General features: G+C 64.9%; 48 protein-coding genes (2 of these 48 cut by a window edge). 31 read left to right on the plus strand and 17 right to left on the minus strand.

Annotation, left to right across the window (positions count from 1 at the left end; all coding sequences use genetic code 11):
• Window positions 1-2,605, minus strand: the 5' portion of a protein-coding gene (locus LG367_RS11950) for a TIM-barrel domain-containing protein (RefSeq protein ID WP_226469477.1). 716 nt of this gene lie to the left of the window's left edge; the window shows 2,605 of its 3,321 coding nt (coding positions 1-2,605); the start codon lies at window positions 2,603-2,605; its stop codon lies off the left edge, out of view.
• A gap of 359 nt (window positions 2,606-2,964) precedes the next feature.
• Here LG367_RS11950 and LG367_RS11955 point away from each other — a divergent pair, with 359 nt between their 5' ends.
• Genes LG367_RS11955 through LG367_RS11970 form a run of 4 tightly spaced genes read left to right on the plus strand, consistent with a single transcriptional unit; the run spans window position 2,965 to window position 7,237 of the window.
• Complete coding sequence (locus tag LG367_RS11955) at window positions 2,965-4,122, plus strand: SIS domain-containing protein (protein ID WP_226469478.1); 1,158 nt, start codon at window positions 2,965-2,967, stop codon at window positions 4,120-4,122.
• Window positions 4,115-5,062: an ROK family protein gene (locus LG367_RS11960; RefSeq protein ID WP_226469479.1), complete on the plus strand. Its 948-nt coding sequence runs from the start codon at window positions 4,115-4,117 to the stop codon at window positions 5,060-5,062. Before LG367_RS11955 ends, LG367_RS11960 begins: the two co-directional genes overlap by 8 nt.
• A 30-nt stretch (window positions 5,063-5,092) precedes the next feature.
• Complete coding sequence (locus LG367_RS11965; protein ID WP_226469480.1) at window positions 5,093-6,427, plus strand: D-tagatose-bisphosphate aldolase, class II, non-catalytic subunit; 1,335 nt, start codon at window positions 5,093-5,095, stop codon at window positions 6,425-6,427.
• Window positions 6,428-6,460: 33 nt separating this feature from the next.
• Window positions 6,461-7,237 (plus strand): DeoR family transcriptional regulator, encoded by a 777-nt coding sequence (locus LG367_RS11970; protein ID WP_226469481.1) that lies wholly within the window; start codon window positions 6,461-6,463, stop codon window positions 7,235-7,237.
• 549 nt (window positions 7,238-7,786) lie between these two features.
• Here LG367_RS11970 and LG367_RS11975 read toward each other — a convergent pair.
• Together LG367_RS11975 and LG367_RS11980 are read right to left on the minus strand one after the other, a co-directional pair.
• Window positions 7,787-8,149 (minus strand): hypothetical protein, encoded by a 363-nt coding sequence (locus LG367_RS11975; protein WP_226469482.1) that lies wholly within the window; start codon window positions 8,147-8,149, stop codon window positions 7,787-7,789.
• 202 nt (window positions 8,150-8,351) lie between these two features.
• Window positions 8,352-10,634 (minus strand): hypothetical protein, encoded by a 2,283-nt coding sequence (locus tag LG367_RS11980; protein WP_226469483.1) that lies wholly within the window; start codon window positions 10,632-10,634, stop codon window positions 8,352-8,354.
• Between the two features lie 485 nt (window positions 10,635-11,119).
• Here LG367_RS11980 and LG367_RS11985 point away from each other — a divergent pair, with 485 nt between their 5' ends.
• From LG367_RS11985 to LG367_RS12000, 4 genes are read left to right on the plus strand one after another with little or no spacing between them, the layout of a single operon-like run.
• Window positions 11,120-11,713 carry an RNA polymerase sigma factor gene (locus LG367_RS11985; protein WP_226469484.1) on the plus strand — a complete coding sequence of 198 codons (594 nt, stop codon included), beginning with the start codon at window positions 11,120-11,122 and terminating at the stop codon, window positions 11,711-11,713.
• Between the two features lie 23 nt (window positions 11,714-11,736).
• The gene (locus LG367_RS11990) at window positions 11,737-12,426 is read left to right on the plus strand and encodes a zf-HC2 domain-containing protein (RefSeq protein WP_226469485.1); all 690 of its coding nucleotides are present in this window, start codon (window positions 11,737-11,739) and stop codon (window positions 12,424-12,426) included.
• A complete protein-coding gene (locus LG367_RS11995) occupies window positions 12,423-13,292 on the plus strand; it encodes a choice-of-anchor P family protein (protein ID WP_226469486.1) in 870 nt (289 codons plus the stop codon). The genes LG367_RS11990 and LG367_RS11995 overlap by 4 nt, the downstream gene beginning before the upstream one ends.
• Window positions 13,261-15,831 (plus strand): CHAT domain-containing protein, encoded by a 2,571-nt coding sequence (locus LG367_RS12000; RefSeq protein WP_226469487.1) that lies wholly within the window; start codon window positions 13,261-13,263, stop codon window positions 15,829-15,831. Before LG367_RS11995 ends, LG367_RS12000 begins: the two co-directional genes overlap by 32 nt.
• Window positions 15,832-15,869: 38 nt before the next feature.
• Here LG367_RS12000 and LG367_RS12005 read toward each other — a convergent pair whose 3' ends face one another.
• Window positions 15,870-16,310 carry an MliC family protein gene (locus LG367_RS12005; RefSeq protein WP_226469488.1) on the minus strand — a complete coding sequence of 147 codons (441 nt, stop codon included), beginning with the start codon at window positions 16,308-16,310 and terminating at the stop codon, window positions 15,870-15,872.
• A gap of 383 nt (window positions 16,311-16,693) precedes the next feature.
• Here LG367_RS12005 and LG367_RS12010 point away from each other — a divergent pair, with 383 nt between their 5' ends.
• Window positions 16,694-17,668 (plus strand): right-handed parallel beta-helix repeat-containing protein, encoded by a 975-nt coding sequence (locus LG367_RS12010; RefSeq protein ID WP_226469489.1) that lies wholly within the window; start codon window positions 16,694-16,696, stop codon window positions 17,666-17,668.
• 743 nt (window positions 17,669-18,411) lie between these two features.
• Entirely contained in the window at window positions 18,412-19,857 is a 1,446-nt protein-coding gene (locus LG367_RS12015) for a hypothetical protein (protein ID WP_226469490.1), read from the plus strand.
• Window positions 19,858-20,241: 384 nt separating this feature from the next.
• On the opposite strand, the gene LG367_RS12020 is transcribed toward LG367_RS12015, so the two are convergent.
• Entirely contained in the window at window positions 20,242-21,060 is an 819-nt protein-coding gene (locus tag LG367_RS12020) for an SEL1-like repeat protein (protein ID WP_226469491.1), read from the minus strand.
• A 284-nt stretch (window positions 21,061-21,344) separates the two neighbouring features.
• On the opposite strand from LG367_RS12020, the gene LG367_RS12025 reads away from it, so the two are divergent.
• The gene (locus LG367_RS12025) at window positions 21,345-21,803 is read left to right on the plus strand and encodes a hypothetical protein (RefSeq protein WP_226469492.1); all 459 of its coding nucleotides are present in this window, start codon (window positions 21,345-21,347) and stop codon (window positions 21,801-21,803) included.
• Window positions 21,804-21,822: 19 nt separating this feature from the next.
• Here LG367_RS12025 and LG367_RS12030 read toward each other — a convergent pair whose 3' ends face one another.
• Together LG367_RS12030 and LG367_RS12035 are read right to left on the minus strand one after the other, a co-directional pair.
• Window positions 21,823-22,137, minus strand: a complete 315-nt coding sequence (locus tag LG367_RS12030; protein ID WP_226469493.1) for a hypothetical protein — start codon at window positions 22,135-22,137, stop codon at window positions 21,823-21,825.
• An 895-nt stretch (window positions 22,138-23,032) separates the two neighbouring features.
• Window positions 23,033-25,339, minus strand: coding sequence for a GH92 family glycosyl hydrolase (locus tag LG367_RS12035; protein WP_425490960.1), 2,307 nt, complete (start codon window positions 25,337-25,339; stop codon window positions 23,033-23,035).
• A 346-nt stretch (window positions 25,340-25,685) separates the two neighbouring features.
• Between LG367_RS12035 and LG367_RS12040 the strand changes: the two genes are divergently transcribed.
• From LG367_RS12040 to LG367_RS12055, 4 genes are read left to right on the plus strand one after another with little or no spacing between them, the layout of a single operon-like run.
• Window positions 25,686-26,993 (plus strand): sugar MFS transporter, encoded by a 1,308-nt coding sequence (locus LG367_RS12040; protein ID WP_226469494.1) that lies wholly within the window; start codon window positions 25,686-25,688, stop codon window positions 26,991-26,993.
• Entirely contained in the window at window positions 26,993-27,985 is a 993-nt protein-coding gene (locus tag LG367_RS12045) for a carbohydrate kinase family protein (protein WP_226469495.1), read from the plus strand. The genes LG367_RS12040 and LG367_RS12045 overlap by 1 nt, the downstream gene beginning before the upstream one ends.
• A complete protein-coding gene (locus LG367_RS12050; protein WP_226469496.1) occupies window positions 27,982-29,283 on the plus strand; it encodes an AGE family epimerase/isomerase in 1,302 nt (433 codons plus the stop codon). The genes LG367_RS12045 and LG367_RS12050 overlap by 4 nt, the downstream gene beginning before the upstream one ends.
• A 46-nt stretch (window positions 29,284-29,329) precedes the next feature.
• Window positions 29,330-29,701, plus strand: coding sequence for a nuclear transport factor 2 family protein (locus LG367_RS12055; protein ID WP_226469497.1), 372 nt, complete (start codon window positions 29,330-29,332; stop codon window positions 29,699-29,701).
• An 82-nt stretch (window positions 29,702-29,783) separates the two neighbouring features.
• On the opposite strand, the gene LG367_RS12060 is transcribed toward LG367_RS12055, so the two are convergent.
• From LG367_RS12060 to LG367_RS12075, 4 genes are all read right to left on the minus strand, one after another.
• Window positions 29,784-30,275, minus strand: a complete 492-nt coding sequence (locus LG367_RS12060; protein ID WP_226469498.1) for a hypothetical protein — start codon at window positions 30,273-30,275, stop codon at window positions 29,784-29,786.
• A gap of 102 nt (window positions 30,276-30,377) precedes the next feature.
• A complete protein-coding gene (rpoD, locus tag LG367_RS12065; RefSeq protein WP_226469499.1) occupies window positions 30,378-32,234 on the minus strand; it encodes an RNA polymerase sigma factor RpoD in 1,857 nt (618 codons plus the stop codon).
• Window positions 32,235-32,383: 149 nt separating this feature from the next.
• Window positions 32,384-32,836: a D-aminoacyl-tRNA deacylase gene (gene dtd, locus LG367_RS12070; protein ID WP_226469500.1), complete on the minus strand. Its 453-nt coding sequence runs from the start codon at window positions 32,834-32,836 to the stop codon at window positions 32,384-32,386.
• 60 nt (window positions 32,837-32,896) lie between these two features.
• On the minus strand, window positions 32,897-34,045 hold the full coding sequence (locus LG367_RS12075; protein ID WP_226469501.1) for a CDP-glycerol glycerophosphotransferase family protein: 1,149 nt from the start codon (window positions 34,043-34,045) through the stop codon (window positions 32,897-32,899).
• A gap of 116 nt (window positions 34,046-34,161) precedes the next feature.
• Between LG367_RS12075 and LG367_RS12080 the strand changes: the two genes are divergently transcribed.
• The 3 genes from LG367_RS12080 to LG367_RS12090 all read left to right on the plus strand — a co-directional run bounded on the left by LG367_RS12080 (window position 34,162) and on the right by LG367_RS12090 (window position 37,259).
• Entirely contained in the window at window positions 34,162-35,103 is a 942-nt protein-coding gene (locus tag LG367_RS12080; RefSeq protein ID WP_226469502.1) for a lauroyl acyltransferase, read from the plus strand.
• Between the two features lie 139 nt (window positions 35,104-35,242).
• Complete coding sequence (locus tag LG367_RS12085) at window positions 35,243-35,716, plus strand: PH domain-containing protein (protein WP_226469594.1); 474 nt, start codon at window positions 35,243-35,245, stop codon at window positions 35,714-35,716.
• Between the two features lie 76 nt (window positions 35,717-35,792).
• Complete coding sequence (locus LG367_RS12090) at window positions 35,793-37,259, plus strand: PH domain-containing protein (protein WP_226469595.1); 1,467 nt, start codon at window positions 35,793-35,795, stop codon at window positions 37,257-37,259.
• A gap of 24 nt (window positions 37,260-37,283) precedes the next feature.
• On the opposite strand, the gene LG367_RS12095 is transcribed toward LG367_RS12090, so the two are convergent.
• The gene (locus LG367_RS12095; protein WP_226469503.1) at window positions 37,284-38,336 is read right to left on the minus strand and encodes a UDP-N-acetylglucosamine 2-epimerase; all 1,053 of its coding nucleotides are present in this window, start codon (window positions 38,334-38,336) and stop codon (window positions 37,284-37,286) included.
• Between the two features lie 155 nt (window positions 38,337-38,491).
• Here LG367_RS12095 and LG367_RS12100 point away from each other — a divergent pair, with 155 nt between their 5' ends.
• The 4 genes from LG367_RS12100 (at window position 38,492) to LG367_RS12115 (ending at window position 42,787) form a co-directional block, all read left to right on the plus strand.
• Window positions 38,492-40,051, plus strand: coding sequence for a DUF6798 domain-containing protein (locus LG367_RS12100; protein WP_226469504.1), 1,560 nt, complete (start codon window positions 38,492-38,494; stop codon window positions 40,049-40,051).
• Window positions 40,048-40,854: a glycosyltransferase family 2 protein gene (locus LG367_RS12105; RefSeq protein WP_226469505.1), complete on the plus strand. Its 807-nt coding sequence runs from the start codon at window positions 40,048-40,050 to the stop codon at window positions 40,852-40,854. The genes LG367_RS12100 and LG367_RS12105 overlap by 4 nt, the downstream gene beginning before the upstream one ends.
• Before the next feature lie 176 nt (window positions 40,855-41,030).
• On the plus strand, window positions 41,031-41,942 hold the full coding sequence (locus tag LG367_RS12110; protein ID WP_226469506.1) for a glycosyltransferase family 2 protein: 912 nt from the start codon (window positions 41,031-41,033) through the stop codon (window positions 41,940-41,942).
• Window positions 41,939-42,787 carry a glycosyltransferase family 2 protein gene (locus tag LG367_RS12115; RefSeq protein ID WP_226469507.1) on the plus strand — a complete coding sequence of 283 codons (849 nt, stop codon included), beginning with the start codon at window positions 41,939-41,941 and terminating at the stop codon, window positions 42,785-42,787. The genes LG367_RS12110 and LG367_RS12115 overlap by 4 nt, the downstream gene beginning before the upstream one ends.
• Here the strand turns inward: LG367_RS12115 and LG367_RS12120 are convergent.
• From LG367_RS12120 to def, 5 genes are all read right to left on the minus strand, one after another.
• The gene (locus tag LG367_RS12120) at window positions 42,772-43,764 is read right to left on the minus strand and encodes a glycosyltransferase (protein ID WP_226469508.1); all 993 of its coding nucleotides are present in this window, start codon (window positions 43,762-43,764) and stop codon (window positions 42,772-42,774) included. The genes LG367_RS12115 and LG367_RS12120 overlap by 16 nt on opposite strands.
• Before the next feature lie 74 nt (window positions 43,765-43,838).
• Window positions 43,839-45,557 (minus strand): ArnT family glycosyltransferase, encoded by a 1,719-nt coding sequence (locus LG367_RS12125; RefSeq protein ID WP_226469509.1) that lies wholly within the window; start codon window positions 45,555-45,557, stop codon window positions 43,839-43,841.
• Window positions 45,558-45,638: 81 nt separating this feature from the next.
• Window positions 45,639-46,952, minus strand: coding sequence for a 16S rRNA (cytosine(967)-C(5))-methyltransferase RsmB (rsmB, locus tag LG367_RS12130; RefSeq protein WP_226469510.1), 1,314 nt, complete (start codon window positions 46,950-46,952; stop codon window positions 45,639-45,641).
• Window positions 46,949-47,872 carry a methionyl-tRNA formyltransferase gene (gene fmt / locus LG367_RS12135; protein ID WP_226469511.1) on the minus strand — a complete coding sequence of 308 codons (924 nt, stop codon included), beginning with the start codon at window positions 47,870-47,872 and terminating at the stop codon, window positions 46,949-46,951. Before fmt ends, rsmB begins: the two co-directional genes overlap by 4 nt.
• Before the next feature lie 163 nt (window positions 47,873-48,035).
• Window positions 48,036-48,557 carry a peptide deformylase gene (gene def / locus LG367_RS12140; protein WP_226469512.1) on the minus strand — a complete coding sequence of 174 codons (522 nt, stop codon included), beginning with the start codon at window positions 48,555-48,557 and terminating at the stop codon, window positions 48,036-48,038.
• Between the two features lie 136 nt (window positions 48,558-48,693).
• Between def and LG367_RS12145 the strand changes: the two genes are divergently transcribed.
• From LG367_RS12145 to LG367_RS12185, 9 genes are all read left to right on the plus strand, one after another.
• Window positions 48,694-49,872, plus strand: a complete 1,179-nt coding sequence (locus LG367_RS12145; protein WP_226469513.1) for a LysM peptidoglycan-binding domain-containing protein — start codon at window positions 48,694-48,696, stop codon at window positions 49,870-49,872.
• 85 nt (window positions 49,873-49,957) lie between these two features.
• A complete protein-coding gene (gene dprA / locus LG367_RS12150; RefSeq protein ID WP_226469514.1) occupies window positions 49,958-51,151 on the plus strand; it encodes a DNA-processing protein DprA in 1,194 nt (397 codons plus the stop codon).
• Window positions 51,148-51,621, plus strand: a complete 474-nt coding sequence (locus LG367_RS12155) for a DUF494 family protein (protein ID WP_226469515.1) — start codon at window positions 51,148-51,150, stop codon at window positions 51,619-51,621. Before dprA ends, LG367_RS12155 begins: the two co-directional genes overlap by 4 nt.
• A gap of 159 nt (window positions 51,622-51,780) precedes the next feature.
• The gene (locus LG367_RS12160) at window positions 51,781-52,299 is read left to right on the plus strand and encodes a pilin (protein WP_226469516.1); all 519 of its coding nucleotides are present in this window, start codon (window positions 51,781-51,783) and stop codon (window positions 52,297-52,299) included.
• Between the two features lie 73 nt (window positions 52,300-52,372).
• Window positions 52,373-52,897 (plus strand): pilin, encoded by a 525-nt coding sequence (locus LG367_RS12165; RefSeq protein WP_226469517.1) that lies wholly within the window; start codon window positions 52,373-52,375, stop codon window positions 52,895-52,897.
• A gap of 52 nt (window positions 52,898-52,949) precedes the next feature.
• Complete coding sequence (locus LG367_RS12170) at window positions 52,950-53,834, plus strand: RDD family protein (RefSeq protein WP_226469518.1); 885 nt, start codon at window positions 52,950-52,952, stop codon at window positions 53,832-53,834.
• Window positions 53,835-54,041: 207 nt separating this feature from the next.
• Window positions 54,042-56,543: a DNA topoisomerase I gene (locus LG367_RS12175; RefSeq protein WP_226469519.1), complete on the plus strand. Its 2,502-nt coding sequence runs from the start codon at window positions 54,042-54,044 to the stop codon at window positions 56,541-56,543.
• A 66-nt stretch (window positions 56,544-56,609) separates the two neighbouring features.
• Complete coding sequence (gene tsaC / locus LG367_RS12180; protein WP_226469520.1) at window positions 56,610-57,173, plus strand: L-threonylcarbamoyladenylate synthase type 1 TsaC; 564 nt, start codon at window positions 56,610-56,612, stop codon at window positions 57,171-57,173.
• A gap of 89 nt (window positions 57,174-57,262) precedes the next feature.
• Window positions 57,263-57,671, plus strand: the 5' portion of a protein-coding gene (locus LG367_RS12185; protein ID WP_226469521.1) for a DUF1579 domain-containing protein. Its footprint extends 215 nt past the window's final position; only the first 409 of its 624 coding nucleotides appear in the window; it begins with the start codon at window positions 57,263-57,265; its stop codon lies off the right edge, out of view.

Below are 57,671 nucleotides of genomic sequence, written 5' to 3' on the forward strand. Positions count from 1 at the left end.
ACTCGCCGTTGCTGTCGGCGAGATAGATTTCGTAGTCGCGGATCTGCCCGTGCTTCCAGTTCTTGTCGTTGCGCGGGGCCAGCTCGATGCCGTCGATCAGACGGCGCTCACCGAAACCGATCGTCCACTCGTGCGCGCCGGTGCGCACGGCCTGGTTGCGCACGGTGCGGAACCAGGTGGTGGGATCGTCGTCGAAGGCGTTCTCGAGCGGATGGCCGGGTTCTTCCGCGGGACGATTGACCACGAGCAGGCTGTCGGAAGGCAAGGCGCGGCCAAGCACGGGCGCGGCTGGGAAATCGTCATCAGGCAAAGCGGCGGCGACCGGGAAATCCAGGCGGAAATCCAGCGCACGGCGGATATCGATCGATGACGTGCGCACATGTAGCGTGCCGCGTCGCTCGGCGGGGTCGAAATACCAGCCTTCCGCGGCGGACTGCAAATCCGCTGCACTGGCGACCACCGGCAACGCACGGCCGTCGAGTTCCACGGCATGCGGACGCATGCGACTGAGCACGCGCAACGCGTAGCGGCGCTGCGGCAGTTGGCCATCGTACTGGCCGCGCACGGCATCGATGCGCACGCGCACTTCGCCGCTGCCCTGCTCCGGCGCTCGCATGACGATCTCCTGTTCGCTGGACTCGCCTTGCGCGTAGCGGCGCGTGTTGCCGTCGTCCTCGTACAGGGTGTAGTGCGATTCGCCCTGCGGATACAGATCGAGGGTGAGTTCGTCGATCGGCTTCTCGCCGTCATAGAGCATCGCCGGATACATCGGCACGATCGCGCCGGCGCGCACGAACACGGGCAGCGCCTTCAGATCGACCTGACGATCGATCTGGCGGCCCTGCGCCCCCGCCAGCAACTGGCGGCCGTCCCAATAGTCGATCCAGCGACCCGGCGGCAGATGGATATCCCGCCGCCAGCCGCGACTGGCGGCCTGGCTGCGATACACCGGCGCCACCAACAGTTCGCGGCCGAGCAGGAACTGATATTTGTGCGCCTCGGTGTACGCCTGCGGGTCCTGCGGGTCGTCCCACATCAGCGCGCGCACCAGCGGCGCGCCGCTGCGCTCGGTCTCGCGCGCCAGTCCGTACATGTACGGCGTAAGGCGCATCTTGAGCTTCAGATAATCGCGATTGATGCCGCGATACGGCTCATCGAACGCCCACGGATGCTTGCGCGTGTTCGACGACCAGCCGGACATGCCCATCAGCACCGGCGTGAAGCTCTTCCATTGCAGATCACGGGTGAAGGTCTCGGCGCTGCCGCCGAAGATGCCGTCGACATCACCGGTGGCGTAGGCCATGCCCGACAACCCCGAACCGATCACCGTCGGAATGTGCCAGCGGATGTAATCCCAGCTGCCGCTCTGATCGCCCGTCCACGCCACCGCGAAACGCTGGATGCCAGCCCAGCCCATCACCGTCCACAGGAACGGACGCGAGTCCGAATTCTTCAGGATGCCGTCGTAGGCGGCATGGTTGGCATCCATCGCGAACTGGTAGCCCTTGCCGGTCCACGCCACGTCGAGCTTCTGCACGCGGCTGCCGGCGGTGCCGACTTCCCAGGCGATCTTGTCGACGCCGTCCTCGGTCCACAAGCCTGTGCGGAAGCCGTAACGCGCCAGGCCTTGCACCACTTCTGGAAGATCCTTGTAGCCACAACCGTAACCATCGTTGGGCAGGATCCAGCCACCGGGCATGTCGTATTCGCGATATTTGCGCGCGACGCTGTCGACCACGTCCGGCGTGGTGCCGGTGGGGCCATCGCTCCACCCTTCGGGCACGGTGCCGGGCTTCTTGGCGTTGTCGCCGTCGTTGTAGCAATCGGCATCGCCGTAGGAGAGCGCCCAGCGCGGCGGCAGCTTGGCGCGGCCGGTCAGCGCGGTGTAGCGATCGAGCAAGGCGTGCAGGCTCGCGCCGACGAAGTAGTAGGCGTCGAAACGATCCTCGCGATGCAGCAGCGTGATCGCCTCGGGCTCGCGCAAGTCGTAATTGCCGTCGCTCCAGGTGTCGCGCAGCATGCCCCAGCCGCGCGAACTCAGCAGCATCGGCGCCGGGCTCGGGCGATCGCCTTCTTCCCAACCACCGGAATAGGAAATCTCCAGTTCGCGGCCCTTGAACTCGAAGCGCCCGTTCTGCTGACCGCCGCCGTAGAAGTGTTCGTCGGATTCGCTAGAGAGCACTTGCACGGTCTGCTCTTGCGACAGATCCAGCGGCTGCAACTCGCGCCACAACGCAATCGTCTTGCCGGCTTCGATCCGATCGAGCGCGAAGCGCAGCGGCTGGCGCTGGATGTGCAACACCAGCACATCGGTGCGGATGCGCACTTCATTCGCATCCTCTTCAAGTTTGAAAGGCACCGCGGACACCGGCTGCGGCAACACGATCGGCGTGGCCTTGTCGCCGGCCGGCAGCAGCTTGCCGTTGCGGCCGGCCTGCACGCGCAGCACGTCGGCGCGCAGCAGATCGATGCGAACGCGCGTGCCGCTGTCGGTGGTGATTTCCCAGCCCGTCGCGCTTTCGCTGGCCGCAACGGGAGCGATGTCGCGCAGATTGCCCACGGGCTCGGCCAAAGCCGGGACGCCCCAGACCAGCAGGGACATCATTGCGGCAAGCAGACTGCCTTTGCGTCGTGCGTGGGTTCCCACCGTGCCCAGCCCCGCTATGCGTGGAATCGAAACCGTTATGGCCGACTCTAGGGCAGCGCATCGAAACATTCAACAAATTTGAAAGAAAAAAGAAGGATATTTTTAAATAAACGAAAGATTGTGCAAGGCAATATTTTCGAAACGAGTGTTCGCGTGTTCGAAATTCACAAGAATTTAGCTCCTCTCCTCGTTAAGCTTTGCCGACCCGCAAATGCAAGTTCAAACTCCGTCTCAATCCGTAACCTTTCTTTTTTCTTTCTTTATTTGACTTTTCGAAAGAAAACGCGGATCGTGCGCGCGCCTAACAGGAATCACGAATGGAAGCCGCTCTGCTCTCTGATTTGTCCGTCTGGCAACACCTCGGCGGACGCCACACCGCCGAAGAAATCGCCCAGCAGCCCGCGCTCTGGGACGAACTGGCGGCTTCGCTCGATCACATGCGTACACGGGTCGACGCCTTTCTAGGCGACTGGCTGCGCCATCCCGAACACCGCGTGATCTTCACCGGCGCCGGCAGTTCCGGCTTCATCGCCGAGATGGTGGCCGATCAGATCAACGCGCAGTGGCCGGCCGACGTGCGCGCGCTGCACACCACGAGTTTGTTGACGCACCCGGCGCTCTATCTGGATCGCGAACGTCCGACGCTGCTGGTGTCGTTCGGTCGCAGCGGCTCCAGCCCCGAAAGCGTGGCCGCGGTGGAACTGGTACACGAACGCGTCGCCCAGGCGCGCTTCCTCGACATCACCTGCAACGGCGAGGGCGAACTGGCGCGACGCGGCCAGGGCCGCGCGGATACGTTCACGCTGCTGATGCCGCCCGCCAGCTGCGATCGCGCCTTCGCGATGACCAGCAGTCTCAGTTGCATGTTACTGGCGGCGCTGACTGTCTTCGATGGTGCGCCGTGGCCGGAACGCCTGGAACGTCTGCGCGCACTCGCGGCCCACGGTCGACAGGCGCTCGCGGACTGGGAAGCTTCCGTGACATCGCTGGCGCAATCGCCGCACACGCGCGTGATCTATCTGGGCAGCGGCCCGCTGGAAGCATTGGCGCGCGAATCCGCGCTCAAGACGCTGGAACTCACCGCTGGCCGTGTGCTGGCGCTGGCCGATACGCCGCTCGGTTTCCGTCATGGCCCCAAGTCCACGCTCGATGCCGACACATTGGTCGTGATGATGCGCAGTGCGCAGCCGATCGCACGCCGCTACGAGCAGGATCTGCTGGACGAACTGCGCCGCGACGGCATCGCCGGACGCGTGCTGTCGGTCGGACCACAGGCGGATGACGGCGAACCGACCGACCTCACCTTGGCCGTGCCCACACTGCCCGACCCTTGGCTCGCGCCGCTGTGGCTGACGATGGCTCAGCGCTACGCCTTGCGACGCTCGGTGGCATTGGGCCTGTCGCCCGACAATCCTTTCCCGGACGGCACGGTCAATCGTGTCGTCCAGGGCGTGATCATCCATCGTCATGACTGATACCGGCGCCAGTACGCGGACCTATTACGGACTCGACATCGGCGGCACCAAGATCGAATTGGTCGCCTGCGACGAGGCATTGGACGTCCGCTACCGGCGCCGCATCCCCACGCCGACGCAGGATTACGAAGCCTTCCTGCACGCGGTCACCGAACTGATCCATGCCGCGGATGCCGATCTCGGCAGCCAATGCCATGCGATCGGGCTCGGCATGCCGGGCGTGCGCGATCGCGTCACGGGATGCCAGCTCAGTTCCAACGTGCCCGCGTTGACCGGCCGGCAAGTCGGCCAGGATTTGCAGGCGCGATTGCAGCGCCCGTTGCATCTGGGCAACGACTGCCAGTGCTTCGCCTTGTCGGAAGCTTACGGTGGCGCGGCGGCCGACTATCCCAGCATGTTCGGCGCGATCCTCGGCACCGGCGCCGGTGGCGGCTATTGCCTCGAAGGCCGCCTGATCGCAGGCGGCAACGGCATCGCCGGCGAATGGGGGCACTGGACCGTCCCCGCCACGCTACTGGAACGCCATGCGCTGCCGCTGCTGGACTGCGCCTGCGGACTGCGTGGCTGCATGGAGCGCTACGTCTCCGGCAGCGGGCTCGAGATGATCCATCGCCATCTTGGCGGCGAGCGCATCGATGCTGGCGCGGTCGCCGCGCGCGCGCATGCCGGCGACGCGATCGCATTGCAAGCACTGGACGTCCATCGCGATCTGCTCGGCCACGGCCTCGCGGGCCTGGTGCTGCTGCTGGACCCGCATGTGATCGTGCTCGGCGGTGGCCTGTCGAAACTCGAACAGCTCTACCAGGCACTGCCCGCCGCGATCGCGACGCATCTGTTCGATGGCGTACACGTTCCGCCGATCCTGCCGGCGGCGTTCGGCGACGCCGGCGGCGCGCGCGGCGCGGCCTTGCTGGCGCGCCAGCACAGCCCGGCATCCTGACTTTCGCTCGTCATTCCAGAGATCGCATCCATGTCCGCTGTCCAATCCCTCATTGCAGCCCATCGCCGTGGCGAGAACGTCGGCCTGTACAGCGTTTGCTGTAGCAACGAGCAGGTGCTGCTGGCCGCCATGCAAGTGGCGCGACATTACGACACGGTGCTGCTGATCGAGGCGACCTCGAATCAGGTCGACCAATTCGGTGGCTACACCGGCATGACACCGGCGCAATTCCGCGATTACGTGCTGCGGCTTGCTCATGCGCAAGCGTTTCCGATCGAACGCCTGATCCTCGGCGGCGACCATCTCGGCCCGAATGCCTGGCAGAAACGCCCGGCCGCCGAAGCCATGGCGCATGCGCGCGAACTGATCGCGGCCTACGTCGCCGCCGGTTTCCACAAGATCCATCTGGATTGCAGCATGTCCTGCGCCGACGATCCGACGCCGCTTCCGGACGAGATCGTGGCCGCGCGTTCGGCCGAACTGGCGCGGATCGCCGAACGCACCGCGGCCGAGGCCGGATTGCCGCCACCGGTTTACGTGATCGGCACCGAAGTGCCGGTGCCGGGTGGTGAAGCCTCACTGGCTGGCGGTTTGGCGGTGACGCGTCCGGAAGCTGCCGCCAAGACATTGGACATCCATCGCCAGGCATTCTCCGCCCCCGATCTCGCCGCCGCATGGGAACGCGTGATCGCGATGGTGGTGCAGCCGGGCGTCGATTTCGATCACAGCTCCGTGCATCACTACGATCCGCAGGCCGCCACCGCGTTGTCAGACTTCGTCGAGACGCAACCGCGCATCGTGTTCGAGGCACACTCCACCGACTACCAGACCGAGGCGTCGCTGCACGCGCTGGTGCGCGATCACTTCGCCATCCTCAAGGTCGGCCCGGCCGCCACTTTCGCGTTCCGCGAGGCCTTGTTCGCGCTGGCGGCGATCGAGGACGAGCTCCTGCCATCAGCGGAACGCTCGCAATTGTTGGAAGTGCTGGATCGCCGCATGGTCGAACACCCGGCGCACTGGCGGAACCACTACAGCGGCGACGAACACCAGTTGCACCTGCTGCGCCGCTACGCGCTCAGCGACCGCTGTCGCTACTACTGGGGCGAGCCGGACGTGAGCGCCGCGGTGGATCGGCTGATCGGCAATTTGCAGCGACATGCACCGCCGCTGATCCTCCTGAGCCAGTTCATGCCCGAACAGCACGACGAGATCGTCGCCGGCCGGCTGACCCCCGACCCGCATGCCCTGATCCAGCACAAGATCTTCGGCCGTCTGGCCGAATACGCCCGCGCCTGCGCCCGCAATCACGTTGGCGAGCTCGGCGAAAACGAAACTTCCGACGCCACGGCGCTTTCGGAAAGGTAAGCTTCCTCTTCCGAGACGCCCGAAAAGATCGCCATGCGAAACACCCGCCAACGTCGGCAACAGATCGTGCAGCTGCTGGTCCAGCACGGCAACGTCCAGGTCGCGGACCTGGTCGAGCGCTTCGACGTGTCCTCGGTGACGATCCGCGCCGACCTCACCCACATCGAATCGCAGGGCCTGGCCACGCGCAACCACGGCGGCGCCACCCTGGTGCGCACGCCACCGCAGGAGCGTGACATTCACGAGAAGGACGCGCTCAACCTGCCGTTGAAGGAATCGATCGGCGTGCGCGCGGCACAGTTGGTGAAACCCGGCGACAACATCATCATCGACTCCGGCTCGACCACGATGACGCTGGCGCGGCATCTGCGCGAACATCGCGACGTCACGGTGATGACCAACGGCCTCAACATCGCCTGGGAACTCGCCAATGCGCCGGGCGTGTCGCTGTTGCTCGCCGGCGGCACGCTGCGCAAGCAGTCGCTGTCGTTGCATGGCAGCCAGGCCGAGGCCAGTCTCGGCGCCTACAGCTTCGACACCCTGTTCCTGGGTGTGGACGGGCTGGATCTACAATTCGGCCTGACCACGCATCACGAAGCGGAAGCCAGCCTCAACCACCGCATGGTCGAGCGCGCGCGCAAGGTCGTGGTGCTGACCGACGCGTCGAAGTTCGGCCGGGTGAGCCTGCACCGCATCGCGCGGCTCGATCAGGTGCATACCGTCATCACCGACGACGGCATCAGCGGCGAATATCGCGAAGGGCTGCAGAAACTCGGCATCGAAGTGATCGTCGCCGAGCCTTCGCTCTGACCGGATTCCCCGCGAGAAACCGCCGCTGTACGCGAAGGCCTCGCGATCGATTCCGACGGCGATGGCTCGGCGAACCACAGCGGGATGATGCTGGTCTGGGCAAGAAGCAAGGCAGGCTGTGGACGGTCGAGGGCAATTCAAGCAACCGAGTCGTCACCAACATGCATCAAGGTCTTGGGGATTCTGAACGACACACTGGTGAAATGATCGCGCTCCCCTCGCTGGTCGAGATACGATCAGCGAGGGCCTGAAGCGCCAGGCCCACGCGACGCGCTTTACGCATGCAGGAACTGCCGCGTACGCAGCAACGCCTCGGCATCGCGGGTGTCCACCGATTGCGTCGGCTGTTCGGGTGAGAATTCGTAAGGCCGCCTGGTCACGGGCCCAAGCACACGCACGCGGGCCCGCTCGCGATATCGCAATGTCACATGCCGGAGACCGCTCGATGTCTCCGGTACTGTTCGGCCTGTCCCCACGCTCGATCCGGTGTCGACACCGGATCGAGGCAGAAGCCCCGGCACGACACCCGGCATCATCGCCGGCAGCGAACTACGTTTTTGTCCGCAACATCCCATCCTCTTCTCCTTGATTCGGTTCGGGCAAAGGCTGCATCACGATTTCGGGTTCGCCGATGCGCTCGCACAGGCAGGCGGCGCCGGACACGGCCAGCCAGACAAGACACGCGTCGAGTGGCTGCGTCGTCACCCACAGCGCGGCGGGCGCGGCCATCCACAAGCTCAGGCATTGAAAACAGTCGAGCATCCGGCCCAGCACGCCATTGCCCAGCCCCAGACGCATGCGTGCGATCAGATCGGCTGGGCCATCCTCGCGCGCGAGCAGGTGCGTGAGGCGCCAGGTCGCGAGGATGGCGATCGTCAGCTTCAACCAGAAATCGCCGTCCTCGCCGATCATCGCCTGCTCCTGCTTGCGTGGTGCATCGCCATTGGTGTCATCGCTTCAAAAAATCACTGCACAAACCCTTCCCGGGTTTGTGCAGTGATCGCGGGTCCAGGCCAACCCCCGGACTCGCTTCCATCGGATCGAGCACGCGTGCGCCTGATCCATGTGCACGTCTTCCCTGACGCGCGGCAACGCCGGTTCCTTCCGCGTTGCCTCAGTCGATCGCCAGGGCGAAGGCTGCCGTTTCCTGAGCATGTGGGTAGTTCATGTTCGAGCCGTCGGTGGTCTTGGCGTAGGTCGTCAGCGTGACGGCGAACGAGCAACGCGGCAGGACCGTCGGTGGATTGGGCGCATCGAGCCGGGTCAGCATGTGCTCGAATGTGTTGCTGCCGCTGTTGACCGGAAACGCCGGCGGCTTGCCGACATTGTTCGGACTGAGCGGCGTCGGCAGCGTGCCGATACCGCCGTTGGCGGCCGAGGCGTTCAAGCCGCGCAGCCAACCGATGCCGTGACCGTACTGGAAGCGCTGATCCGGCACATAGGCGCGGTACTCGATCGCGAACGTGGAATTGTCCGGTCCGTGCAGGAACTGGCACTCCTCATCCGATGCATCGCTGTCCATCACCAGTCGCGTGATGTCGGCCACCGGCGCGCGGTTGTCCCAGCAGAACAGGTGTGTCAACGCCGCGTACGGCACTTCAACGGTGTCGTCGCCCATGCTGCCGCCGGGCTGGAACCAGCGACGGTATTTGAAGGGCTTGGCCACCTCCGTCCCTGACTGACCGGAAGCCGGCGTCCCAAGCGGACGCAAACGTTGTCCGGCCGCGTCGAACAGCTCGAGCGTGATCAGATGATTGGCGGCGGGGCTGGCGAGATCGGCAGCCACGGGTACGTTCAAGTCCGCCTGCAGTGTGTTGACCCGCGCGTGGTAACGCACCGTGCCGGTCCAGGGTTCGTCGCTGTAGGGGATGCGATACAGATTCGCCTCTCCACCAACCGTGTTGGGCCCCAGGGATTCGGGAACGATGTCGGCACCAACGATCTTCTGCCAGGCCAACCCATCGCCCTGATAGTGGCGTGTTCCGATCGGATTTCCGTCTTCATCGGCACGACAGATGCTGATGCGGTAGTAGTGCGCACCGATCGATGGATCGCGCAATCCGAGGCTGAAGTTGAAGGTCAGCTCGACGGCACCGCCCAGATTGCGCAAATGACCGCTCGCGCTGGGATTCGGGAACAGCAGGCCCGAGGTCGCATCCGGAGCGGCGACGCGATCCCAACCCGTGGAATTCGGCGTCGTCAGCTCGTGGCTTTCGGTATCGCCGATCAGATCGAGGAAGACATACGCATCGCCATCACCGGTGCCCGTCTCGTTGCACGAGAAGGCATTGCCGTTGTACGTGGTGAGCACCGGCGTTTCACCGGCGGAGAACCAGGCGCCGGCGGTCAGACCGTTGTAGATGGTCGTGGTCGTGTTGCCGATCGTCTGCTTCACCACATAGGCGTACTGCTCGTAGCAGTTGACCAGCAACAGGCGCCACGGCTCAAGCCAGCAGATATTGAAGGTGCCATCCGGTTGGATCGTGCCGGTGGCGACCTTGCTGGCCTGGCCGCAGCTGCACAAACGGTGCAGCAGATAGGCGCGGCTCTGGATGTATTGCGCGATCTGATCGGACGGCAGCGTGCGCAGCATCTGCAGATCGTTGGTCGCATTGATCGCCAGCTCGTTCATCGCTCCGCCCTTGAAGAACGGCGTGCGCAGCGGATCGCCGACCGGCGGCGGAGGCGGCGGCGGGAAGCCGGGCTTGGGCTTCGGGAACTTCGGCAGACGCTCGACGTAGATCTCCAGATCGCGGATCAGATCCGGAATTCGCGGATCGTCGATGACGATCGGCCAGCAGCAACAGGTGCGGCGATAAACCTCGACGGTGCCGAGGCAGACCGGATAGCAGCGATACGGCCAGTAGATCAGGTCATTGAGCGAGGGCGAGAGCCGCTCGATCGACGAGCTGACCGAGACATCGCGCGACACGATGGCATTGGTCAGCACATTCTTCCGCGCCAGCACCGTGCTCGCCTTCGAGATGATGCTGTCGAACCACCACGGACGGCGCCGGCACACGCGCACGCTGCCGCTGACGCAGGTCCAGTGGAAATGGAAACGCGACCAGATGCTTTCGGCCAGCGCGAGCCTGCCGTTCTTGATCTGCGAGAGGAACTCCTCGGCGCGGTAGCCGATGGAAGCATCGGCGCGAACGCTGCCCTTCTCGTCGGGCGCACCGATCACCACGCGATGGGCGCGCTTGAGCACGTCCGCCGAAAGGGCGAAATTGCCGTCGTCGCCGACTTCTTGCGAATACAGCGCGGTGTTCTTGCGATCGAGCGCCTGCACGAGAATCTTCGGTCGCTCGCTTCCCGCCGCGAAGCCGACCAGTTCCAGTTTGTACGAATCTTGCTTCCTGCCTGCCGCTTCCTGGCCGGGACCACTCTTGCTCATGACTTTCTCCTTGAGTTGGTTGCGGCCCCACGCCGGAGTGCGACGTCGCCGCGTGACACCTAGCTGATGTGTTGCGTTGCGAGGAATTGCGTGACGCAGCATCCCGGCGCATGTCCGCCATCCGGATTCCCGACGCGATCGCGACCGGGCTACGGGTTGCTTGCCTCTGTGTAGTGATGTCCGGGGGCGAAACGTTTCTCGCCGGAACCGATCTCGTGCACGAGTCGGGGAATGCCGGCGCGGGCAACCCGGGAGAGGAAGGCAGGCCAAGCCGCCGCCGGGCCGGATCGGCGGACAGGAGCTGGAATGGAGCCGGTTCCAGCTGAAACGTTTGGCCCTCGAAGGTCACTACATAAGGACGGGAGGGGGACGCCCGTAGCAAATCCACAAGGCCGGCGCGTTCGGCCAAGACGCAGACGTCAGTTAGGGATGGACTCGTGGCTATACTCGTTCTACCTCTGCAGCATCCGGGACGGGGAGACCCCATGCAGCACTCGGGGCGTGACCTCCACCGCTTCGACGGCAGCTACGTGCAGCGCCTGCGCGGCGGCGACTCCGAGACCGAGCGACATTTCGTCGGCTACTTCAAGGATCTGCTGCGAATCAAACTGCGTTCGCGGCTGCGCTCGCGCCAGCTGGTCGAGGACGCCTGCCAGGAAACCTTCCTGCGCGTCTTCAAGACCCTGCGCTCCGGCGAGGAAATCCATTACCCGGAGCGCCTGGGCGCCTACGTCAACACCGTATGCGATCACGTCCTGCTGGAGTTGTACCGCTCCGAGAGGCGCCACCCGACGATGTCCGATGCCGCAATGCCGGAAATCGAGGACGACGCGCCAGTGGTCGAGGAGCGGCTGCTGGCCGTCGAACGGCGGGCGCTGGTGCGGCGCGTGATCGATGACCTCCCCGACCTCGACCGGCGCCTGATGCGGGCGCTCTTCGTCGAGGAGCGCGACAAGGACGAAGTCTGCAAGGAGTTCAAAGTGGACCGGAGCTACCTGCGCGTGCTGCTGCATCGCGCCAAGCTCCGCTTTCGGACCCTCTACCTGGCGCGGACAGAACCCGCCAGCCCTCGCGGATGAGCAAGATGGATCACGCCACAGCAATGCGAAAAGCGATCGCCGAAAGCTACGTCCTGGGCGAGCTGAGCGAGGAAGAGCGCGCCGAGTTCGAGGAGCACTTCTTCACCTGCCCGGAGTGCGCCGAGGACATCAAGGCGCTCAGCCTCTTTCTCGACGACACCAAGGCTGTCCTCGGCAAGCAGTCCATGCGCCGCCGCCTGGCGAGCGCGACGCGGCGCCTGCGGCAAGGACCGTGGCAGTCGCGGTGGCGGCTGCTGCCGGCACTCGCGGCGGCCGCCACGGTCGTGCTGTCGCTCGGCACGGTGATCTACCAGTCGGCCGTGACCATTCCGCAGCTGCGCGACGAACTCGCGCACAGCCAGAATCTGCAGACCACGAGCTGGCACTTCCTGTCCGTCGCCCGCAGCGATCCGGCGGAGATTCGCGTGGGCCCGCAACAGAACATGATCGGTCTCACGCTGAGCCGCAGCGGCTACGAGTCTTCCGCGCGCTACCGGATCGACGTGCGCGATGCCAAGGGCACGCAAGTTCTCTCTTCTGTCGTTCCGGCGCCCACCACTGGCGATGAGCTGCAATTGTTGCTGCCCGTGTCGGGTCTGGCCTCCGGCCGGTACGCAGTCGAACTGTCGGGCTTCGACACACCCGATGCGCAAACCGTTGCATCCGAACGCACCCGATACCTTTTCGTCCTGATACGCGAGGAAATGAAATGAGCCACGAAAAAGATGAGCGCAGATTCTGGTTCCGCGGCAGCACGATGGCCGTCGGCGGCCGGATCACAGGCCCCATATGCGAAAGCATCGACCCGCAAGGCGCCTGCGTCCTGCCTCCCGGAGGCGGTTACGCTTCGGCATCCATCGAAAATTTCAATTTCAGGAACATCGTTCGCTTCGAGCGCGTGACCAGCACGCTGTCCGGTCAAAAGGTGCGTCATCCCGATGGGCTGGCCGGTGAAACCCTGGTCACGACCGCCATCGAAGGGCTGAACATCCTCGACGTGATCACGGCCGACCGTGTCGTTGCCCGCATCACGTCCCAACACTTGGAAAACGAGCGCGAGTCCGAGATCCTTCCCTTCGGCAGCCAGTTCGAAAACCTGCGTATCGGTGGGATACCGATCGAGCTCGAATCCTATCCCGAACTCCTGCGCGGAGGCCGGTACAAGGAGATCACAGGCTCGTCCCGCACCGACAGCTTTCCTTTCATCGATGCGAACGGCAACCCGATCAAGACAGAGGAGCCGCAGACGAAGCCCGCCGCCAGGTCGCAAACGAAACAGGAGATCGCCGCCGGTGCGCGACCGGAAGAAGAGGCAAAGGAATCCCGTTTCCCATCCGATCGGACACTCCTGGCGCCACTGTTTCGTCTGGACAAGAAGAAAGGCGTCATCCCGGTCGGCGCCAGAACGAAGGGGCAACACGGCATCTTCGTGCCCGGCTTCGGCATCGTCTACCTCGGCGAATACCTCATCACACGTGACTCGCGTCAACTGACCATGCTGCGCGTCGAACTCGGCTGCCCGATCTCTGGCAGTATCGTATGCGCAAATGCCATCGGCAACGGCCACTGGGATCCATGACACCGCGAACAAACTGTTTGCGCTGCTCGCGCTTTTCGTTGCCTCGTGCGGCGCCGACAAGATTCCCCTCGACAAGCTCTACGGCGATGGTTACCGCGAATTCGAATCCGGCAACCTGAGCGCGGCGAAAACGCTTGCCGAAGACGGATTGCGGCAAGCGCAAGAGACGCACCAGCCAGGATGGACTTGGGCCTTCGAAGTATTGGACGCGGAGGTCCTGGTCGGCCAGCGCCAGATCACGGCGGCGCTGGGCCGGCTCGATGCCGGCCTGTCCGCGGATCGGCCGCGCGACGTCGTGCTGGCGCGCGCGCTGATGACCCGTGGCTACGCGCGCTGCCACGCGCCCGATGGCGACAATGCCCCGACCCGCGCGCGAACCGATCTGGAAATGGCGGAGCGCATCGCCGAAGACCTGGGTAATACCAGGCTCGTCGCCGAGGTGACGCTGCGCCGCGGCACCTGCGCCGCGCTACAGGCCGATCTCGTCACCGCGGAAGCATTCTTCCGCACGACGATGGAAACGGCGGAGCGGCAAGGATTCCGCCTGATCGAAGCAAAGGCGGCAGGAAATCTCGGCAACCTCCGCATCAACGCATCCGAATACGACGATGCGGTCCGTTGGCTTCGCCGCTCCGAAAAACTGGCATCCGGCCTCACCGCCGGCGGGCTCCGCGCCAGGAATCTGGGCAGGCTCGGCTGGTGCTATTACCGGCTCGGCGACTACGAGCGCGCCATCCAGGTGTTGTCGGAAGCCGAAACGCTCACGCAAAAACTCGGCTACGAAGGCGATCGCATGGTCGTCCTGGAAAATCTCGGGCAGACATTGCAGCGCCAGGGCGACTACGCGCGCGCCAGCCGCAGCTATGCCCGCGCCGCCACCATCGCGCGGGAACTCGAGGACCAGAACGAAGCCGCGGAAACCCTGGCCGACATCCAGACCACGCGCGCCGCCCTCGCGCTCGAACGCGGAAACTACGACGAAGCGGCCTCCCGCGCCGAGGAAGCGCTGCGCATCCAGACCGAGCATCGGTTCTTCACCGGGCGACGTCCGACGACGTTGTTGCTGGGCGAAATCCGCGAACGGACGTTGCTGCTGCTCGGCGAGATCCGCGAGCGGCGCGGTGAATCGTCGCGCGCGGCGGCGCTCTACAACGAAGTCATCGGCCTGCCGAACGTCAAACCGGACATGGTGTGGGAAGCGCACGCCGCCCTGGCCCGCCTGTACGCCCGCGACCACCGGCCGGCCGAAGCCGAGGCCGAATACCGAAAGGCGTTCGCGCTGATGGAAACCTCCCTCGCGCGGTTGCTGGAGGTGGAGCATCAACTCCCGTTCTTCTCCAACCTGGATCGCTTCTACGACGACTACGTGGATTTTCTCGTCGGCCAGGGACGCACCGACGAGGCGTTGCGAGTCGCCGACGAGAGCCGCGCGCGATTGCTGCATGAGCGATTGCAGGGAACCGGTTCCGTTCCAGGGCATCAGATCGATTACCCACGACTGGCTCGGGATTCCAAAGCGCTGCTGCTCTTCTACTCGACCGGCATCGAGAAATCCTTCTTGTGGGCCATTACCGCCGATGGCATCCAGCTGATCCCGCTGCCAGGCGAGAAAACCCTGAGCGCGCTCGTCTCGACCTATCAGCAGCGAATCCTCAACTCCCGCGATCCCCTGGCCGAAGCCGCTCCCGAGGGCGCGGAGTTGTATCGACTGCTGGTACAGCCCATGGCGGCGGCGATGACGTCGGCGGAACGGGTGATCGTCGTCTCCGACGGCCCGCTCAATCCGCTCAATTTCGACACCCTGATCGTTCCCGGCCCTCATCCCCACTACCTGATCGAGGACGCTGCATTGGCGAGAACCCCATCATTGCGGCTGCTGCAAATCGAAAACGGATCGTCGCCCGCGCACGAACGCTCCCTGCTCGTCTTCGGCGATCCGGTGCCCCCGGACCCGGAATTCCCCGTGCTGCCGTTCGCCGGCAAGGAAGTCGCATCGATTTCCGGATTGTTCAAATCCGGCAACCGCCTCGTCTACTCCGGACAGCAAGCAACGCCGACCGCGTATCGCGACGCCGATCCGAAGCGATTCACCTATCTCCATCTCGCCGCCCACGCGCAGGCGAACTCCGTGGTGCCTCTCGATTCGGCCGTAGTCCTGTCCGCCGACGCCAGCGCGTACAAACTCTATGCCCGCGACGTCATCACCGTTCCGCTCCGCGCCGAACTCGTCACCCTCTCCACTTGCCGCAGCGCCGGCACACGGACTTTCTCCGGCGAAGGATTGGTGGGCTTGTCCTGGGCCTTCCTGAGCGCCGGCGCGAAACGTGTCGTCGGCGGGCTGTGGCCGGTCGAGGACGCCTCCACCGCCGAACTGATGACGCATCTCTATCGCCAACTGGCGGCGGGCGTGGAGCCCATCGCCGCGTTGCGCCTGGCCAAACTGGAACTGCTGCATTCCGACACCGCGTACCGCAAGCCGTACTACTGGGCGCCGTTCGTCATCTACACCTCTCGCCTCGCACCCGCTTCGCGATCGTGATTCGCGCCTGCTGGCAGGCGTCCTTGCCCGACGGCCTTCTAACCGCTGGTCGGGGATTGCGTGCAGGTATGGGATTTCCCGGCGACTTGCAGCTGGACAAGATTGCCGTTGCGATACAGCGACAACTCCTCGCCGAGATAGGCATCGCCGCCGCCACCGGATGCGGACTCGGCACGCGGCAACATCGTCGAGCCCGAGGGCAGCTTCACCAGGGCGCCGGATTTGTCGTAGGTGACGGTCAGGCCGCTACCATCGTCGCAGGCGTACACGACCATGCTCCCAGGCGGCGCGTCAGACGCGGGAGCAGCCGGCACGGGGGCCACCGGCGCGGGCGCTGCCGGTTCGGCGGCGGGCAACGATGCCGACGCGTCTTCCGCGGGTTGCGCGGCTTCGGACTTCTCCGGAGGTTTGGACGGGCTGCAAGCCACCATCATCGCCGCCAGCATCAGCCCGGTCGTCACTGTGATTCCCTGGCGCATCCCCATTCTCCAACCCTGGCGTTGATCGCAATCATATATTGACCGCGCGAGCTTAGTCGCCGGGGTAGTCGACATCGAGATTATGTAAGGCGCGCTGACCAGCAATCACCACTAACCACGACGGCCTGCTGACAGTTTTTGGCAGGTTTTTCCGTCTATAAAACAGCGAGCGCGCATCGCAATCAAACGTGCTAAAAGAGCCGCCTGGGGACCGATTCGAACACACGACTGATCAGCCTGTTGGCCGGCCCCAGCGGGGAGTGTGCGTCATTTGGTAGCGAGCGCAGCTTGGATGGTCTCAAACAGGGGATTGCGTCCGGCGGATGGCATATCGATACGGAAGCAAATCCAATCACCCATTGATGTCTTTAGGGGACAATGTCATGAGTCGCAATAAAACAGCATTCCGCATTTCACTGATCATGTCGTTATTACTCCTGCTCGCGAGCGGGAGCGTTTTTGCCCAGGCAACACGCACCTGGGTGTCGGGCGTGGGCGATGACGCTAATCCCTGCAGCCGCACCGCCCCCTGCAAGACATGGGCCGGCGCGATTTCCAAGACAGCCGCGGGCGGCATCATCAACTGCATCGATCCGGGCGGCTTCGGCACCGTGACGATCACGAAATCCATCACCATCTCATGCAAGCACGTCGAAGGGTCGGCCCTGGCATCCAGCACCACGGGCGTCATCGTGAACGGAGCGAATATCGATGTCGTGCTTCGCGGCCTGGATATCGACGGCAGCCCGCCCACCTCGCCCGGCCTCAACGGAATCCGCTTCCTTCAAGGCACATCGCTGATCGTCGACGATTGCATCATCCGCGACTTCAACGGAGCGGCGCCGAATGGCAGCGGCATTCTCGTCAACAACACGTCTCTGACCGTTGAACTTCATGTCATCAACTCGACCATCACCGGCAATGGCAACGCCACAAGCGGAGCCGGAATCAACATCGCTCCCACAGGCACGGGCGGCGCAAGGGTCTACGTCACCAACTCCACGCTCTTGAACAACACGATCGGCCTGCGCACCAGCACGGCCGCGACGACCGGTGCCATCGGCATCACCGTGACGGATACGTCCGCGACAGGCTCGCCTCTCCACGGCATCGTCGCGGAAGGGACCAGCGGCGCCATCCGCATGATGTTGAATGGGTTGACGTCGGCCAACAATCTCGGCGACGGCGTGCAGGCGACGGGCGGCAACGCCATCGTCAGAATCGGCAGCTCGACCGTGACGGGCAACGCCGGGACCGGCCTCATTGCGTCCGGCGGCGCGCAGTTGTTCACCTATGGGAACAATCAGGTCAATGGCAATACGACGGATGGGTCGGGGAGTGCTGTTGCTTTGAGATAACAGCTGAGCCCAGCTAGTCATTGCCAACAGCGCATCATCATACGTGACCGTTCTTCAATTCTTCATTGCCCGTCGCCTAAGTGGCGGCGGGTTGATGGACCGATCAAAATCCTCCTTTTGCAAAATATAGTCTGGTTGACGGTTCTGGAGCATGCCCAAAATCCACGCTACGCCCGCCTCTGGATCTGGTCGTAGTTAGGTCGGAAAGGGAGGGGCGAAAGCATAGAGATCAGGGACAAACGACTCAAAGAGATTTGGAAGCGAGCGAATCCGCCCGTCATCTTTCGGCGCGGCTCTTCAATCTCGCTCCTGGTGCATTTGCCATATGCATCTCCTATCTACACGTGACTCAGAGACAACAAGCGCTACAAGTCAAAATGGAACGGCCGCTACAAATGCTGGGAAACCCCAGCCGCTTGGTATGACTGGCTTGCTCATCGTCTTTTACATCGCTATTTCGCTATTTATCTAATCCATGTCTACCAAGAGCAGCAAAAAATGTACTCCTACTTGCTGGAACGCTAAGGACTTGCACTGCGATTGCTCATGCATGGGAGAGCATCATAGCAGCGGTTATCTCAGAGGCAATTGGAGAGAAGTTGCCGAAACTTTTGCATTTGAGTGGGGCCACGCAAGTATGCCTGCAGGCTGCTGGCGCCGACAGGCAACGGGTGGCCCGCCTAATAATCCATTCAATCCGGAGTCGCTTCGCGACTCGGCTTAGAGCCTACCGAGAAGATTCGATGGCAATCTTACTATCAATGTTTTTGGGAATTGACTCGCGCATACTCGAAGCCCGCGATGTCTTCGATCCAGTTCTCGACATTGATACAAGACTGTTCTTAGATCCACATCTTCTCAAGCATTGCGAGACACCAGAATTCGTCGGAGCATATGAGCACTTAAAGGAGCACTTCGGCAACATTGCTAGGCTTTTGTTGGCTAGTGACGTTGAAAAAGACATCTTTTGGAAACGCGCCGATCGACTGATGAACTGGCCAGAAGTGAAGGGGCTCTGCATCGGATTTTCTAAAGAGAGCACAGATGGCAGTGGAATAGGTCCGGAACTTAGAGAACAGTTACTTCGCACAGCCAAGCAAATCCTCAGCAAAGGGGTTGAGGATCATGAGATCTTCGAGCTAGTCGGAATGTTTCAAGAAAGATTCGGTCCAGACAGAATCAGCGATATGACAGCCAATGTCATTCGACACGAACTTAATCTCTTCACTACTCGCATCTTTGAAGAGATCGAAACTGAAAGTACCGTCGAACTTCCTCGCAGTGATGAAGGACTTCCATTAAATCCCGTTAATGGAGCACCGCTATTGCTCGTGCCCAGAAGCCTCCTCAGAGACATACCGGTCGCCCTTGACTGGTCTTCCAGGGATCTTGTAGCAGAGCAAAATGAAGAGCTCCGTGAGACTATCAACAGGATCGCCGGCGAATCGTGGAAACAAGTAGTCCAAGCATTCACAAAAGAACAACTAAAAGGGTTCGCTCTTAACAACCCAGAACTGATCCGTAACGCCGTCGAGATCTATCGTGCAAAGCCTGTTCAAAAATATGATTTTAATGAGGATCGCTCTGGCGAGGCATCTTGGTTGCCAACGGCACAGGTTGCGGTGAGGGAAAACCCTCTTCAACTAGTACTCCAAGACAACCCAACCATAGACCAAGTATTCGATCTGATCAGAACTATCTGCGTAAAATTTAAATCTCTTATTGAGGATAATGGCCTTTCTCGTCTTCTGTACGATTCGGACGGCCATCCAAAGCATGAGAGCGCATCGCAGCTGCTATTCTATGGAGTAGCTGAATCATACTGCCATGCGAATAAACTTATGATTGCCAGAGAATCCAACGGCGGAAGGGGGCCTGTAGATTTCAAGTTCGGCACAAACATGCAAAACAGCGTATTAGTCGAGATAAAAAAATCCACGAATACATCTGGCCTAAAAAAAGGAATCGAATCGCAACTCCCAATTTACATGAATGCAGAGGGTTCAAGGAGAGCAATTTATTTGGTCATTGACGTCGGATACACAAAGGCGGCGATCTCCAATTTAAACGAGATAAATTCCGCGATAAACGGCACCGCCATCAGCATCATCCATATCAGCGCCGCGCTCCAAGCAAGCGCGAGCAATTATCAAACTCGCCCTAGCGAACCCGCGTCGCGTTCGGCTTAACTTAGCCGTCCTAGCAAGCGAGCAGGGCCAACATGCGTTTAACTCACCTTGTGGGCGGAACCATAAGTTGGCCGCTCATAGAAAGCATAAGTTGGCCGGCCTGCTGGCGACCGCTTGAATCGGCCCAGCGTCCGCTTCCGGCCAGAAAAAGCGCCAGGATGGGGCCTGTCCTAGCGCGCACGGTCGGGCACGTCCCTCCCAGGATCGATAGATCAGATGTTGGCCCATAGCAGGAATACACCGCGGAATCGCATCCTGCCGGAAGCGAGGCGGTCATATGCCTCTATGGCCTGCCCAAGGTCGAACGTTTCAACCAAAGGCTTGACCTTACCCTGGCTGCGACGACATCCCCCCGGTTTGCATCCGGTTGCCGCGTCGGCGTCGTCAGTCGGACGGCGGATTTTCCGTGGCAGTGCGGAACATGCGCACGAGCGTGCGTCGCAGCTTCTGCCGCTGCTCGAACTGGGCGCTCATGCCCGGGTCTGCCACGGCGTCGCAGGTCCCGGGGAACGGGCTCCGCTCCAGCTCCTCCACGCAGCGGGCTGGCCAGCTCGCCGATGCCGCGATCGCTTGGCGGTATCTATCGCGCGCTTTGGTGCACAGCGCCGGCATGTCGTCGGTGCAGCCCATCGCATCGGCCAGATAGGCGATATAGTCGCGCTGCCATGCCGTCTCCGAAAGGCCCATGTCATCGGCGGCGGGGAGGCTTTCGGCCAGGATCTCGCAGCCATTTCCATCGATGAACGGTTCGGTATTGTGCAGGAAGCAGGAACGTGACAGGGGCCGGAACGCCAGATCGATCTGCGGCTCCGCTGTCAGACCATTGCGATAGATGATGCCCAGATATTTGCAGGCATAGGGGCCTATCCCGGCATCATCGGAGTCGCAGACCCGGGTCATTCGATCCTTCGCGAGGCCGTAGTCCCGACGGGCGGGATCGAGGAAATAGATTTTGCCGGCCTCGTAACAGCCGCCCATCTGAAAACCGGCCGCGCAGGAGCGTTCATAATTCGCCAGGGCAGCGGCAGCATCGTTCCGCTTTTCGGCCGCGACGCCGACGCTCCAGCAACTGTCGACGTTGCCATCCTTGACGCAGGCTGGCGGGGATGGTTCTTGCGCCGCAGGCTGCGCGTGGATGGCTCCGCTGCTGGAAGCGATCACCTCAGCTATCACCATCACCAAAGCAGGCAGTAACGATCTCATTTTTCTCTCGGATGGTGGCACGGTTTGATCGCCCGCCACCGGAATTATGCCTTGTGGTCGCTTTATACAGGGGATGGTCTCGCCGAACCGAATCGCAAATCTCCCAGCGCTGCCGATCCTCGTATCGCCGATTTCAGGGAACAGGCCAACGGATCGAGAGGCGGCTGGCACATCTTCATCCCATGCAGAGATGGCGTAGAGTCGACGACTCGACACATCCAACGGCTCTTATAGAGGAGCCCGCTGCCGGAGTATCCGGCGGAATCAAAGAGGCTGAGGTAGCGATGGGACCGATCGAACAACTTCGAGATGCGATCGCGGCGAGCAAACTTGTGCTCGGTCCGCAGATCGGCGACGGTTTTGTCTTCGGTACGGCACGTCTTTCGGCAGCTGGCGCTCATGTCAATATCAACGTGGACCCTGAACTGGAAGACAGGTCGGGAATGGATGCCGGAGCGCTCGTCGCCGCCATCGAACGGATTCTTGAGGTGAGCCCCCAAGTCTGGCGGCGGATCATCGATGGCATCGCCGAAGAGATCGAGGGCGCTGTCGGCGGCGAAAAGGTCATCGAGACCACGGATCTGCGTGACGATTTGGCCGTTCGTTCAGTGGTCGTTTTCGCTGACGCCACTCTCCTATCCTTCACGGCCCCGATGCAGTTTCCTGACAGTTGGATCCGCGTGCAATTGGATGAGGACTTCGAGGTGGAGGATGTCTCCATCGATCCGAAAGACGAGGATTGAGACCATCTGGGGAGTCGGCTTAATGACTCCCGCGTTCGGTGTGTTCATCGTCCCACTCGGTCAGTGCGCGGCAGGCAGGCTCATAGTCGCCCGTTTGCTGCGCCTGTTTTTGTAGACGCGCAATCAAGGCACGTTCTTCGTCAACCGTCGGCATTTCACCTGGCGCCCATGCCTGACCGGCGGCCAGATTCCGTTTAACGCGGGCTTCGAACTCTGTTTGATCGCAGCCGGAGGTGAACAGTATCGATGCCAGCATGGGGAATGGCTGATATGCGGCATAGGCCAGCCCGACAAGCAGGCCAGCGAATAGATACAGCTTGAGCTTGCTGCCCATTGCCATGCTCCTCATCTTGCGTCAGAGGTACTCCATAAGGGGTTCGGGATCATATCTATGGTTCGGTTTCTTTGAGCAATGGCCACGCGACATCTCCAAGGGCGCCCTAACCTCACCGAGGAATTCCTGAATCAGGGTGGGCCTCAATTTCCAAGAGGATGATTGAGCTTTCCAGCAGCGCATCGCGGGCAGGGAGTCGCACCGCAGGTTAGGCGCTAGATCATCGCCATCCCATAGTTTCAAAGATAGGGCTTTGATGTTGCCCTTCGCGCACCCAATGCGAGAGATCCGCTCCCGCCTAATGGGGCTGGAGGTCAGCGAAGAGTTCAAGCGTGAGGCGATCGGGCTGACCCGTTTGCCGGGCGCCAACGTGGCCCATTGGCTGTCAACGGCCAAATTATGCTTGGTCCAACACACACCCTCGACATGAAGCGCTTGGTGGGCCCACCAGGACTCGAACCTGGAACCAAAGGATTCACGTGTCTCGAGGATTTCGCCTCGCGTGGACTATCTCATCACCCGCAGCATGCGCTGGTGGGGTGCGGGACGCTCTTGCCTGTTATTAAGGACACTGTAGTCCCCAGGTAGTCTCTGCACCTTCCGGCGTTGTAACGCCGGCTTGGCTCAGGATTGCCGCCGGCCGGACCGCTGCGGTTCCCCTGAATTCATCCCGTTTGCAACCGGCCCTTTCGATGCCGGTGTCACCTTGCGATGAGTCCTCTGCTCTAACCATTGAGCTATAGGCCCTTGGAAACATCCTAGCAAATCCCAGGCATGCATGGAGGTCGCCAAATGCATCGTTTTATGTGCGAACTGCCATGCCGAGTTGCATTTTCCTCAGCTCAGCATGGATATCGCTCTTTCCAAGACGAAACCTTCAAAGCGGCCACTTCGCTCATCGGGACGATGACATCGAATACGGCTGCCGCGACGGATGCGTGCCCCACTCGCGATCGGGCTGCGCCTGCATGGTGAAGCGCAGTTCGCCGCCGGCCATGAGTTCCTCGTGGCGCAGGAAGGCGCGGTCGAGGGGTTTGCCGTTCAAGGTGGCGGTGCCGATGTAGGGATGGCGGGCGTCGAGGCCGTCGGCGATCACGGTGAAGCGCTTGCCGTTGGGCAGGTTGAGCGTGGCGCGCGGCAGGAAGGGGCGGCCGATGATGTATTCGTTGCTGCCGGGGGCGACGGGATAGAAGCCGAGCGCGGTGAAGACGTACCAGGCCGACATCTGGCCGAGGTCGTCGTTGCCGGCGAGGCCGTCCGGGCGCGGAGCGTATTGCGAATCCATGATCTGCTGCAGGCGTGCCTGCGTGCGCCAGGGCTGGCCGGCGTAGGCGTAGAGGTAGGCGACATGGTGGCTGGGTTCGTTGCCGTGCGCGTACCAGCCGATCAGGCCGGTGATGTCTTCCATGTGTTCGAAGATCTTGGGATCGACCTTCGCGTCGAAGACCTGGTCGAGCTTGTCCAGCAGTTTGTCCGCGCCGCCATGCGCCTGCGCGAGGCCGGCGACGTCCTGCGGCACGTACCAGGAGTATTGCCAGGCATTGCCTTCGGTGTAGTCGGTGCCGTAGCCGCTGGCGGTGGCGTCGAAGGGTTCGCGGAAGCTGCCGTCGCGCTTGCGCGCGCGCATAAAGCCGGTCGCCGGGTCGAAGGCGTTGCGCCAGTTGCCGGCGCGCTTCGTGAATTCCTTCGCGATGTCGCCACGCCCCATCGTCTCGGCCATGCGGGCGATGGTCCAGTCGTCGAAGGCGTATTCGAGCGTCTTCGAGGCGGCTTCGCCTTCTTCGTCGATCGGCACGTAACCGAGTTCGCGGTATTGGCGGATGCCGTCGTATGGGCCGTAGTTGGCGCTCGCCACCATCGCATCGAGGGCTTCGCTGGTGTCGTAGCCGCGAATGCCTTTCATGTAGGCATCGGCGATCACCGGCACGGCGTGGTAGCCGATCATGCACCACGTTTCCAGACCGTGGAACGCCCAGACCGGCAGCACGCCGTAAGGGCTTTCGCGGCGTGAGGCGAGCAGCGAGTTGACGATGTCGTTGGTGCGCTGTTCGGGCTGCACGATGGTGAGCAGCGGATGCAGGGCGCGATACGTGTCCCACAGCGAGAACGTGGAGTAGTGCGTGTAGCCCTTGGCCTGATGCACGGCGTTGTCGGGGCCGCGGTAGCGGCCGTCGCTGTCCATGAACAGGCTCGGGCCCATGAAGCTGTGGTAGAGCGCGGTGTAGAAACTCTTGCGCATCGGCTCGGGCGCGTCGACGTCGATCGCGGACAAGGCCTGCGCCCATTGCGCTTTCGCCGCCGCGCGCACGCCGTCGAAATCCCAGCCCGGCACTTCGGCATCGAGGTTGGCGATGGCGCCTTCCTCGCTGACCGGCGAGATCGACACCTTCACCAGCAAGGGTTCGCGCAAGCCGTCGCCGAAATCGAAACTGCCGACCAGCTGACGGCCTTCGATCTGCGCGCGTTCGCTCGGCTCCTGTTCGCCCGGCGGCGGGAATCCCTTGTAGGGAATGTCCTGCTCGGTGTTGTGTAAGGCATGGCCGCGCAGCGGCTTGGAGAACCGCATCGCGAAGTACAGCTGCCGTCCCGGCGCCCAGCCGCGTGTTTCGCGGGAACCGGTCACCGTGCCGTCCGCGCGCAGGCGCAGACGCGACCAGGAGATCTTGCCGGGATAGTCGTACATCGAGGTGCGCAGGTCGATCAGCACGTGCGCGGGCTTGCCCTGCGGGAAACGGTAGCGGTGCACGCCGACGCGCGGGCTGGCGGTGAGTTCGGCGCGAACGCCGTAGTCGTCGAGCGTGACGGCGTAGTAGCCCGGTTCGGCGCGTTCGTCGTCGTGGCGGAAGCGCGAGGTGTAGCCGCTGCCTGGCTTGTCGGCGTCGCCACGTTCGAGCTTCACCTCGCCCGCGATCGGCATCAGCAGCACGTCGCCGAGATCGGAATGGCCGGTGCCGGAGAAATGCGTGTGCGAGAAGCCGACGATGGTGTGGTCGTCGTAGCGGTAGCCGGCCGCCCAGCCGTAGGCGTCCTTGCGCGGTTTGATCTGGGTGTCCGGGCTGAGCTGGATCATGCCGAAGGGCACGACGGCGCCGGGGAAGGTGTGGCCCTCGCCGCCGGTGCCGATGAAGGGGTCGACCGCGGCGACGGCCCGCGCGCCTGCCTCGGAGGCAGGTCCGGCCGCCGCCATCGCCATTCCCGTCATGAGCAAAGCGCTCATCGCCATCACTGTCCCGAACCCATGCTTGGCCATATTCTTCGCGTCATCTTTGGATCGTTCCAAAGGAAAACCCTAGCATGTGGCCGAATCGCCCGATGCTGCGCCGCAAAATGCCACGGGAACCGTTTACCGGCACCATGCGCTCGAATTTAGACCGATCTAAAAGAATGATCCCCCACCCGAAGCCGGCAGAATGCCCAATCGCCACCGCCCCGTTCGCGGCGCGTGGAATTGCGTCGATGCCGCCGCCGGGGATGCCGCGCGCCCACCCGGCGCGCTCCCTGCCCGAGCGCACGCGAGGGCACGCCAGCCGTTTCTCCGGAGCCCATCCATGAGTCGACCGCAACGCGATCTCTCCCACTCCGCGGCCATCGCGGTGGTGAGCCTGATCTTCTTCACCTGGGGCGGGCTCACCAGCCTCAACGACGTGCTGATCCCGCATCTGAAAGCCGTGTTTCAGATGAACTATTTCCAGACGATGCTGATCCAGATGACGTTCTTCGGCGCGTACTTCCTGATGTCGCTGCCGTCGGGCGCGGTGGTGGCGCGGGTCGGTTACAAGTCGAGCATCGTGATCGGGCTGGTGGTGGCGGCGGTCGGCGCGGTGATGTTCTATCCGGCGGCGCGGCTGCCTTCGTATCCGCTGTTCCTCTCGGCGCTGTTCGTGCTGGCCAGCGGCATCACGCTGCTGCAGGTGGCGGCCAATCCCTACATCAGCCTGCTGGGCGAGCCGGCCGGTGCGCCGAGTCGTCTGAATCTGGCGCAGGCGTTGAATTCGCTGGGCACCACATTGTTCCCGACGCTGATCGGCCCTCTGATCCTGTCCGCCGCCGTGCTCGGCGCCGATCAGCTCGCCGCGATGTCGACCACCGAGCAGCTCGCCTATCGCGCCGAACAGGCGCGTTCGGTGCAAGTGCCCTACCTGGCGCTGGCCGGCGGTCTTCTGGTGCTGGCGGTCTTCGTCCTCCTGATGCGCATCCCATCGCTGCGCGAGGCGACCGATCGCGGCGACGAAACACACCACACCTTCGGCGAGGTATTGCGCTTCCCGCATCTGCGCTGGGGCGTGCTGGCAATCTTTGTCTACGTCGGTGCGGAAGTGGCCATCGGCAGCTTTCTCATCAATTACATCTCCGGCCCGAACACGGGTGGCCTGAGCGAAGCCACGGCAAGCCGCTATCTCGGCTTTTACTGGGGCGGTGCGATGGTCGGCCGCTTCATCGGCGCGGCACTGCTGCGCACGATCGATGCACGCAAGCTGCTGGCGATCTTCGCCGGCATGACACTGCTGTTGCTGGCGACCACGATGTCGACCAAGCACGATGCCGCGATGTGGAGCGTGCTCGCGATCGGCCTGTTCAACTCGATCATGTTCCCGACCATCTTCACCATCGCCATCGAGCGCCTCGGGCCGATGACCAGCAAGGCATCGAGCCTGCTGATCATGGCCATCGTCGGCGGCGCGATCATCCCCTTGCTGCAAGGCTGGCTCGCGGATCACATCGGCATCCAGCACGCCTTCGTGCTGCCGCTGATCTGTTACGCCTACATCGCCTGGTACGGGCTGCGCGGTTCACGCCTCGTGGGTGACCTTCCGGTCGCCGCGGGCACGGCGCGCGTCGCGGGGCCGATGCACTGATGCCCGCCACCCGCACAGCGATCGCCTGCTTCGGCGAAGCCTTGATCGATTTCCTCGCCCGTCCCGCGAAAGCGGCGGGCGAGCCGCGCCAGTTCGCCGAATACGCCGGCGGCGCGCCGGCCAATGTCGCCGTCGGCGTCGCCCGCTTGGGCGGCCAGGCGCGTTTCATCGGCATGCTCAGCACCGACATGTTCGGTGATTTCCTGCTGTCGCAGTTTCATGGCTATGGTGTCGACACCGCACAGGTGCGGCACACCGACGCCGCGCGCACCGCGCTTGCCTTCGTCTCGCTCGGAAATGATGGCGAGCGCAGTTTCAATTTCTATCGCCCGCCGGCGGCCGATCTGCTGTTCCAGCCGCAGGATTTCGACGGCGAGGCCTTCGCCGACACGGCGATCTTCCACGTCTGCTCCAACAGCCTCACCGCACCGGCCATCGCCGGCACGACATTGCATGGCATGGAACTGGCCGCGCGTGCCGGCGCGCTGGTCAGCATGGATTTGAACCTGCGTCCGTCGCTGTGGCCCGCCGACGTCGATCCGACGCCGACGCTCTGGCATGCGCTCGCATCCGCGCATCTCGTCAAACTCAGCCGTGAGGAGTTCGTCTTCCTGGCGAACGGCGGTGACGAGGATGCCGTGATCGCGCGCCTGTTCGAAGGCGCGACGCAGACGGCGATCGTCACCGACGGCCCCGCGCGCATCCGCTGGTGGACGCGCGAAGCCTCGGGGTCGGCGGATACCTTCCCCATCGACGCCGTCGACACCACCGCCGCCGGCGATGCCTTCGTGGCCGGTCTGTTGCAACGACTCACGACGCACGCCATCACGGCGGATACCTTGAGCCGCGCCTTCGCGGACGATGCCACGCGCGATGACCTGCTGCGCTACGCGGCGGCCGCCGGCGCGCTGGCCACCACGCGCTTCGGTGCCTTCGCCGCGTTGCCGACGCATGGCGAGGTGCAATCCCTGATCGAAGGAAGCAAGCCATGAACCTGCCTGCGACGCCCATTCCCGATTTCGGCGACCCCGCTTTCCTGCGCGCGCACATCGGCGACACGATGGCGTTCTACCATCCCCGCTCGATCGATCCGGCGGGTGGCTTCTTCCATTATTTCCGCGACGACGGCAGCGTCTACGACGCTACGCACCGGCATCTGGTCAGCAGCACGCGCTTCGTCTTCAACAATGCGATGGCGGCACGCGAGTTCGCCGATTCGCCGCTCGCCGCCGAGTACCGCGACGCCGCGGTGCATGGCCTGCGCTATCTGCGCGAGGCGCATCGCGACGCCGAAAGCGGCGGCTACGCGTGGACGCTGCGCGACGGCAAGCCGAAGGACCGCACCTATCACGCCTACGGCGTCGCCTTCGTGCTGCTCGCCTACGCGACCGCGCGCAAGGCCGGCCTCGATACCGCGGCGTGGATGGACGAGACCTGGGAGTTGCTCGAATCGCGTTTCTGGGACGCCGATGCCGGCCTGTATCGCGACGAAGCCGATGCGCATTGGCGCTTCTCCGACTATCGCGGCCAGAACGCCAACATGCACATGTGCGAGGCGATGATCGCCGCGTTCGAGGCGAGCGGGGAAACGCGCTATCTCGAACGCGCGCTGATGCTCGCCGATCACATGACGCGCCGGCAGGCCGCCAAGGCCGGCGGACTGGTGTGGGAGCATTACGACCGCGACTGGAACGTCGACTGGGATTACCACCGCGACGATCCCAAGCATCTGTTCCGTCCCTGGGGCTTCCAGCCGGGGCATCAGGTCGAATGGGCGAAGCTGCTGATGCTGTTGCACGAACATCTCGGCGCGAAGCAGCAGGCGCCGGCGTGGCTGGTTCCCACCGCGCGACATCTGTTCGATGTCGCGCTCGACAGCGGCTGGGACGAAACCTTCGGCGGCATCGTCTACGGATTCGCGCCGACCGGCCTGGAGAAACCCGGCGCGGATGGCCAGGCATTCGCGCAAGGCTTCACCTCCACCACCGTCTGCGACGACGACAAATATTTCTGGGTGCAGGCCGAGGCGCTCGCCGCCGCGGCGCGGCTGTTCGCGGTGACCGGCGATGCGCGCTATCGCGGCGAGTACGAACGCATCTGGCGCTATTCATGGCAGCATCTCGTCGATCATCGTTATGGCGCCTGGTATCGCATCCTCGATCGCCAGAACCGCAAGTACAGCGACGAGAAGAGCCCGGCCGGCAAGACCGACTATCACACGATGGGCGCCTGCCACGACGTGCTGTCGGTGATGCGCGGGACGCCCGACGCGTTCAGTCGCAAGACCTGAGACGTCGCGGGAGTAGGCTCCGCGCTCCCACCAAAGGAGAGCGTCGATGAGTACCGAGCAAATCGCCAAGCGGCTGGTCGAACTGTGCCGCGAAGGCAAGTACGAGGAAGCCCAGAACGAGCTGTATGCCGAGGACGCCGTCAGCGTCGAGATGGAAGGGCTGCCGCAGGGCGCGCTCGGCAACGTCAAGGGATTGGCGGCGATCCGCGAGAAAGGCAAGAAGTGGGCCGAAGACATCGTCGAGATCCACGGCGGCAGCGTCGGCGAGCCGATCGTGGCCGGCGACTGGTTCAGTGTCGTGATGTCCATCGACGCCACCTACAAGAGCATGGGCCGCGTGCCGATGCAGGAAATCTGCGTGTATCAGGTGCGCAACGGCAAGATCGTGCGCGAGCAGTTCTTCTACAACGTCGACTGAGTTGCACGGCCCTGCCCCTATTGGCGTGCAGGGCCCTTCTCGCCACGCCTCGCTGATGCGCTATCGCAGAAGCTGCGGTACTTCAGCCGTCCGGGAATGAGGGCAGCACGCCCGTGGCGATCGCCAGGAACATCAGCAGAAGAATGCTTCCGAACAGTCCCATCAGCACCAGCAGCGAGATGCCGAACGCCATCCAGTTGGAACGGGGCTCGTGATCGTCCGGCAGCAATACGGCGATCGTGCCGCGTTGCCAGCGCGCGAGCGCCATCATGCTCACGACCTGCAGAGCGAGCACCCCCAGATCCATGACCCATCCGCCCGGCAAAAAGATGCTGCTGGCGATGACCAGCGCGATCGCCGCCAGCGAGCCCCATAACACGCGCCTTGCCAAGGCCGGCCTGTCGACCGCGCGGTAATTGATCGCGATCAGGACACCGCCCGCCAGCACAGTGCCGATGAACGTGGCCAGCCCGATTCCGGACACCTTGAACAGCCTGGCGCCGGGCACGGTTCCGGCGGACGACGGCTCTCGCAGCGATGCCGCCGGTGGCTGATAGGGATTCAAATCCTCCATGCGTTTCCCCAACGGATGGAAAGTGACGTCGGCATTGTAGATGCCGCACAAACGACAGGCCCGCCATTCGGCGGGCCTGTTTCGATCCGGTTGCGTCGAGCCTTACTCGATATCGAGGAAGCTGCGCAGCTGTTCCGAGCGCGAGGGATGACGCAGCTTGCGCAGCGCCTTCGCCTCGATCTGGCGGATGCGCTCGCGGGTGACGTCGAACTGCTTGCCGACTTCCTCGAGGGTGTGGTCGGTGTTCATGTCGATGCCGAAGCGCATGCGCAGCACCTTGGCTTCCCGCGGCGTGAGGCCGGCGAGGACGTCGCGCACGGTCTCCGACAGGTTCGTGTTGGTGGTCGCGTCGATCGGGGACTCCACGTTGGTGTCCTCGATGAAGTCGCCCAGATGCGAATCCTCGTCGTCGCCGATCGGCGTTTCCATGGAGATCGGTTCCTTGGCGATCTTCATGACCTTGCGGATCTTGTCCTCCGGCATGTCCATCTCTTTCGCCAGCTCTTCCGGCGTCGCTTCGCGGCCGAACTGCTGCAGCATCTGGCGCGAGATGCGATTGAGCTTGTTGATCGTCTCGATCATGTGCACCGGGATGCGGATGGTGCGGGCCTGATCGGCGATCGAACGCGTGATGGCCTGGCGAATCCACCAGGTGGCATACGTGGAGAACTTGTAGCCGCGGCGGTATTCGAACTTGTCGACCGCCTTCATCAGACCGATGTTGCCTTCCTGGATCAGGTCGAGGAACTGCAGGCCGCGGTTGGTGTACTTCTTGGCGATGGAGATCACCAGGCGCAGGTTGGCCTCGACCATCTCCTTCTTGGCCTTGCGGGCCTTGGCTTCGCCATAGGCCATGGCGCGGCTGATGTCCTTGATGTCGGCCAGGGTCACGTACATCGCTTTTTCTATCGCGATGGTGGCTTCCTGTTCGGCGATGATCTGATCCTTCACCTCGCGCAGGCCCGAGGACCACTTCTGCTTGCGCTTGAGCACGTCATCGACCCAACCGAGGTTGGTCTGATTGCCTTCCCAGGCGCGGATGAAATCCTTGCGCGGCATCTTGGCGATGCGCGTGGACAGATCGAGGATGCGGCGCTCGTGTTCCTTGATCTCGGCTAGCACTTCGCGCAGCTTCCTCACCAGCGTGTCGGTGAGCGCGAGCGGCAGCTTGAAGGTGACGAACTGTTCGGCCATCTCCTCGCGCAGCTTGATCACCGGCTTGGCGGCCGCGCCGTTCTTGGCGTAGGCCTTCTGGAACTTGATGTAGCTGGCCGACAGCGCTTCCATGCGGCGCGCCACTTCGGCCGGATCGGGACCGGTCGGACCGGCATCGTCGTCACCGCCGGCGCTCTCGTCGTCTTCCTCGTCGATCTCGGCATCGTCGTCGCTGCCGGCTTCGGCGGCGATCGGCGGCTCGGGTTCTTCTTCGACGAGATCGTTGAAACCGACCACGATCTCGGCCAGGCGCTTCTTGCCGCCCTTGTGCAGTTCGTAGTCTTCCAGCAGCAGCTGCACCGACCAGGGGAAGCTGGCCAGCGAGGACAGCATCTGGTTGAGGCCTTCCTCGATGCGCTTGGCGATGGCGATTTCGCCTTCGCGCGTGAGCAGTTCCACCGTGCCCATCTCGCGCATGTACATGCGCACAGGATCGGTGGTGCGACCGCCCTCACCGTCGAGCGCGGTCAGTGTGGCCGCGGCTTCTTCGGCCGCGGTGTCGTCGACTTCACGATTACCGGAATTACCGTCGGCGAGCAGCAAGGTATCGGCGTCGGGCGCAACTTCGTGCACCTCGATGCCCATGCCGTTGATCATGCCGATGATGTCTTCGATCTGCTCCGGATCGACGAGGTCGTCGGGCAGATGATCGTTGACCTCGGCATAGGTCAGGTAACCCTGCTCCAGGCCCTTGCTGATCAGTTGCTTGATGTCGGACTGCGGAGCCTGACGTTCGTTGGCCATGTGGGGCGCCACCGGAAGAAGAGGAGAAGGGAACCCTGCATTATACCCGGTATGAGAGGGTACAGGGTCACGAAACGTTGCGCGTCGCCGGGATTTGGCGGCGTTTGCCGGGTGTGGACGGTCCCCTGGCCTTCCCGGATCGGCATCGTCTAACTGCGATCGCCGGTTCGTAGCAGGAAGGTCACCGGGCCGTCATTGACCAGGCTGACAGTCATATGGGCACCGAACTGCCCGGTTTCCACCCCCGGCGCATGCTTTTCGCGGCAGACGGCGACCAGCTGGCTGAAGATCCGTTCAGCCTCGGCCGGCGCCGCGGCCGTGCTGAAGCCCGGACGCATGCCCGAACGGGTGTCGGCGGCCAGCGTGAACTGGCTGACCAGCAGCAGCCCGCCCCCGCAATCGGCCAGGGAGCGGTTCATCCGCCCCGCTTCGTCGGCGAAGACCCGGTAACCGAGCAGGCGCTCGGACATGCGGGCGATCTCCGCCTCGCCATCGCCCGGCTCGACGCCCACCAGCGCCAGCAAGCCGGGGCCGATGGCGCCGATGGTGGCGCCATCGACGTTGACGCTGGCGGAGGTGACGCGCTGGATCAGGGCGAGCATGTCGGCGGTGGGAAAACCCGAAAGGTGAATGGCCCGAGAGCCGTCATGGTGGCCGCCGCGCTAGCCGGAGCCAAGACCGCCCGCCCATTCATGATTCAGTTTCCGCTGCATGCGGGACATGAAATCGGCGACGAATCCGGGAGCCGGAAGCAGGGCGTGCATCTGCTTCCTGGTGCGGCGGCGCTTGTGCCAGAACCATCGCGTCCGGCGTTGCGGCGACGCCAGCGCGCCGGAGACCAGGGCATCGGCCGCATCCAGCACGCGCGCCGCCGAGCGGCCGTCGCGATAGGGATGGACCGTCTCCGCGTAAGCCTTCATCCAATCGCATCGCTGTCGTCCATCGCCTGACAGTGCCGCGGTCAGCGCCTCGTCGATGTGCTGCGGCCCCCTCACATCGATCATGAACGGTTGTGGCTTGTGATGCCGCACGGTCACGATCGGTTTGCCGAGCAGGGCGAATTCGTCGACGACCGACGTGGTGTCGCCCACCAATGCCTGCGTGATGGGCAGCAGGCCGGGCAAGGATTCCGCGTCGACGAAAACGGCGTTCTCGCCCACCAGTTCCTGATAGCGCTCGACGATATCCGGCGCCGACAGCGGATGCAGGCAGAGCAGCCAGTAACGATCGCCACGCTGCACCAGCGTTTCGATCGCCTGCAGGCATTCGCGTGACTGGCTCATCGGCGGATTGAAGGTCGATGTGTACATCACGATCGGCCGCCCTCGCGCGGCAGCCAGCACCTTTTCGCCGAGCGCTTCCCCAAGCCTCGGCTCATTTCCGAACAACACGTCGATCTTCGGCCATCCGGTTTCGACCACCACGAAATCTCCGCGCTCCCGCGCCACTTCGCGCAAGGGGCCGGTGGTGGCCGGCCCGTGCGTGCAGTAGAGATCGAACAATCCCTGCACGCGCAGTTGCCCTTCGCGGCGAGGATCGCGCTTGTGCATGTTCAATCCATGGAACACCTGGATCTGCAATCCAGGCAGGGCGCGCGGCGGTTCGTTGACCGTGCAGAACGTCGCATCGGCCGAGAACAACCTGAGTTCGCGCCTGCTGCGCAGACGCACTTCCTGTGGACGCAATCGCTTCGCCAACGCATCGCATGCCAGCCATGCCACGCGATGTCCTCGCGCCAATGCCTCGTCGGCAAGCGGCCGCAAGATCGGCAGCGAATACAACTCCGACGCAAGCAACAGATAGTTGCTCATCTCCCCTTCCCCCGTTTTGTTACCCCTGGCACATCCCCGATCGCATCGTACATGCGGACATCCTTGCTGTCCGGGCTGTCGCCATCCCGCGCCGCTTCACCCGCTAGACTGAATGAATGACGAAATTCGCCGCCTCCCTGCTGTACCTGCTCGCGACACTGGTCGGCCGCCTGCCGTGGTGGTGGCTGCGACGGCTGGGCAACGGCGCGGCCTGGCTCTGGCGACGCCTCGACGCGCGCGAGAGCCGGGTGGCGCTGCGCAATCTCCAGCTCGCCTATCCCGATCAGACGCCGGCGCAGCGCACGCAGATGTACCTGGCGATCTTGCGCACCACCGCCTATCAGGCGCTGGAGACGCTGCGCTTCTGGACGCGGCCGCACGTCCAGAACCTGGCCCTGATCCGCGAGGAACACGGCGCCGACCGCTACGCCGCCGCGATCGCGGCCGGTCGCGGCGTGATCGTCGCCGCGCCGCACTACGGCAACTGGGAACTGCTGAACCAGTGGCTCGCGGCCAATACCCCGCAGCTGGCGATCCTGTATCGCCCGCCGGAATCGGCGATCGGCGAGGCCTTCCTGCGTCGCGTGCGCGCCGACCAGGGCATGGGCGCTGGTCAGAGCAGCCGCGTGATGCAGGTGCGCGCCGAAGGCCCCGGCATCCGCCAGTTGTTCAGGCTGCTGAAGGACGGCGGCGTGGTCGGCATCCTGCCCGATCAGCAGCCGAAAGCCGGGGATGGCGAATTCGCGCCCTTCTTCGGCAAGCAGGCGCTGACCATGACCCTGCTCAACCGCCTCGCCGAGCGCACCGGCGCGGAAGTGCTGTTCGGCTACTGCGAGCGCATCGGCGCGGGGCCGGATTTCGCGCTCCGCTTCGATCCCGCGCCGCCCGAAGTCGGATCGAAGGATCCGGTGGAAGGCGTGACGGCGCTCAACCGTGAAGTCGAGCGCATCGCACGGCGCGACCCGCCCCAGTACCAATGGACGTACAAGCGCTATACGCTGCGACCGCCCGGCACGGGCGAGGACAATCCCTACCGGGACCTGGAGTTGGACCGATGATCCACATCAAGGAACGATCCACGCGCGGCGGCATGCGCGGCTTCACGCTCACGGTGCGATCCTGGCGATGAACGCATCCGGCATCAGCGAAAGCGAATCCCTGCACATGGCGGACACCGCTCCCGTCACGCACGACGACATGCCCAATGACGGCTGGCAGGCCCTGCCGCCACGGGCGCGCGGGCTCTACATCGTCAGCACCGCGCTCGGCATCGCGGCGGCGGCGTTCGTGGTCGGCGTCATCCTGATCGTGTCGCGGCTGTACGCGCCGACGCCCTACTTCCTGCCAGGCGCCGCATTGATCGGCTTGTTGATCGGCGCGTTGTACGGCAATCGCCGCTTCATCAACACGCGCTGGCGGTTGAACGGCGATGGCTTCGCGCTGCGGCGCGGCAAGCTGTGGCAGGTGGAAACGCGCGTGCCCGGCAGCCGCGTGCAACATCTCGACCTCAAGCGCGGACCCATCGAGCGCTACTGCCGCCTGGCGACGCTGGTGATCCACACCGCCGGCACCCGCCACAGTTCGGTCTCGCTGTCGGGCCTGGACGAACACGATGCGGAGTGGCTGCGCGATCGCCTCGCCAGCCAGACCGACGACGATGACGACGCCTAATCCAGCGGATACTTCCGTGACGTCCGCGCCGTCCGCCGCATCCGCGGTGGGCGAATCGGAGCATCGCCTGCATCCGATGTCGTGGTTGTTCGTGATGCTGCAGCACATGCGCACGTTCATCGTGCCGCTGCTGGCGTTCCTGATCTTCGGGCGCACCGATCGCAACGAGTTGTGGTCGTTGGTGGTGATCTGCCTGGTGGCCGCCGCCTCGGTGTGGCGCTATCTCACCTACCACTACCGCATCAGTGCCGACAGCATCCTGATCAAGAGCGGGATCCTGCATCGCACCTTGCGGCAGATTCCGTTCTCGCGCATCCACAACGTCGCGCTGCACCAGACGCTGCTGCATCGCATCTTCGGCGTGGCCGAGGTGCGGTTGGAATCCGCCGGCGGGCATAAACCCGAAGCGGAAATGCGGGTGCTCAAGCTCTCCGACGCGAACGCGCTGGAGGCGCTGATCCGGCGTCGCGGCGCCGTCGCGCCCGCCGATGTCGAAACGCAGCCCGTAGCCGCTGAGGCGCCGCTGTCACAGCTGCGTCCCGGCAGCGACGGCGTGCTGCTGACATTGCCCACCAGCGAAGTGCTGCGGCTGGGCGTGATCTCCAATCGCGGCATGCTGGTCTTCGGCGCCGCGCTGGTCGGCACCTCGCAGCTGCACGTGCAATTGCCGGACGCGGTGGCGCAGCGCTGGTCGCAGGCGCTGAACTATTTCTTTGGGCATTTCGGCATCAGCCAGGTCGCGGTGGTGCTGATCGTGCTGCTAGTGGGGTTCTTCGTGCTGCTGCGCCTGCTGTCGGTATCGCTGGCGCTGCTGCAGTACACCGGCTTCCGGCTCGAACAGCAGGGACGGCGGCTGACGGTCACGCGCGGGTTGCTGACACGCCTGCGCACCAGCGCGGCGCGGCGGCGCATGCAGGCGTTCCAGTTGCAGGAAACCGTGCTGCACCGGATGTTCTCGCGGCGTTCGCTGAAGGTCGACACGGCGGTGTCCGGCTCGCATCACGACGACCGCACGTTCCGCGAACTCGCGCCCGTCGCCTCGCCCGAGGTCTGCGACACGCTGGTGCGCCATCTGCTGCCCGGCGGCACGTGGCCGCCATCACATTGGAGGCCGCTGCATGCGCACGCGTGGCTGCGATTGTCGTTGCCGGGCGTGCTGCTGTCGCTGGTGCTGACCGCCGCTCTGTACTGGCGTTACGGCACTTGGGGATTGCTCGGATTGGCCTGGCTGCTGCCGGCCGTGTTCATCGCCTGGCAACACGCGCGCCGCGCCGGCTATGCCGTCGACGACACGCTGGTGGCAATCCGCAGCGGCTGGTGGTCGCGGCGCTGGCGCTTCGCCGAACTCGACAAGCTGCAGGTGCTGTTGCTGCATCGCTCGCCGCTCGACCGGATGCTCGGCATGGCCTCGCTGTCCTTCGACACGGCCGGTGCCGATCCGACCAAGTCGTCGCTACGTCTGCGCTTCCTGCCCGTGGAAGAGGCGCGCGAGTTGCTGATCAGGCTTGGGCGCGAGGTGGCGCGGCGCCCCTTGCGCTGGTGATTTCGTCGAGCGTCGTCGACGCTCTCAATGCTCCGGCAACAACGCCTGCATCTGCGCGCGCGCCTTCAATCGGCGCCAAAGACTCCGCTTGCGTGGCCGCAAGGGTCCGAAGCCACCCGCCAGCAACCGCTCCGTCGCTTCGACCACGCGCTGCGCGGAGTGACCGTCGCGCGCCGGATGAATCTGCGCGATGTATTCACGGATCGCCTGCATCTGCGCCGGCGGCCGCGACAACGCGATATCGATCGCGGCATCGATTCCTTCGGGTGTCCGCACGTCCAGCAAGGACGGCCGCGGTCGCCGTGTGCGCAACGTGACCACCGGTTTGTCCAGCAGCAGGCACTCCTCGATCACCGAGGATGTGTCGCAGACCAGCACATCGGTCGCGCGCAGCATGTCCAGCAGATCGGGCGCCTCGAGGAAGCGCGCGTGCTCGCCGGCCAGCGCGCGATAGGCGGCGAACAGTTCCGGCGGGCATTTCGGGTGCAAGGTCAGCAGCCAGTAGCGGTCGCCGCGCGCGATCAGTTCCGGCAGCACCGTCAGCAGGGCCGGCGCCGCGCTCAATGATTCGGTAAAGGTGGACGCCATCATCACCACTGGCCGTCCGCCAGCGGCGGCGCGCAGGGCATCGGCGGCGGGGGAAGGCGCGAACAACGGATCGAGCTTCGGCCAACCGGTCTCGGCGACGGCGAAGTCGCCATGCTCGCGCGCCAGCGCGGCAAAGCGCGGCGTGGTCGCCGGGCCATGCGTGCAGTACAGGTCGAACAAGCCGCGGATGCGGAAATGACCGCGCCCGGCATCATCGCGCTTGTCGATGTTCAGGCCGTGGAACAGCTGCACCTGCTTGCCCGGCAGCTGCGGCGGAATGCGGTGCACGGTGGCGAACGTCGCGTCCGCGGCGAAGGCGCGCAGCGCGGAGCGGCTGGCGATGCGCGGTTCGTCGGCGTGCAGTCGCGGCGCCACGGCATCGTCGCAGAGCCAGCCGACCCGATGCCCGGCGGCCAGCGCCGCGGCGGCCACCGGACGCAGCACGGGCAGCGAATACAACTCGGAGGCGAGCAGCAGATAGGCGGACATGCGCGGCACGATACGCGATTCGCCAAGCGCACGTCCCTCCTTGCCGCCGCATGTACGGGATTCTTACAAGGCACGAACCCGCAGGACACGAGCCGGCCGCGCGCATGCGGTAAGGTACGCGCCGGTTCCCTGATTCGGTCTTCGAGTTCCGTCCGATGTCCCGTCCCGCACATGTCCCGAACTGGTTGCTGGCCGTGGCCTGCGTGCTCGCCTGCGCGCTGTTGGCGATCGCGCTCGATCACGGCGTCCAGGTCGGCCGCGAGAACCACGCCGGCCTGATCCCGGTGGTGCGGCGCCTGCTCGATCCGGCCTACCTGCCGGGCGATTTCGGCATCGAGATCCGCGCCCATCACCATCGCATCTTCGCGCTGATGGTCGCGGGACTGACACATCCATTCGGCGAGACCGGTGCGTTCGTCTCGCTCACGTTCGCCGGCTACGCGTTGATCTTCGCCGCGCTGTGGTGCCTCGGCGGCACATTGTCGCTGCCGCGCGGACGGCGCCTGCTGCTGGCGGTGGCGCTGGCGACGGGCTTCGCCTTCCTCGACCACGGCGTGGAGGCCAACCGATTCCTCGGCAACGGCCCGATCATGCCGCCGACCTTCGCGCATGCCTTCATCGTTTTCGCCATCGCGGCGCTGGCGCGCGGCCGCTGGAATCTCGCCTTCGCGCTGTCGGGCGCGGTGGCGCTGGTACATCTGCAGATCGGCGGCATCTGGTTGCTGGCGATGGCGATCGAAGCGACACGGCAAGGCATCTGGCGACGGCCGGCCACCTGGCTGCCGGGATTGATCGCGGCGCTGGTGATCGCGTCGCCCGCGCTGTTCGACCTGATCGCGCTGGCGCGACAGGGCCTGACACAGCAGATGGGCGCGATGCAGGACGTCGCCTTCCGCATGCCGCAGCATTTCCAGTTCCACGGCAATCGTGTCGCCGCGGTGCTGCTCTATCTCGGATTGTTCGCGTGGCTGTGGTGGCGCTGGCGTCGCGATCACGACGAGCGTGCGGCGTTATTCACGCCGCTGCTGTCGATGGCGGTCATCCTGATGGCCTTCACCCTGCTGCACTACGCCGATTACTACCTGCTGAAGACTGGCTGGATCGCGCGCATCCAGCTGCTGCGGCTGAGCGTGTTCGTGCCGGTGCTGGCCGCGTTCGCACTGCTGGCGATCCGATTGCCGCCCGCGAACAAGCGCGAGATCTGGCCGTGGGTGGTCGCGGCGGTGTTCGCGCTCGCCGCGATGGGATCGGATCTCGGCAAGGGACAGCCGCCGTCGCTGGGCGTGGTCGATGCCTCGCGCGCCGAGCGCAACTGGGCGCGGCTGTGCGACTGGCTGCGCGCGCAGGGACCGCGCGTGCTGTACGCCTCGCCGCCGGGACACACCGGCTTCACCGCGTGCAGCGACCGCTCGACCCTGGTGGAATTCAAGATCAATCCCGATGGCGGCGCCGGACGCGCGGAGTGGTTGCAGCGCCTGCGCGCGGTGGCGGGCGGTGATCTGCCCGCCAGTTCGAGCCGCGCCGGCGTCGCCGAAGCACTCGATGTCGCCTATGCACGATTGCCCACGACCGGCTTCGCCGCGCTCGCACGCGATTACGGCGTGGGTGCCGCCGTCGTTCCGATTGGAAGCCCGTTGCAAGGCCGTGAGCTGTACCGTAACGACGGTTATCGCGTCATCGCACTGGATACGCCGTCGCAGGACGCGACGCCATGAACGCATCCGCCCGTCCGCCGATTTCTGCCTGCCGGCTTTCGGCATGCGTGATCGCCTTCAACGAGGAGGATCGCATCGGCGACTGCCTTGCCTCGCTGGCGTTCTGCGACGAAATCGTGGTGGTGGATTCGGGTTCGACCGATCGCACACGCGAGATCTGCGAACAGGCCGGCGCGCGCGTGCTGCAACGCGCCTTCGATGGCTTCCGCAGCCAGAAACAATTCGCCATCGACCAGGCCACGCACGACTGGGTGCTGTGCCTGGACGCCGACGAGCGCATCAGCGATGCCCTGCGAGCCGCCATCCAGGACGCGCAATCGCGCGGCTTCGCGGATGCCGCCGGCTATCGCTTCGCGCGCCTGTCCGAATACTTCGGCAAGTTCCTGCGCCACGGCAACGCCTATCCCGACCGTGTGCTGCGCCTGTTCGACCGCCGTCGCGGCGGCTGGCGCGGCAAGCGCGAGATCCACGAAACCGCCAGCGTCGACGGCGACGTGCGTACCCTGCCCGGCGATCTCATCCACCACCCCTATCGCTCCTTCGAACAACTGCTGCACAAGACCGAACGCTACGCCCGCATGATGGCCGAGCACGAATTCGCCCGTGGCAAGCGCGCCTCCCTGGCCAAGCTGATTCTTTCGCCCGCATGGCGCTTCTGGCGCGGTTACGTGTTCCGCGGTGGTTTTCTGGACGGCTGGCACGGTTTGGTCTACGCCTACGTGCGCGCCAACTACGTGCGCCAGAAAACCATCATGCTGTGGCTATTGCAGCACGGCCGGCCGTTGCAGACGCCAGGCGACTGAACCGACGCTTCGCGGGGCTCGCCATCGCCGCTGCGATCCCCGACAATGCCGCGGAACCGATCCCGATGCCTAGGCAGCCCCCGGCCCATCGCGCGCATGAACCGAACCCTCGCCACTGGTGATGCCGACGCGCTCCGATCGCATTTCCCTCATTCGTTCGCGAAGCGGCAGGCGCCATGAGCACCTCGTTCGCGGTCGTCATCGCCAATCACAACTATCGCGAGTTCATCGCCGAGGCCGTCGATAGCGCGCTCGCGCAGACGCGCGCGCCCAGGCAGGTGATCGTGGTCGACGACGGCTCGACCGACGGCTCGGCGGAACTGCTGCAACAGCGCTATGGCGGAGATGCGCGCGTTCGGCTGCTGCGCGTCGCCAACGGCGGCCAGCTGTCGGCATCGCGCCAGGGCGTCGCGCTCGCGGATGCCGATGTGGTCTGCTTCCTCGATTCCGACGACCGCTGGGATGCGAACTACCTCGAGCAGATCGGCGCGATCTACGACAGCCGCAAGGATGTCGATTTCGTCTTCAGCGACATGCGGATGTTCGGCGCGAAGTCGGACCGCATCAGCTTCGCCGATCGCCCGGTCGATCTGGCCTACACCGTGCTCAGTACCTACCTGCTGCACACCTGGTACGGCGCACCGACCTCGGCGCTGAGCCTGCGCACGCGCTGGGCGCGGCAGGTGCTCGATCTGCCCGACGACAAGCTCAAGGCCTGGCGCCTGGCGACCGACAACTGCGTGGTGTTCGGCGCCAGCATCCTCGGCGCACGCAAATATTTTCTGCCGACCGGCGCCGTGCACTACCGCATCCACGGCGGCAACGACTGGTGGAGTGATCAGGGCAAGCATCGCGATTTCATCAATACGTTGCGTTCGCGTGCCCTGATCCAGTTCTACGCGCAGAGTTGCGGCGTCAGCGAACGCTTGCTGGACATGGCTCGGCACGAATACCTGCTCAAACCCGATCCGCCGAAAGAAGAAACCGAACGCTACGCGCGGCTTCTGGCCATGCGCGAGGGCTCATGGTGGACGCGCTGGCGTCGTTCGCGCTCTCTCTTGAAGCAAGCCGACAAGGAAGCGTCATGAGCGTCAGCGCCAAGAACATCAGTGTCATCCTGCTCACCTACAACTGGCCCGAGGCATTGGGGCTGGCATTGGATGCGCTGACGCGGCAGACGCTGTTGCCGCTCGAAGTCATCGTCGCCGACGACGGCTCGGCCGAACCGACGCGCGCGCTGGTCGAATCGCGCATGGCCGATTTTCCGGTGCCGCTGCGCCACGTCTGGCACGAGGATCGCGGCTTCCGCGCCGGCGCCGCCCGCAATCGCGGCATGGCGGCCAGTCGCGGCGACTACCTGGTGCTGCTCGATGGCGACATGGTGGTGCATCCGCAGTTCCTGGCCGATCACGCGGAATTCGCCGCGCCCGGCTGCTTCCTCGCCGGCGGACGCCTGCGCGCCAGCATGCGCGAGACCGCGCGGCTGCTGGCCGGTGGCCGCCCGCGCTTCGACATGCTGATGGATGGCATCTTCGATGCGCCGCACGATTTCCGTCGCTATCACGCCTTGCGCTGGAACACGCTGGCGGAGCGCAAGGCGCGCCGTCCGGGACGCGTGATGAGTTGCAACATGAGCTTCTGGCGCAGCGACATACTGGCGGTGAACGGTTTCGACGAGCGCCTGGAAGGCTACGGCAGCGAGGACCTGGAACTGGCCGCGCGCCTGCGCAACGCCGGCGTGCGGCAGAAGCAGCTCAAGTTCACCGCGCTCGCGGTGCATCTGGATCACAAATCGCGCGCACCGATCGATCCGGATGACATGAGCATGCCGAACAACCGTTTCCTGCACGAGACCAAGAAACGCAAGCTGACGCGTTGCGATCGCGGGATCGATCAGTATCTCGACGAGGCGGGCGCTCAGTCCAGGGTCTGAAGCGCGGCGATCAGCCTGTTCGGAAAATCGCGGGCATTGTCCTCGAACCACGTCCGGGCATTCGCGCCAAGACGCGCGCGCTCCTCGTCGGGCATGGCGATGCAATGTTCGATCGCCTGCTCCATCGCGGACAGATCGAAGTCGTAGAGTGTCGCCAGCTCCTGCTTCCCGGCGGCGTGCGCCGACACCAGCACGCCGCGCTCGGCCGTCACCAGCTCGTTCATCGGCTCGGCGTCCGTGGTGATCGTGACGCCGCCGATGCTCAGGCTTTCCACCAGCGAATGCCCGTAGCCTTCCGTCTGCGACGGGCAGAGATGGAAGAGGCTGGCGTTCTGCAGCTGCCGCAGCGGCGCGTCTTCGAGATAGTCGCGGATCATGCGCACGTTGGCGGGCAGCGGCGGCAGTTCGACGCGCTTGCGGCGCCAGACCACGGTCAGCAGCGGCCATTCCGGATGTCGCGCCCACAGCTCGAGCAGCGGCAGCGTGCCCTTGTTGCCGCTGCGGCCGGGACCGTGGAAAAACGTGGCTTCGCGCACCACGCTGGCATCGCGGCAATCGGCGGCGGTGAAGCCGACGTAGCGCGTGCGACAGCCGAGTTCGCCGAAGATGCGCTCGGCATGGCGGGTCTTGGCCAGCACCAGATCGAAATCGCGCAGATGTCCAAGCCATTCGGCGCGCAGCCATTCCGGATTCGGCAGCAGAATATTGCGCCGCGCCTGTCCGAACATGTCCGCACGCACATGCTCGATCATCAGATTGATGTCGTAGCCCGCATTGAGCTGACCGGCGAACCAGCCGCGCCACATCCGCTGCAGGCGGGCACGCGCGCGTCGCAGGCGGTTGCCCAGGCGGCTGCGATGTCCCAGCCCGGTCACCGTCACCCTGTAATCGGCATTACTGAAGATGTCGGCCAACAGTTGCAGATCGCGGCTGAGGCCGGCGCCGTTGTCACGGGCGATCAGGTTGAGGCTCTTCATCGCGGCTGACTTCATCGCGGCAGATAGTAGCCGACGGATGACAACCGCAGGCGACTAGCGACGCGAGCGCCGGCTCAATCCTCGTCCCGCTCCTCCACCTGGCCCTGCGACTCGACGCGGGTCAGCTCGCATCCCGGAATCCACGCCGCCTGCGTCACCAGCCACCAGCGCCGCCGATTCGACATGCCGGCGAATTCGGCGCGCTTGCGATCCACGCAATGCGTCAGCGCCGGTTCCTGCACCAGCAGATAGCGCGATTCCGGTTTCTGCGCCAGCCAGGTGATGCCCTGTTCGAGCTGTTCGCCCCAAGGCATCTTGAAGCCGAAATTCGTGGCGGGGCGATCGGCCATCAGCAGGTTCTGTTCCTTCCAGGCCACCAGGCCAAGCTCGGCGCGCGGACCGATGCGCTGACCGACTGACTGCATCAAACCGCGCGCGGAGGAGGAATCGTTGAGCAACGGCTGCACGAACAATCCCACCACCACCCACAGGCCGGCCAGCGTCGACACCAAGGCGATCACCGGACGCCGACGTCCGAACCACAGCAGACAGAGGAAACCCCACACACCGATCGGCAGCAACGTCGCCGCCAGTCCGCGCGCGCCGTCGGTGAAACCGCGGTCGACCGTCAGCCTCTCCTCGAAAGACGGATGGCCGAACCACATCGCCAGTGCCAGCCCTGTGATCACCACGGCCAGCAGCGCCGTGCATGCGAGCGCCAGGCGTCGCGGCCACGGACGCCGCAGGATGCCGGCCAGCAGCGGCGCCAACGCCAGGCACAGCATCGGCAGCGCCGGCAGGATGTACATGTCGCGCTTGCCGGTGGGGAAGGAGAAGAACACCAGCACCAGCAGCCACCACGCCAGCGGCAGCAGATAGCGCGCATCGCGCCGGCGCAAACGCCGCAGCCACGGTTTCACCGCCCACGGCACGACGAGGATGGTCGGCAGCCACGCCGTGATCATCACGGTCAGGAAATACCAGGGTGGATGCGCATGATCCCAGGAGGCGCCGTAACGCTTTGCGGTCTGCTTGAACAGGATGTCGTCGAGATAGGCCTGGTACTCGGGCGATGCCTGGCCGAGCGCGGCGATCAGCATCGGCACCAGCCACACGCACGCCGCGGCGACGAACGCGAGCGGACCAAGCCAGAACTTCGCGCGACCCGCGTGCACGCGCACGTCCGGCCATCCGCGCAGCGAGGCGATGCCGGCCGGGATCAGCATCAGCAGTGCGATGAAGCCCACGCCCTTGGTGATCGTGCCAAGACCCGCGGCCGCCCAGCCCAGCGCCCACATCCGCCAGTCCGGCCCGCCACCGCGTGCGAGCACGTGACGCAACAGCCCGTAGTTGGCCAGCGTGATCCAGAACACCACCAGCGGATCGATCTGCGCCTTCTTCGACTGATAGGTGAACTGGAACGCGAACAGCAGCGCATACGCAGCGTAGAGCCCGACGCGCGGCGTCCACAGACGGCGGCCGAGGTCGTACACGCACCACAGCGTGCCGAGCGAAGCCAGCAGCGGCGGCAGCAGGAAGGCGATGCGCAGATTGCCGGTGAGGCTGTAGAACAGCGCCTGCAGCCACATGAACAACGGCGGCTTGTCCGAATACAGTTCGATGCCGCGATGCGGGAACAGCCAGTTCCCGCTTTCCACCATCTGCTTGGCCGCCAGGGCGAAGCGCGGCTCGTCGGCGGGCCAGGGATCGCGCAGGCCGAGGCCTGCGCCGAGCACGACCAGGGCGATCAGGGCCAGGATCCAGAATTCGCGATGACTGCGTGTCTTGAGCATGGCGCGAGATGATAACGATGCGACTTGTCGGAAAATCGTTTTGATCTGTCCTGGTCGCTCTCCCGCCAGCGGGAGAAGGACTCAGGAATGTTTGCGCAAACGGGCGTAGAAGAACCCGTCACCACCGCCCTCGCCGGTCAGGCGCTGCCGGCCCGCGCCGGAGGCCCGGCCGAAGCGCTCGCCCAGCGATTCGGGCACCGCGTCGGGCGTGCGCGCCAGGAAGGCGTCGATCTGTGCGGCATTCTCGGCCTTGAGGATCGAGCAGGTCGTGTAGATCAGCGCGCCGCCGGGGCGAAGCACCCGCCAGCCCGCGTCGAGCAGACGGGCCTGCAATCCGCACAGGGCCTCGATGTCGGAAGCGCGCCGATGCAGCAGCACATCGGGTTGTCGCCGCACGATGCCGGTGGCCGAGCAGGGTGCATCCAGCAGGACCGCGTCGAACGGTTCGCCATCCCACCAGGCGCCGGGCTCGGTCGCATCGGTGGCGCGCAGGATCGCATTCGCGCCGACGCCCAGGCGCGCGAACGCATCGCGGACGCGGTCGAGGCGTTTCGCATCGATGTCGAGACCGGTCACGGACAACGTGGCGTCGCGTTCCAGCAGATGCGCCGCCTTGCCGCCGGGCGCGACGCAGGCATCGAGCACACGCTTTCCAAAGGCCGGCGCCCGCGCCTCCAGTTGCAATGCGTCGGCGACGGTCTGCGCGGCGATGTCCTGCACCGACACGTCGCCTTCGGAGAATCCGGGCAGCGCGGTCACCGCGATGCTGGCATCGAGACGAATGGCCTCGGAAACTCCCTCAACGGTCTCACAAGCGATACCCGCTTCGGCAAGACGCTGCAGATAAGCCTCGCGCGTGCCGCGCTGGCGGTTCACGCGCAACCACAGCGGCGCCGGTTCCATGCCGGCCTTGAAGATCGCCTCCGCGTCTTCCGGCCAGTCCGCGCGGATGCGTTCACGCAGCCAGACGGGCCAATGCGCATCGGCGGGTAATACGGGCAAGCCTTCGCGCTGCGCGCGTCGCAGCAGTGCATTGACCAGCCCCGCCTGATGCGCGCGTCCGAGCGCGCGCGCCGCATCCACCGTCGCCGACAGCACGGCATGCGGCGGCAACGCCAGCGCGTCGAGCTGCGCGAAGCCCGCATACAGCAGCATCCGCAACTCGTCGTCGCGCTTGCCGAGCGGCTTCTGCATCCATGCCGACAGTGCGGCGTCGTAGCGCGCGCGGTCGCGCGTCACCGCGAAACAGATCGCCTCGACCAACGCGCGATCACGCGGATCGGACAAGGTGGGCAATGTCCGCGCGAATTCCGCTTTCAGCGAACGGCCGCGACGCAACACCGCATCGAGCACCCGCACCGCGGCGACGCGCGGTTCGACACCCGCGGCCGTCACGAGGCCGCCGCGAGATCGCGCCGCGCGTTGAGGTAATCGGCGGCGGTGATGATCTTGCCGCCCTCGCGCTGCAGCGTGCGGAGACGCAACGCGCCCTCGGCGCAGGCGATGTCGAGGCCTTCGCGACCGGCCGCGAGCACGCTGCCCGGTGCGCGGCCATGCGCGAGCGGCAATGCGATCGCGGCGTGGATACGCAGGCGCTCGCCGGCGATCTCCGCTTCGGCCACCGGCCACGGCTGGAACGCGCGCACCTTGTTGGCGAGCGTCGTCGCCGGTAGCGACCAATCGAGCTTGGCTTCGGATTTCTCCAGCTTGTGCGCGTAGGTCACGCCGACTTCCGGCTGCGGACGCGGCACCGGCCGGATGCCGGCGCGCAGCAGGCCGAGGCCGTCGGCGAGCACCTGCGCGCCGAGTTCGGCGAGACGATCGTGCAGCTGCCCGGCGGTGTCCTGCTCGCCGATGGCCAGCGATTGCGAGAGCAGCACCGGTCCGGTGTCGAGGCCGGCCTCCATCTGCATCAGGCACACGCCGGTCTCGCGATCGCCGGCTTCGATGGCGCGCTGGATCGGCGCCGCACCGCGCCAGCGCGGCAGCAGCGAGGCGTGCACGTTCCAGCAGCCGAAACGCGGAATCTCGAGAATCTTGCGCGGCAGGATCAGGCCGTAGGCCACCACCACCATCAGATCGGGTTGCAGGGCCTTGAGCGCATCGCGCGAGACCTGCGATTTCAGCGTTTCCGGCTGCAGCACGGTGATGCCGCGCTCCAGCGCCGCCAGCTTGACCGGCGAAGGCGTCAGCGCGCGGCCGCGTCCCGCGGGACGATCGGGCTGCGTGTAGACCGCCACCACTTCCTGCCGCGACGCGGCGGCGCGCAGCGAGGGAACGGCGAAATCGGGGGTGCCGGCGAAGACGATGCGCATGAGTCGGGAAAGAGAAACGGGAGAGAAATGGAAAAAACGTACCGCTATCGCTCGTCATTCCCGCGAAGGCGGGAATCCATGGACGTCCGCTCCGGTGCGACGACGCTGACAGCAAAGTCCATGGACTCCCGCCTTCGCGGGAATGACGAGCGAAAAAACCGCGCTAACCTTCAGCAGCCTGCTTCTGCAGCTTTTCGTATTTCTTCAACGCCCGCTCGCGCTTCAGCGGCGAGAGGTGATCGATGAACAGGCGTCCGTCGAGATGATCCACCTCGTGCTGGACGCAGGTCGCAAGCAGATCGTCCACTTCCAGCACGAACAGCTTGCCGTGACGGTCCAGCGCCTCGACCTCGATGCCGTCGGCGCGCGTGACGTCGGCATAGATGCCGGGAATCGACAGACAACCCTCCTGGTGCACGCGCAGCTGTTCGGTGCGCTTGCGGATCACGGGGTTGATGAAAACGAGCGGGCTGTCACGTCCTTCGCTGACATCGATCACCATGAAGCGCTCGTGCACGTCGACCTGCGTGGCGGCCAGGCCGATGCCGGGCGCCTGATACATGGTCTCGAACATGTCATCGAGCAATTTCTGGAATTGCGGTTCTTGGATGCGCGCGGCATCGATGCCGGCGGCGTGATTGCGCAGGCGCGGATGCGGAAATTCGAGGATCGGGAGCAAGGACATGGCGGGAAAAGGGTGGCGATGGTCACAACAGAGGACCTATTCTGCAATTGTAACGCTGCAAGGGTTGCCTCGAGCTGACCACTGTCGGCTATAGTTGACCAGGCTAGACAGGGGAAATTCCAAGGGGAGCGGTTAGATGGCTGGCAAGTTTGTAAGCCTTTCTCAGAGGCTGCGTACCGTATTCACCGTCGCATTGCTGACGGTCGCGACCTACGCCACCGCACAGACGCTGCGCGAGGGTCACCCGGATACCTATGTCGTCAAGCGCGGCGACACGCTGTGGGACATCGCGGGCCGGTTCCTGCAACGCCCGTGGCTGTGGCCGGAAATCTGGCAGGCCAATCCGCAGATCCGCAATCCGCACCTGATCTATCCGGGCGACGTGATCAGCCTGGCCTATCTGGATCGCGTGCAGCAGGCACAGGTCCAGCCTGGCCCGCGCGCCGAGCCCGAGCCGATCAATGCGATCCCGCTGGCGGACGTGGAGAAGTTCCTCAAGGACCTGCGCGTGGTCGACAAGTTCGACGACCTGCCCTACGTCGTCGGCCTGGAGGAAGACCACCTGCGCACCACGCAGGGCCGCGTGGCCTACATCCGCAAGCTCACGGCCCAGCCCGGCGACCGCTTCCTGGTGGTGCGCCCGACCGTGCGCTACCGCGAGATCAAGCGCCGCGGCCTGTGCTGCGACCGCATGCAGACCGCCGATCTCGATTTCCGCGGCCGCCGCACGCCTGATTTCGGCACCTACTGGTCGAACGTGGTGTTCCCGGACAAGGGCAAGGAACTGCTGGGCTACGAGTTGCAGCGCGTGAACGCCGGCACCGTCACCCGCGGCGAAGGCTCCGGCATCCAGGCCAGCACGCTGCTGCTGGATGAGAGCAACCGCGAGGTGCGCATCGGCGATCGCCTGATCCCGGTCGACGCGCAGCAATACGACCTGCAGTTCTTCCCGCATCCGCCCAAGCAGGACACCAAGTACGGCAAGGCGCGCGTGCTGGCGGTGGCCGACAGCCTGCAAAACGCCGGCCCGCGCGACGTGATCGCGATTTCCGTCGGCAGCCGCGAAGGCGTGGACAACGGCACCGTGTTCTCGATGTGGCGCGAAGGCAGCCAGACCGTGGACCGCGTCGAGAAGGGCGCCGATCGCGACCCCGACACCGTGTTCTTCGAGAACAAGGTGCGCCTGCCGGACGAGTTCGCCGGCCACGTCATCGTCTTCCGCACCTTCGAGAAGATGAGCTACGGCCTGGTGATGGACAGCGTGAAGCCGACCAAGGTCGGTTACCACCTCAAGCATCCCGACGCGACGCTCTGATCGCGACGGCGAACGGAAAAACCTGACGCAACATCGCGGCGGCGCCCTCGGGGCGCCGTCGTCGTTTCGGCCTACGCTATGGCGCATGAGCGAGACGAATCCCGAAGCGCTGCTGCGACTGCTGACCACGGGCGGCGCCAGCCAGCCGCGCCGGCAATTGCTGGAGACCCACGACACGCCACACGCGGCCCTTGAAGCGGGGCCGCGAGCCTGGCGCAGCGCGGGGCTGGACGAAGCGCAGATCCGCGCCCTCGACACCCCGCCGCCGGAAGCCGTCGCCGAGCACCGGCGCGCGCTGGACTGGCTGTCCGGTCCGAGCCACCACCTGATCGGCTGGCACGACCCCGACTATCCCGCGCTGCTGCGCCGCATCACCAACCCACCGCTGGCCCTGTTCGTGGCCGGCGATCCCGGCCTGCTCTGGCACCCGATGGTCGCCGTGGTCGGCAGCCGTTCACCTTCGGCCGGGGGGCGCGACAACGCCTACGACTTCTCGCGTGCCCTGGCCACGTCCGGATTGGGCATCGCCAGCGGCCTCGCCGCCGGCATCGACACCGCCGCGCACGAGGCGGCCCTGGACGCGAACGCGATCACCGTCGCCGTGCTCGGCAGCGGCATCGACGTGCCGTACCCGCGCGAAAACACCGCACTGCATGCCCGGATCGCCGCCGCCGGCGCGGTGATCAGCGAGCATGCGCCGGGCACCGCGGCGCGACGCGAGCATTTCCCGAGCCGCAACCGCATCATCGCCGGGCTGGCGCTGGGGACGCTTGTGGTCGAGGCGGCCGAGCGCTCAGGCGCCCTGATCACCGCCCGGCTGACCACCGAGGCCGGCCGCGACGTCTTCGCTGTGCCCGGCTCGATCCACAATCCGATGGCGCGCGGCTGCCACCGCCTGATCCGGGACGGCGCCGGCCTGGTGGAAAGCGCCAGCGAGGTGATCACCGCCATCGCCCCCCTGGCCGTGGAGCTGGGCGAGGCCTTGCGCGGGCGCCTGTCGGCCCCCATGACAAGGGCCGGGAATGACCAGAAAACGACCATCTCCAGCCCAGCCGCCGACCCGCGGCTCGATGACCCCGACTACAACCGCTTGTGGGAGGCCCTCGGCCACGACCCAACCGGTATGGATCGGCTGGTCGAGCGCACTGGATTGACGGCCGCCGAATTGTCTTCCATGCTGCTGCTCATGGAGCTGGAAGGTCGTGTGATTGCCAAGCACGGTCGCTATTCCCGAAAGTCTTGTCACGACGCGTCTACGGACGCAGGCCGGGGGAAATGAAAGAGAGCATCCTGGACGTCCTGCTCTACCTGTTCGAGCACTACTTCACCGAAGACGCGGACCTCGTCCGCGACCGCGACTCCCTCCAGAACGGCCTGCTCCAGGCCGGTTTCAGCCCCGCCGAGATCAACAAGGCCTTCGACTGGCTCGATGCCTTGGCCGAACAGCGGCCGAGCGCCGCGCATCCGCGCGCCGGCGGCCCGACCCGTGTCTTCTTCGGCCCGGAGCTCGACAAGCTCGACGTCGAATGCCGCGGCTTCCTGCTGTTCCTGGAACAGCACGGCATCCTCAATGCCGACCAGCGCGAGTTGGTGCTCGATCGCGCCATGGCGCTGGATCAGGACGAACTCGATCTCGACGACCTGAAATGGGTCGTGCTGATGGTGCTGTTCAACCAGCCGGGCATGGAAGCGGCCTACGCCTGGATGGAAACGCAGATCTTCGCCGACGAACCCGAGCCGGTGCACTGAACCCGCGAGGCGGCCACGCCGCCGCCTCGCCAGCAACTCTTTGAATCATCGTCCCACGTCGACTCTCCAGTCGGCGCGCTTGGGACGTGTGTCGATTTTTTCGAATCCCCCGCGCGGCAGAATCGCGGTTTGCTGTTTCGCCAGGACGAAGGGGACGTCATGGACCAGACCGCACAGCCCAGCGCGGGCGACATCGGGACGCCGGCCTCGGCACCGCCGCAGGTGCCGTCGAGCACGCAGCGCAGCCTCGCCTCCATGATCGAACTGAGCCTGTTCGTCATCGCGGAACTGCTGGTCGTCGCCGTGCTGGTGGTGCTCGGCTATCGCACCTATCACGACTACAAGGTCCGCGCCGACGTGCAGGACCTGCTGACGCACGCGCAGGCGCTACAGCCGGCCGTCGACGCAGCGACGGCGCGCAACGCCGGACGCTGCCTGCGCGACGAAACGCTCACCCGGCAGCTGCGCGAGGTGCGTTACGACCCGACGCGGGCCACCCTTGCCGCCGGCGAATTCGCGGGTGGCCGTTGCGGCATCCTGCTGGTGCTGCACGGCGACGATTCGCTGGAAGGCAAGCAGATTCTGTGGGAGCGCGTCGCCACCGTCGACAGCGTGCAATGGCGCTGCGATTCCGATCTCGCCAACCGCTTCCTGCCGCCGGTGTGCCAATCGCAATGAGCCGGCGCATGCCGGCACTTGAAGTCGCGGCCGAACTCCGGTCCACTGCGCGCTTCGACGGCAGGGGGCCGCCATGAATCAACGCATCGAACCAAGCTTCGGCGGCGCCGCGCCGCCGCCGTTGCCGCCACGTCCGCAATCCCAGCTTCCACCGCCCAAGCGCGGCATGTCCGGCTGCATGATCGTGCTGATCGTCTGCGCCGCGCTTGCGGTGCCGCTGATCGGCATCCTCGCGGCGATCGCGATTCCGCAATATCAGCGCTACGTGGATCGCTCGAAAGCATTGCAGGCATCGATGATCGCGCAGTCGCTGCGGACCGAGGTCGAGGATCTGTACGCAAGCGATGGGAACTGCCCCAGCGATGGCGACATCGATCTGCAGGCACGCGGCGTGCAACCGAATCCCGTCATCGCCTCCATCACCTTCGGCGAATCCGGAGAAGGCCGCTGCAGCGTCGAGCTGGTCCTGCAGGGACAGGCCAAGCTCAACGGCAAGCGCATCGTCTGGGAGCGCGATCCGATCAACGATCCGGCCGAATGGCGCTGCACGTCCGATCTGGACGAACTTTATCGCCCCAACGGTTGCCGACCGCTGTGAACCCCCGCAAGATGACGCCGTCACGCCGCAACCGACAAGGAACACGACAAGGATGAGCACCTGGTACTACGCCGATGCCGGTCACCAACGCCAAGGCCCGGTCGATGCCGAGGAGCTCGCGCGCCTGCGCCGCGAAGGACGCATCCAGTGGAACACGCTGGTCTGGCGCGAAGGCCTGACGCAGTGGGAACCCCTCTCCAGCGTCATCAACGAATTGCCGGTACAGGACACGGCCAGCGCGCCCGCGACCACGCTCGATGCGGGCAGCGGCCGCGTCGTCGATTCCCCATACGCGCCGCCGGCCGCGCCGCTGCTGTACGAGAGCCCGGTGCACCAGGGCGGGGAAATCGTCTACGCCGGTTTCTGGAAGCGCTTCGCTGCCATCACGATCGATAGTGTCATCGTCGGCATCGCCGGCTATGCCATCCAGTTGCCCATCTTCTTTTCCCTGGGCATGTTCTCCGGGGGATTCGAGGACGAGACGCCCACCGCCGGGATGGTGCTGGCGCTGATCGTGGCCTACGTGGGGCCGATCCTGCTGCAGATGTTCTATTTCGCCTGGTTCCACTCCAGCGGCAAGCAGGCCACGCCGGGCAAGATGGCGGTGGGCATCAAGCTGGTCTCCGAGACGGGCGGCCGCATCTCCTTCGGCCGCGGCGTCGGACGCTTCTTCGCCGCCTGGATCAGCTACCTCATCCTGGGCATCGGCTACATCATGGCCGCCTTCACGGACCGCAAGCGCGCCCTGCACGACATGATCGTCGGCACCCTGGTGGTCGACCAGTGGGCCTACACCGAACGCCCGGACCTGCAACGCAAGGAACTGGGCGCGGTCACGATCGTGATCCTGGTCCTGTCCGCCCTGTTCTTCCTGGCCATCATCGGCTTCGTCGTGGTGATGATCGGGGCGCTCGCCAGCTCCGTGGGCAAGTTCTGACCGGCCTCCGGTACCTGAATGGCCCCGTGTCGGGGTGAGGGCTTGCTTGACACGGCCCACCCCGGCGTGATTCCACTATAAAAAGCGCGTCCCTGAACGGCACGTCCTGAACGCCCGAGGCCCCGGCCTCGGGCGTCGCCTTCTTGCCCCCTTGTCGGCGCGGCCTTCACGCCGTGCCCCTTTCAGAGTTGCTCCCCTCTCCCCCTCATGCCCAAGAACCTCCTCATCGTCGAGTCGCCCGCCAAGGCCAAGACGATCAACAAATACCTCGGCAAGGACTTCACCGTCCTGGCCTCCTACGGCCATGTCCGCGACCTGGTGCCGAAGGAGGGGGCGGTCGATCCCACGCGCGGCTTCGCCATGCGCTACGACCTGATCGAGAAGAACGAACGCCACGTCGAGGCCATCGCCAAGGCCGCCAAGGGGGCCGAGGGCATCTATCTCGCCACCGACCCGGACCGCGAGGGCGAGGCCATCAGCTGGCACATCGCCGAGATCCTCAAGGAACGCGGCCTGCTCAAGGACAAGACCTTGCAGCGCGTGGTGTTCACCGAGATCACCCCGCGCGCGATCCGAGAGGCGATGGCCGCGCCGCGCAGCATCTCCACCGATCTGGTCGATGCCCAGCAGGCCCGTCGCGCGCTGGACTACCTCGTCGGCTTCAACCTCTCGCCGGTGCTCTGGCGCAAGGTGCAGCGCGGCCTCTCGGCTGGACGCGTGCAATCGCCGGCGCTGCGCATGATCGTGGAGCGCGAGGAGGAAATCGAAGCCTTCATCGCCCGCGAGTACTGGAGCATCGAGGCCGAGTGCGCGCATCCGAGCCAGTCCTTCACCGCCAAGCTCACCAAGCTCGACGGCAAGAAGTTCGAACAGTTCACCATCACCGACGGCGACACCGCCGAGGATGCGCGCCGCCGCATCGTCTCGGCCGCGCAAGGTGCCTTGCACGTCACCGACGTCGCCAGCAAGGAACGCAAGCGCCGCCCGGCGCCGCCGTTCACCACCTCGACGCTGCAGCAGGAAGCCTCGCGCAAGCTCGGCTTCACCACCCGCAAGACCATGCAGGTGGCGCAGAAGCTCTATGAAGGCGTCAACGTGGGCGACGAGGGCACGGTCGGCCTGATCAGCTACATGCGTACCGACTCGGTGAGCCTGTCGGTCGAGGCGCTGGGCGAAATCCGCGATGTGATCGCCCGCGATTTCGGCACGCACGCATTGCCGGACAAACCGAATTTCTATCAGACCAAATCCAAGAACGCCCAGGAAGCGCACGAAGCGGTGCGCCCCACCTCGGCGCTGCGCACGCCGGCGCAAGTGTCGCGCTACCTGTCCGACGACGAGCGCAAGCTGTACGAATTGATCTGGAAGCGCGCCGTCGCCTGCCAGATGGTGCCGGCCACCTTGAACACCGTCAGCGTCGATCTCGCCGCCGGCTCCGAGCATAGCTTCCGCGCTTCCGGCACCACAGTCATCGATCCCGGCTTCCTTGCTGTGTACGAGGAAGGCAAGGACGCGAAGAACGCCGAGGACGAGGACGAAGGCCGCAAGCTGCCCAAGATGCAACCCGGCGACCGCGTGCCGCTGGACCGCATCCACGCCGATCAGCATTTCACGCAGCCGCCGCCGCGCTTCACCGAAGCGGCGCTGGTCAAGGCGCTGGAGGAATACGGCATCGGCCGGCCTTCGACCTACGCCTCGATCATCCAGACCCTGCTGTTCCGCAAGTACACCGAAATGGAAGGCCGCGCCTTCAAGCCGACCGATGTCGGCCGCGCCGTCTCCAACTTCCTCAGCGGCCACTTCACCCGCTACGTCGACTACGACTTCACCGCCAAGCTCGAGGACGAACTCGACGCGGTCTCGCGCGGCGAGGAAGAGTGGGTGCCGTTGATGGAGAAATTCTGGGGCCCGTTCAAGGAACTGGTCGACGACAAGATCGAAACCGTCGATCGCACCGAAGCCACCGGCGCGCGCGAACTCGGCACCGATCCCAAGTCCGGCAAGCCGGTCAGCGTGCGCCTGGGCCGCTACGGACCCTACGCGCAGATCGGCACCGCCGACGACGAAGACAAGCCGACCTTCGCCTCGCTGCGCCCCGGCCAGTCGATGCACACCATCACGCTGGAGGAATCCCTCGACCTGTTCCGCCTGCCGCGCAAGCTCGGCCAGGACGATGGGCACGAGGTCAGCGTCGGCATCGGCCGCTTCGGCCCGTTCGCGAAACGCGGCAGCACCTACGCCTCGCTCAAGAAAGAGGACGATCCGTACACGATCGATCTGGCCCGCGCCGTGTTCCTGATCAACGAGAAGGAAGAAATCGCGCGCAACCGCATCATCAAGGAATTCGAAGGCAGCGACATCCAGGTGCTCAACGGCCGCTTCGGCCCCTACATCAGCGACGGCAAGCTCAACGGCCGCATCCCCAAGGATCGCGAACCCGCCTCGCTGACGCTGGAGGAAGTGACCAAGCTGCTGGAAGAGACCGGCAAGCCGATGCGCGGCCGTTTCGGCAAGAAGGCGGCGGCGAAGAAGACAGCTGCACCCGCCAAGAAGGCCGCGACCAAGAAAACCGCCGCGACGAAGACGGCTCCGAAAAAAGCCGCGAAGAAGACCACGGCCAAGAAGGCCACGAAGAAAGTCGCCAAGAAAACGGCGAAGAAAACCGTGGCCAAGAAAGCAGCGGTCAAGGACGACGACGCCCCCTTCTGATGACAACGCATCGCGGCCCCGCGCAGGCAGGGCCGCGACCGCCACACGCGGATGCACATCACGCGGATGAACATCTCCCACTCCCTCACCGACATCGCCGCGCTGCTCAAGCGCGGCGGCGTGATCGCCTATCCCACCGAAGCAGTGTGGGGCCTGGGCTGCGATCCGTTCGATGAAGCCGCGGTGCTGCGCCTGCTGGCGATCAAGCAGCGCGAAATCGAGAAAGGTTTGATCCTGATCGCGGCCTCGGTCTCGCAACTCGAAGGCCTCGTCGACTGGAACGCCCTGCCGGACGAACGCCGCGACGCCGTCCTGCGCACCTGGCCCGGCCCGCACACCTGGATCGCGCCCGCCACCGCGCGCGTGCCGCGCTGGATCACCGGCGCGCACGCGGGCGTGGCCGTGCGCGTGAGCGCGCACCCGACCGTGATCGCGCTGTGCGACGCCTTCGGCGGCGCGCTCGTCTCCACCAGCGCCAATCCGGCCGGCGCGCCGCCACCGAAACGCCTGCAGGACTTCGACGCCGGATTGCGCGAAGCCGTCGACGCCATCCTCGACGGCGATGTCGGCGGCCTCGACCGCCCCACCCCGATCCGCGACGCCCGCAGCGGCGCCGAACTGCGCCTCTGACCCTTGCCGCGCCGCCGCATGCGCGCGGCCGGCAGCGGGACTAGCATTCCGCCCACGCCGGAAATCCCCGGTATCGGAGGGAGTCGATCATGCGTTCCTGGACCCGCACCTTGCTTTGCGGCGCGCTCGCCTGCGCCCTGCTGTCCCCCGCGTTCGCCGAAGACACCAAGCCACCCGCGGCCGCACCCGAGATGAGCGCCGAGCAGAAAGCGATGATGGACGCCTGGGACAAGGCGACCAAGCTCGGCCCGCAGCACAAGCAGCTGGCCGATCATTTCGTCGGCACCTGGACCACCAAGCAGACGGTCTGGATGGACCCGTCCGCGCCGCCCACCGTCGAAACCGGCAAGGGCGTCACCACCGCCGAACTCGGCGGCCGCCACATCCGCATGCTCTTCAAGAGCCAGTTCATGGGCCAGCCGTTCGAGGGCATCTCGCTGACCAGCTACGACAACGTCACCGGCAAATATGTCGGCAGCTGGGTCGACAGCATGGCCA

This window comes from Luteimonas panaciterrae (assembly GCF_020511115.1).
Taxonomy (GTDB): Bacteria; Pseudomonadota; Gammaproteobacteria; order Xanthomonadales; family Xanthomonadaceae; genus Luteimonas; species Luteimonas panaciterrae.

Coding starts and splice junctions, on each gene's coding strand:
- LG367_RS12085 (WP_226469594.1), top strand. CDS start 35,243: ATGCCCAATGACGGCTGGCAGGCCCTGCCGCCACGGGCGCGCGGGCTC.
- LG367_RS12045 (WP_226469495.1), top strand. CDS start 26,993: ATGCCCGCCACCCGCACAGCGATCGCCTGCTTCGGCGAAGCCTTGATC.
- LG367_RS12080 (WP_226469502.1), top strand. CDS start 34,162: ATGACGAAATTCGCCGCCTCCCTGCTGTACCTGCTCGCGACACTGGTC.
- tsaC (WP_226469520.1), top strand. CDS start 56,610: ATGAACATCTCCCACTCCCTCACCGACATCGCCGCGCTGCTCAAGCGC.
- LG367_RS12020 (WP_226469491.1), bottom strand. CDS start 21,060: ATGAGATCGTTACTGCCTGCTTTGGTGATGGTGATAGCTGAGGTGATC.
- LG367_RS11960 (WP_226469479.1), top strand. CDS start 4,115: ATGACTGATACCGGCGCCAGTACGCGGACCTATTACGGACTCGACATC.
- LG367_RS12145 (WP_226469513.1), top strand. CDS start 48,694: ATGGCTGGCAAGTTTGTAAGCCTTTCTCAGAGGCTGCGTACCGTATTC.
- LG367_RS12050 (WP_226469496.1), top strand. CDS start 27,982: ATGAACCTGCCTGCGACGCCCATTCCCGATTTCGGCGACCCCGCTTTC.
- LG367_RS12175 (WP_226469519.1), top strand. CDS start 54,042: ATGCCCAAGAACCTCCTCATCGTCGAGTCGCCCGCCAAGGCCAAGACG.
- LG367_RS12095 (WP_226469503.1), bottom strand. CDS start 38,336: ATGTCCGCCTATCTGCTGCTCGCCTCCGAGTTGTATTCGCTGCCCGTG.
- LG367_RS12060 (WP_226469498.1), bottom strand. CDS start 30,275: ATGGAGGATTTGAATCCCTATCAGCCACCGGCGGCATCGCTGCGAGAG.
- LG367_RS12165 (WP_226469517.1), top strand. CDS start 52,373: ATGAATCAACGCATCGAACCAAGCTTCGGCGGCGCCGCGCCGCCGCCG.
- LG367_RS11975 (WP_226469482.1), bottom strand. CDS start 8,149: ATGATCGGCGAGGACGGCGATTTCTGGTTGAAGCTGACGATCGCCATC.
- LG367_RS12090 (WP_226469595.1), top strand. CDS start 35,793: ATGTCGTGGTTGTTCGTGATGCTGCAGCACATGCGCACGTTCATCGTG.
- LG367_RS12105 (WP_226469505.1), top strand. CDS start 40,048: ATGAACGCATCCGCCCGTCCGCCGATTTCTGCCTGCCGGCTTTCGGCA.
- def (WP_226469512.1), bottom strand. CDS start 48,557: ATGTCCTTGCTCCCGATCCTCGAATTTCCGCATCCGCGCCTGCGCAAT.
- LG367_RS11990 (WP_226469485.1), top strand. CDS start 11,737: ATGCGAAAAGCGATCGCCGAAAGCTACGTCCTGGGCGAGCTGAGCGAG.
- LG367_RS11955 (WP_226469478.1), top strand. CDS start 2,965: ATGGAAGCCGCTCTGCTCTCTGATTTGTCCGTCTGGCAACACCTCGGC.
- LG367_RS12100 (WP_226469504.1), top strand. CDS start 38,492: ATGTCCCGTCCCGCACATGTCCCGAACTGGTTGCTGGCCGTGGCCTGC.
- LG367_RS12025 (WP_226469492.1), top strand. CDS start 21,345: ATGGGACCGATCGAACAACTTCGAGATGCGATCGCGGCGAGCAAACTT.
- LG367_RS12055 (WP_226469497.1), top strand. CDS start 29,330: ATGAGTACCGAGCAAATCGCCAAGCGGCTGGTCGAACTGTGCCGCGAA.
- LG367_RS12030 (WP_226469493.1), bottom strand. CDS start 22,137: ATGGGCAGCAAGCTCAAGCTGTATCTATTCGCTGGCCTGCTTGTCGGG.
- rpoD (WP_226469499.1), bottom strand. CDS start 32,234: ATGGCCAACGAACGTCAGGCTCCGCAGTCCGACATCAAGCAACTGATC.
- LG367_RS12160 (WP_226469516.1), top strand. CDS start 51,781: ATGGACCAGACCGCACAGCCCAGCGCGGGCGACATCGGGACGCCGGCC.
- LG367_RS12010 (WP_226469489.1), top strand. CDS start 16,694: ATGAGTCGCAATAAAACAGCATTCCGCATTTCACTGATCATGTCGTTA.
- LG367_RS11995 (WP_226469486.1), top strand. CDS start 12,423: ATGAGCCACGAAAAAGATGAGCGCAGATTCTGGTTCCGCGGCAGCACG.
- LG367_RS12115 (WP_226469507.1), top strand. CDS start 41,939: ATGAGCGTCAGCGCCAAGAACATCAGTGTCATCCTGCTCACCTACAAC.
- LG367_RS12000 (WP_226469487.1), top strand. CDS start 13,261: ATGCCATCGGCAACGGCCACTGGGATCCATGACACCGCGAACAAACTG.
- LG367_RS12035 (WP_425490960.1), bottom strand. CDS start 25,339: ATGACGGGAATGGCGATGGCGGCGGCCGGACCTGCCTCCGAGGCAGGC.
- LG367_RS11985 (WP_226469484.1), top strand. CDS start 11,120: ATGCAGCACTCGGGGCGTGACCTCCACCGCTTCGACGGCAGCTACGTG.
- LG367_RS11970 (WP_226469481.1), top strand. CDS start 6,461: ATGCGAAACACCCGCCAACGTCGGCAACAGATCGTGCAGCTGCTGGTC.
- LG367_RS12005 (WP_226469488.1), bottom strand. CDS start 16,310: ATGCGCCAGGGAATCACAGTGACGACCGGGCTGATGCTGGCGGCGATG.
- LG367_RS12075 (WP_226469501.1), bottom strand. CDS start 34,045: ATGAGCAACTATCTGTTGCTTGCGTCGGAGTTGTATTCGCTGCCGATC.
- LG367_RS12110 (WP_226469506.1), top strand. CDS start 41,031: ATGAGCACCTCGTTCGCGGTCGTCATCGCCAATCACAACTATCGCGAG.
- LG367_RS12155 (WP_226469515.1), top strand. CDS start 51,148: ATGAAAGAGAGCATCCTGGACGTCCTGCTCTACCTGTTCGAGCACTAC.
- fmt (WP_226469511.1), bottom strand. CDS start 47,872: ATGCGCATCGTCTTCGCCGGCACCCCCGATTTCGCCGTTCCCTCGCTG.
- dtd (WP_226469500.1), bottom strand. CDS start 32,836: ATGCTCGCCCTGATCCAGCGCGTCACCTCCGCCAGCGTCAACGTCGAT.
- LG367_RS12125 (WP_226469509.1), bottom strand. CDS start 45,557: ATGCTCAAGACACGCAGTCATCGCGAATTCTGGATCCTGGCCCTGATC.
- LG367_RS12120 (WP_226469508.1), bottom strand. CDS start 43,764: ATGAAGAGCCTCAACCTGATCGCCCGTGACAACGGCGCCGGCCTCAGC.
- LG367_RS11980 (WP_226469483.1), bottom strand. CDS start 10,634: ATGAGCAAGAGTGGTCCCGGCCAGGAAGCGGCAGGCAGGAAGCAAGAT.
- LG367_RS11965 (WP_226469480.1), top strand. CDS start 5,093: ATGTCCGCTGTCCAATCCCTCATTGCAGCCCATCGCCGTGGCGAGAAC.
- LG367_RS12040 (WP_226469494.1), top strand. CDS start 25,686: ATGAGTCGACCGCAACGCGATCTCTCCCACTCCGCGGCCATCGCGGTG.
- LG367_RS12170 (WP_226469518.1), top strand. CDS start 52,950: ATGAGCACCTGGTACTACGCCGATGCCGGTCACCAACGCCAAGGCCCG.
- LG367_RS12015 (WP_226469490.1), top strand. CDS start 18,412: ATGGCAATCTTACTATCAATGTTTTTGGGAATTGACTCGCGCATACTC.
- dprA (WP_226469514.1), top strand. CDS start 49,958: ATGAGCGAGACGAATCCCGAAGCGCTGCTGCGACTGCTGACCACGGGC.